The 57671-nt window shown below is 45.1% G+C and carries 34 protein-coding genes and 1 pseudogene; 25 read left to right on the top strand and 10 right to left on the bottom strand.

Annotated features, from left to right (window positions below):
• Positions 1–622: 622 nt before the first annotated feature.
• Positions 623–1132: a hypothetical protein gene (locus QUB37_RS18540; protein WP_333164689.1), complete on the bottom strand. Its 510-nt coding sequence runs from the start codon at positions 1130–1132 to the stop codon at positions 623–625.
• A gap of 77 nt (positions 1133–1209) precedes the next feature.
• Here QUB37_RS18540 and QUB37_RS18535 point away from each other — a divergent pair, with 77 nt between their 5' ends.
• The 5 genes from QUB37_RS18535 to QUB37_RS18515 all read left to right on the top strand — a co-directional run bounded on the left by QUB37_RS18535 (position 1210) and on the right by QUB37_RS18515 (position 5917).
• Positions 1210–2127: a histone deacetylase gene (locus QUB37_RS18535; RefSeq protein WP_333164686.1), complete on the top strand. Its 918-nt coding sequence runs from the start codon at positions 1210–1212 to the stop codon at positions 2125–2127.
• Between the two features lie 142 nt (positions 2128–2269).
• Positions 2270–3280, top strand: a complete 1011-nt coding sequence (locus tag QUB37_RS18530; RefSeq protein ID WP_333164683.1) for a glycosyltransferase family 2 protein — start codon at positions 2270–2272, stop codon at positions 3278–3280.
• Between the two features lie 198 nt (positions 3281–3478).
• The gene (locus tag QUB37_RS18525) at positions 3479–4057 is read left to right on the top strand and encodes a serine acetyltransferase (RefSeq protein ID WP_333164682.1); all 579 of its coding nucleotides are present in this window, start codon (positions 3479–3481) and stop codon (positions 4055–4057) included.
• Positions 4058–4100: 43 nt separating this feature from the next.
• On the top strand, positions 4101–5288 hold the full coding sequence (locus QUB37_RS18520) for a glycosyltransferase (protein ID WP_333164679.1): 1188 nt from the start codon (positions 4101–4103) through the stop codon (positions 5286–5288).
• 113 nt (positions 5289–5401) lie between these two features.
• Positions 5402–5917, top strand: a complete 516-nt coding sequence (locus QUB37_RS18515; RefSeq protein ID WP_333164677.1) for a serine acetyltransferase — start codon at positions 5402–5404, stop codon at positions 5915–5917.
• 208 nt (positions 5918–6125) lie between these two features.
• On the opposite strand, the gene QUB37_RS18510 is transcribed toward QUB37_RS18515, so the two are convergent.
• Positions 6126–7253 carry a glycosyltransferase family 4 protein gene (locus QUB37_RS18510; RefSeq protein ID WP_333164675.1) on the bottom strand — a complete coding sequence of 376 codons (1128 nt, stop codon included), beginning with the start codon at positions 7251–7253 and terminating at the stop codon, positions 6126–6128.
• Positions 7254–7436: 183 nt separating this feature from the next.
• Here QUB37_RS18510 and QUB37_RS18505 point away from each other — a divergent pair, with 183 nt between their 5' ends.
• The 6 genes and pseudogenes from QUB37_RS18505 (at position 7437) to QUB37_RS18480 (ending at position 12667) form a co-directional block, all read left to right on the top strand.
• Entirely contained in the window at positions 7437–8450 is a 1014-nt protein-coding gene (locus QUB37_RS18505; protein WP_333164673.1) for a glycosyltransferase family 2 protein, read from the top strand.
• Positions 8451–8496: 46 nt separating this feature from the next.
• The gene (locus QUB37_RS18500; RefSeq protein ID WP_333164671.1) at positions 8497–9792 is read left to right on the top strand and encodes a glycosyltransferase family 4 protein; all 1296 of its coding nucleotides are present in this window, start codon (positions 8497–8499) and stop codon (positions 9790–9792) included.
• Positions 9793–9833: 41 nt separating this feature from the next.
• Positions 9834–11078: an exopolysaccharide biosynthesis GT4 family glycosyltransferase EpsE gene (gene epsE, locus QUB37_RS18495; RefSeq protein ID WP_333164669.1), complete on the top strand. Its 1245-nt coding sequence runs from the start codon at positions 9834–9836 to the stop codon at positions 11076–11078.
• A gap of 63 nt (positions 11079–11141) precedes the next feature.
• Positions 11142–11354, top strand: a complete 213-nt coding sequence (locus QUB37_RS18490; protein WP_333164667.1) for a hypothetical protein — start codon at positions 11142–11144, stop codon at positions 11352–11354.
• 73 nt (positions 11355–11427) lie between these two features.
• Positions 11428–11634 carry a hypothetical protein gene (locus QUB37_RS18485; protein ID WP_333164665.1) on the top strand — a complete coding sequence of 69 codons (207 nt, stop codon included), beginning with the start codon at positions 11428–11430 and terminating at the stop codon, positions 11632–11634.
• Between the two features lie 34 nt (positions 11635–11668).
• Positions 11669–12667, top strand: a pseudogene (locus QUB37_RS18480) (IS630 family transposase).
• A gap of 163 nt (positions 12668–12830) precedes the next feature.
• On the opposite strand, the gene QUB37_RS18475 reads toward QUB37_RS18480, so the two are convergent.
• The 3 genes from QUB37_RS18475 to QUB37_RS18465 form a co-directional block, all read right to left on the bottom strand.
• Positions 12831–13184: a DUF1257 domain-containing protein gene (locus tag QUB37_RS18475; RefSeq protein ID WP_006635781.1), complete on the bottom strand. Its 354-nt coding sequence runs from the start codon at positions 13182–13184 to the stop codon at positions 12831–12833.
• Between the two features lie 130 nt (positions 13185–13314).
• The gene (ycf46, locus tag QUB37_RS18470) at positions 13315–14835 is read right to left on the bottom strand and encodes a stress-responsive protein Ycf46 (protein WP_333154480.1); all 1521 of its coding nucleotides are present in this window, start codon (positions 14833–14835) and stop codon (positions 13315–13317) included.
• A gap of 107 nt (positions 14836–14942) precedes the next feature.
• Positions 14943–15293, bottom strand: a complete 351-nt coding sequence (locus QUB37_RS18465) for a hypothetical protein (RefSeq protein WP_006635783.1) — start codon at positions 15291–15293, stop codon at positions 14943–14945.
• Positions 15294–15966: 673 nt separating this feature from the next.
• Here QUB37_RS18465 and QUB37_RS18460 point away from each other — a divergent pair.
• The gene (locus tag QUB37_RS18460) at positions 15967–16431 is read left to right on the top strand and encodes a hypothetical protein (protein ID WP_333164662.1); all 465 of its coding nucleotides are present in this window, start codon (positions 15967–15969) and stop codon (positions 16429–16431) included.
• Between the two features lie 97 nt (positions 16432–16528).
• On the opposite strand, the gene sds is transcribed toward QUB37_RS18460, so the two are convergent.
• On the bottom strand, positions 16529–17500 hold the full coding sequence (gene sds, locus QUB37_RS18455; protein WP_333164660.1) for a solanesyl diphosphate synthase: 972 nt from the start codon (positions 17498–17500) through the stop codon (positions 16529–16531).
• Positions 17501–19130: 1630 nt separating this feature from the next.
• Here sds and QUB37_RS18450 point away from each other — a divergent pair.
• The 10 genes from QUB37_RS18450 (at position 19131) to QUB37_RS18405 (ending at position 32736) form a co-directional block, all read left to right on the top strand.
• Positions 19131–19349, top strand: a complete 219-nt coding sequence (locus QUB37_RS18450) for an ATP-binding protein (RefSeq protein ID WP_333164657.1) — start codon at positions 19131–19133, stop codon at positions 19347–19349.
• Between the two features lie 108 nt (positions 19350–19457).
• Positions 19458–22001: a CBS domain-containing protein gene (locus tag QUB37_RS18445; RefSeq protein ID WP_333164655.1), complete on the top strand. Its 2544-nt coding sequence runs from the start codon at positions 19458–19460 to the stop codon at positions 21999–22001.
• A gap of 59 nt (positions 22002–22060) precedes the next feature.
• Positions 22061–22459 carry a response regulator gene (locus QUB37_RS18440; protein WP_333164652.1) on the top strand — a complete coding sequence of 133 codons (399 nt, stop codon included), beginning with the start codon at positions 22061–22063 and terminating at the stop codon, positions 22457–22459.
• Positions 22456–25614, top strand: coding sequence for a PAS domain S-box protein (locus QUB37_RS18435; protein ID WP_333164651.1), 3159 nt, complete (start codon positions 22456–22458; stop codon positions 25612–25614). The genes QUB37_RS18440 and QUB37_RS18435 overlap by 4 nt, the downstream gene beginning before the upstream one ends.
• Before the next feature lie 3 nt (positions 25615–25617).
• On the top strand, positions 25618–25869 hold the full coding sequence (locus tag QUB37_RS18430; protein WP_333164648.1) for a hypothetical protein: 252 nt from the start codon (positions 25618–25620) through the stop codon (positions 25867–25869).
• Positions 25870–26064: 195 nt separating this feature from the next.
• Entirely contained in the window at positions 26065–28005 is a 1941-nt protein-coding gene (locus QUB37_RS18425; RefSeq protein WP_333164646.1) for a response regulator, read from the top strand.
• Positions 28006–29913, top strand: coding sequence for a PAS domain S-box protein (locus tag QUB37_RS18420; protein ID WP_333164643.1), 1908 nt, complete (start codon positions 28006–28008; stop codon positions 29911–29913).
• Between the two features lie 413 nt (positions 29914–30326).
• Entirely contained in the window at positions 30327–30497 is a 171-nt protein-coding gene (locus tag QUB37_RS18415) for a hypothetical protein (protein ID WP_333164641.1), read from the top strand.
• Positions 30494–30946: a response regulator gene (locus tag QUB37_RS18410; protein WP_333164638.1), complete on the top strand. Its 453-nt coding sequence runs from the start codon at positions 30494–30496 to the stop codon at positions 30944–30946. The genes QUB37_RS18415 and QUB37_RS18410 overlap by 4 nt, the downstream gene beginning before the upstream one ends.
• 128 nt (positions 30947–31074) lie before the next feature.
• Positions 31075–32736 (top strand): diguanylate cyclase domain-containing protein, encoded by a 1662-nt coding sequence (locus QUB37_RS18405; RefSeq protein ID WP_333164635.1) that lies wholly within the window; start codon positions 31075–31077, stop codon positions 32734–32736.
• 240 nt (positions 32737–32976) lie between these two features.
• On the opposite strand, the gene QUB37_RS18400 is transcribed toward QUB37_RS18405, so the two are convergent.
• From QUB37_RS18400 to QUB37_RS18385, 4 genes are all read right to left on the bottom strand, one after another.
• Positions 32977–37998: a PAS domain S-box protein gene (locus tag QUB37_RS18400; protein ID WP_333164632.1), complete on the bottom strand. Its 5022-nt coding sequence runs from the start codon at positions 37996–37998 to the stop codon at positions 32977–32979.
• Positions 37999–38683: 685 nt separating this feature from the next.
• Positions 38684–39904 (bottom strand): hybrid sensor histidine kinase/response regulator, encoded by a 1221-nt coding sequence (locus QUB37_RS18395; protein WP_333164629.1) that lies wholly within the window; start codon positions 39902–39904, stop codon positions 38684–38686.
• A 251-nt stretch (positions 39905–40155) separates the two neighbouring features.
• Positions 40156–46647: a PAS domain S-box protein gene (locus QUB37_RS18390; RefSeq protein WP_333164626.1), complete on the bottom strand. Its 6492-nt coding sequence runs from the start codon at positions 46645–46647 to the stop codon at positions 40156–40158.
• A 495-nt stretch (positions 46648–47142) separates the two neighbouring features.
• Complete coding sequence (locus QUB37_RS18385; RefSeq protein WP_333164624.1) at positions 47143–47274, bottom strand: hypothetical protein; 132 nt, start codon at positions 47272–47274, stop codon at positions 47143–47145.
• A 262-nt stretch (positions 47275–47536) separates the two neighbouring features.
• Here QUB37_RS18385 and ppsA point away from each other — a divergent pair, with 262 nt between their 5' ends.
• The 3 genes from ppsA to QUB37_RS18370 form a co-directional block, all read left to right on the top strand.
• Positions 47537–50014, top strand: coding sequence for a phosphoenolpyruvate synthase (gene ppsA / locus QUB37_RS18380; RefSeq protein ID WP_333164621.1), 2478 nt, complete (start codon positions 47537–47539; stop codon positions 50012–50014).
• Positions 50015–50464: 450 nt separating this feature from the next.
• Positions 50465–50785, top strand: a complete 321-nt coding sequence (locus QUB37_RS18375; RefSeq protein WP_333100037.1) for a DUF6464 family protein — start codon at positions 50465–50467, stop codon at positions 50783–50785.
• A 1299-nt stretch (positions 50786–52084) separates the two neighbouring features.
• Positions 52085–57671 (top strand): DUF4347 domain-containing protein (locus QUB37_RS18370; RefSeq protein ID WP_333164618.1); only part of this gene is annotated, 5587 nt, incomplete at its 3' end.

Below are 57671 nucleotides of genomic sequence, written 5' to 3'. Positions count from 1 at the left end.
AAATTTAGCGATTGCTTCCGATCATCATCATCATCATTATTTATTAAATATTTTCAAACTCAGCAAATAGAGGATTAACTTTAGATATTAGCCATCAACTAACGCACCTTCTTTTTTTTAAACTTATTGGTTGCTTGTCTTAAGTTTTCACTCAAATTAACCCTACTTAACCACAGTTTATTGTCAAAACAAATCGCCTTTTTTGCGGTACAAATTAAGTATGCCGAAAAACAATCATCGCTTGGGCACTCCAGACCAAAGCAAGCGGGTTTTTTAACTTTGTTCAAAAGCTAGGACAAAGTATTTTCGTTCAACCCGGTTGATGCGGGCAGGACAGTTTTTTGCTTGACTTTAGCATTAAAAGTCCCAGGAGGATAACGCAAGTTTCTGGACATTATGCTGCCACATTCAAAGGGTTTTAGCAGAGATAAACACCTGGACATACCGCGAGGGGAAGAAACAGTTTTTTTTACTCTTTTCGTTGCAACAAAGTATGGCTGTGAAAAACCTCGGTTTTGACCCACCCGCCCATCAGTCTTAAGATATTTATAGGTAACTAAGAGTATATAGCAATCCACCCTGCACCCAAAGCCTACCATATAAACTATTTTTTCGGTCTTTTCTATGCCAGCAATTCCTTAAGTTTAGCAATATTTTCACTGCTAAAGTAAATTTTAATTTCTAGTTCTTGGTCAGATTCCCACAGCAGCAGCAGATTATCTTCGCCCAAGGCGATTTCGGGATTGTTTAATTCAAGTGTTTGATATTTAACTTCGGGAATTCCTACGCGAATTACCAGTTCCGCTTCCAACTGAGGATAGATGTACAATTGCTGTTGCAAGTTGTCAAGTTCTAGTTTGTCAACAGTGTTGTTACGTTGGACAGGGGAATCGGGTTTGTACCAATAGAGAGTTTCCTCCCGAATTTCGGGATTGACTATCACAAATGTTTCGTCAAAACGCTGGGGGTGCCAGTGAATTTCGCTCAGACCGCCGATTTGCGGAATCAGTCGCTCTACCCAGCTAATTTCTTTGCCGTTCAGGTTTGCCCACCACTGACTAATATTATCGAGATTTTCAGCATTTTCGGGGTCGGTGCTGCCGGACTGCCAGACTGTTTTTAGTTGTTGCATATACAGGTTCTCCAGCGAATTTAAATTTGAGATTGCAGGTGTTCAATTGGAGATTCATTCGTTATACAATAATTTTAATGGACTTACCAATTATTTACCACGAAGATTACGTTGCACCTCTGCCACCGGATCACCGCTTCCCGATGGCAAAGTTTCGGATGCTTTACCAGATGCTGCTGGCGGACGGGGTAGCAGATAAATCGCAATTTCACGCTCCCGAACTTCCCCCTCAAGAATGGATTGAATTAGTCCACGACCACTCCTATGTTCAAGCTTACTGCAACGGGACGCTGGATAACAAAGCGACTCGGCGAATTGGTCTGCCTTGGAGTCGGGCCCTGGCCAACCGCACTTGCACTGCGGTTGCAGGAACTGTACTAACTGCAAAACTCGCTTTAGACTACGGTTTGGCTTGCAATACTGCGGGCGGAACTCATCACGCCTTCCCTGCTTTTGGGTCTGGTTTTTGTATTTTTAATGATTTGGCGATCGCCTCTCGCGTATTGCAAAAAAATGGTTTAGTTCGCAAAGTTTTAATTATCGATTTAGATGTCCACCAAGGAGACGGAACCGCCGTAATTTTCCAAGATGACAGCAGCGTTTTTACTTTCTCGATGCACTGCGAAGTCAATTTTCCCGGCACTAAACAAAAGGGCGATTTAGATGTACCTTTGCCTGTCGGTATGGAGGACGACGAATATTTACAAACATTGGATAAATTCTTACCAGATTTGCTTTCAAATGTCAAGCCAGATTTAGTTTTGTACGATGCTGGAGTAGACCCTCATCACGGTGACAAACTGGGAAAATTAGCTTTAACTGATACGGGCTTATTTCGCCGGGAAATGCAAGTTTTGACGGCGTGTTTGGCTGGCGGCTATCCCGTTGCCTGCGTGATTGGCGGGGGCTATTCCGATGACGCTAAGGGGTTAGTTTACCGGCATTCGCTGCTGCACCGAGCCGCCAGTCAAGCCTACAGGCAGTATCGACTTTGATCCAGAGCGGCGATACTTCCGAAATATGGCCGAAAAAACTGTCTCCCTCACCGAAACAAATAAAAATACTATTAGTCATCGCTCCAGCTTGCCAGATGGGTACAACTTGAGCTAAAAAGTTGTTAAACAAACAACGGTACTTATGTCGAAGGCCAGCGAGTCCAATCACCCCTATCCACTGCTGGTTGTCATTGTTAACTACCGAACCTCTAGTTTGACAATTGACTGCTTGCGCTCTCTAGTTAGCGAAGTTCAATCGCTGCCTGGTATGCGAGTTGTAGTTGGCGACAATGCTTCAGGCGATCGCTCCGTCGAAGAAATTAGTAGTGCGATCGTCTCAGAAGGCTGGAATGAATGGGCATCCTTCGTTCCCCTAGACCGCAACGGCGGATTTGCCTTCGGCAACAACGCCCTGATCCGTCCCGCCCTCCAATCCACCAATCCCCCCCCTTACTTCCTGCTGCTCAACCCAGACACCATAGTTCGCCCCGGTGCCTTAAAAGCCCTTGTCGATTTCATGGACACTCATCCCGAAGCCGGCATCGCCGGCAGCCGCTTGGAAGACCCAGACGGCACGCCCCAGGAGTCAGCTTTTCGGTTTCACAACCTCTTTACCGAACTCGATTTTGGTTGGCGGACAGGCTTTATATCGAAGTTATTAGCCAACTGGGCCGCAGCGCCTCCCATTTCCCAAGAAACCTGTCAAACTGATTGGGTAGCGGGAGCCAGCATGATCGTCCGTCGCGAAGTATTTGAAAAGATTGGCTTGATGGATGAAGCTTATTTCATGTACTGCGAAGAAATGGACTTTTGTCTGCAAGCGAACAAAGCTGGCTGGAGTTGCTGGTACGTACCCGAAAGTCGCGTTGTCCACTTAGTCGGCCAAAGCTCAGGCGTCACTGACACCAAAAAGCCCGCCAAGCGGCTGCCTACCTATTGGTTTGATTCCCGGCGTAGGTACTTTATCAAAAATTACGGCTTGGTTTACACAGCATTAACTGATGTATCCTGGGCTTCGGGTTTTGCAGCCTGGAGAGTGCGCCGCGTACTTCAAGGCAAACCAGATGGCGATCCACCACAATTACTGAGGGATTTTGTATTAAATAGTGTATTTTTAAAGGGGGGTAAGATTGAAAAATCCAAAAACTTTTAAAGGGAGTTGGTAAATCGGTCAAAGCCAACTAAACGAGGTTAACCTAGGCAAGCAAAATATTTTATGATGCTGCAGAGAAATTAGTATTCTTGATCGATAAAACCGGATTGCTCCTTCCTCAAAAACCTGATATACCCATTAATATCGTCGGCATCTAGCAACAAGAGAGTAAACAAGAAATAGTGTGAATTAGAGCTTATGGTAACTGAGCAAAACTTAATCACCAGTGAAAATCAAGTAGAAGATTCCAGGCTGGGACTGTGGCAGCAAATTAAAGAAGACTGGATTGCTCATGGTCGAGATTGGACAAAACCGGGATTTCGCGCCGTAGCAGTGCAGCGTTTTGGCGTCTGGAGAATGCAGGTAGAACCGAAATTACTGCGAGCTCCTTTGAGCATTATTTATCGAACACTCTACCGAAAAGTCCGCAATAGTTACGGGATAGACTTGCCCTACACTGTGAAGCTCGGTCGTCGCGTGGTGATTGAACATCAAAACGCTATTATTATTCACGGATATTGTACGATCGGCGACGACTGCATTATCCGGCAAGGTGTAACGTTGGGAAACCGCTATTTGGACAAACCGCTAGAATCCCCTCAATTGGGCGATCGGGTTAACGTCGGTGCTGGTGCAAAAATCCTCGGAAAAGTAAACTTGGGAGACGATGTAAATATTGGTGCCAATGCAGTCGTCTTGTCAGATGTTCCCGCAGGCAAAACAGCAGTGGGCATCCCAGCCAAGATTCTTCAATCTACTAAAAATTCCGACACTTAATGCTAAAATCAATCAAGTCAGTTGACAACGGAAGGCTAGTAAAATGCGTTTATTAATAGTCCAGTATGCCGGCGATTACCGCGAAGCATTTGAACGCTTTGCTGAAGGTAAAGGAGAAACATACTATGCTCAAAAATATTCGGTTGACGCAGTTGCTGAAATTGGCAAGCTGATGGAGGAAGTTACAGTTATTTGTTGCTTGACAGCAGAACCTTACGATCGAGTTTTAGCAAATGGAGTACGAGCAATCGGTGCCGGATTTCAAGGTAAAATTCAGATGAAAAACTTACTTCGCTTGATAGCAGAACAAAAGCCTACTCATTTAGTTTTGCGAACCCCGATTGGAGAAATTTTTCAATGGGCAATCCGACACAAAGTTAAAACAATAGCCACGTTAGCAGACTCTTTTTCAACCCAAGGTTTGCGAAACAAAATTAAAAATTATTGGCTAGCTAGCCTCTTAAATAACAATCAAATTGAATGGATAGGAAATCACGGTATTAATTCATGCCTATCTCTGCAAAAAATCGGTGTAAAACCTAGTAAAATTATTCCTTGGGACTGGCCTTCTACTGTTACGCCAGATTTTTTTGAGCCGAAAACGCTGCCAGTTGGTAAAAAAACTTGGAATCTAGTTTACATCGGCAGCATTACAGAATCTAAAGGGATTGGCGATGTTATAGAAGCGGTAGCGAAGTTAAAAGCCAAGAATTTATCAGTGAACTTAAAGATAGCAGGTCAAGGTGAAGTCGCAGAGTTTACCAAGCAAGCCCAAAAATTGCAAGTATCAGACAGCGTAGAGTTCCTGGGACTGTTGGAAAACAATCGTGTAGTACATCTGATGAGAGAAGCTGACCTAGTTGTAATTCCCAGTCACCACGAATATCCAGAAGGATTCCCAATGACAATTTATGAAGCTCTCTGTTCTCAAACTCCTATTATTGCTTCAGATCACCCAATGTTTAAGAACAACTTAAAACATCGAGAAAATGCGATGATCTTTTCGGCTAGCGACTCTACAGATTTAGGGGTACAGATTGAAAAATTGCTTTCAGACGCACCTCTTTATAAAAGTATTTCATTAGCTACGGCTGATGCTTGGAAAAGGTTACAAATTCCGGTGAAATGGGCATTGATGATTGAACGTTGGATAGCCGAGAGCGAAGAAAATCGGCAGTGGTTATTAGAACACGCTCTTTCGTCAGGACTCTACCACTCTAGATCGGAATAAAAGCTTACTGGACCGAGATTCAAGCAATCTCAATGCTCAGGTTAAAGAGTCCTCTTAACGCAAACTTCACAAATAAGCACAATTGTCTACATCATTAAAACACTGCACAAACAATGGTTGAGTCAATCACTAAGCCAATCGTTTCTGCTACAGAAGCAGACTGGAGCCGCGAAAAATCTAGCAAGTGGTGGGAACCCAGTCGCCAACTGCTCAAATCTATCCGCAACTATCAAAAGTGGCAGAAGCAGGGTGGGGTTTTAGGCTATTTTTTATGCCGTTTGAACATCATCGAGTATCGATTCTGGAGCGTTGTAACTGCAACAGACATCCCTTTAAATTGCCAAATACAAGGAGGACTGCTGCTGCCTCATCCTAATGGCATTGTCATTCATCCCAGTGCTTCCATTGGCCCTAACTGTCTGATTCTTCAACAGGTGACAATTGTTGCTGATGTCAAAATCGGCGGTCACGTCGATATTGGTGCAGGAGCGAAAATTATTCGCTCCGTAACGATCGGCGATCATGCTTTGATTGGTGCCAATGCTGTGGTGATTTGTGACGTGCCACCAGGTGCAACCGCAGTGGGAATTCCCGCAAAAATTATCGAAAAAAAGACCCCTAAAGTCTGATAAAAATTATAGAAGTCGCAGAAAAAACAGCAAATTAGCTCGATTTTTATTAAATTACAAGAACTACTCAGTAGTTGAATTCAATAAGTAAAAATTGAAAAAAATTGGAGTGGTTGCCAACAGCTAAGATTTGGGATTCAAAAATTAACAAAAACCCGCGGCTTTCAGTCGCCGGAGATCCAAAACCTCAAATTTTCCCCCTCACTTTTCAACCTGGTTTCAATCTTTCGAGTACCAACTCAGCGCGCCTCCGTGCAACTTTTTCCCACGTAAATTCCTGTGCCCGCGATCGGGCAGAGTCACTCATCCGAAGCCGCAACTCGGCACAACCTGCTAACTGTTGCAAGCCCGTCACTAGCGCTTCTTCATCATAGGGCGAAACAATTATGCCCTCTTTGCCATCTCGGACAACGCCACCCGCTCCCATAGGGGACGTTAGAACTGGCAAACCGTTAGCCATCGCTTCATAAGTAACCAGCGGACTACCTTCCTCGATACTGGGAAAGGCAAAAAAGTCAGCTTCGCGATAAGCAAGGGCAATATCGCTGGTGTAATCCCTATGAATTACATCTGAGCGTGCTAAAATTCTGCTGCAAGTTTCAGCAATTCCTGGCTCCATACTTCCGCAAAGCAGTAGTCTGCCTTTAATTACCGCTTTTTCCCAAGCCCGCAACAGCAAATGAGCTCCTTTTCTGACGCAAACACTGCCCACAAAGATAACAGTAATCGTGTCTGACAGTGGCTTGTCGGTCGAAAAATTCGGGAAGCGCTTGGGAGACCACCCGTAACTGGTAAGGATCAGTTTATGTTCGGGAACTCCCGCTCCCATAAAAGATTTTTTGACCTCGGGACTCGGACAAAAAATGAAATCAGCCAAACTAATTTCTTCCTCCTCTTGCTGAATCATATCAGCAGTAATTTTGTGTTGGGGAGCGATTCCCAAGCGGCTGGAAGCATCATCAATAATAAATTTTGCCTGCTTTGTATAGCAGTTGATCCGCTCCAAAAAAATGGGTTTTCTCTGTTGCTTCACTTTCCTAAAGGTTCCGATCGAAGTGTTAGGCCACAAGTAAACTGCATCAAAATTCTTGAGATCTCTGAGAAAAAGCTTTTCTGTACAATCTCTAGGTCCGTCAGCGTTGCGGTAATATAGCCATTTGAGGTATCTGGGTACAGATTCTACAAGATTCGGTCTGCGACATGACGGCTCGCAATTCGGAACAACCATGCGGACTTTACAGTCAGGGTAATTCCACTGTTCGCAGAGTGAAAAAAATGTATGGCTGGCTCCTCGATCCGTACAGTAAAGTGTGAAGAAAGAAGTTAAATTCAGCATTTTTGATTAATAAGCTTTACTAAACATGATTGATGTGGCTTAATACAAAAGAATCTAGAGGCACTTTAACACCGAAAACCGCCAATTAAGGTAAGTTTACAGTATCTTTATATTGTAAACTTACCTTGAGTGTCAATAAAATATTAAAATAGCAACTCGCGACTCGAATTCAAGAGGTAAACCTTGAAACAAATTGGATTAGTAGCGATCGGACGAAATGAAGGGCAGCGCCTCCGCCAATGCCTAGTCTCGGCCACAGACAAAGTTGCCCGCGTCGTCTACGTCGATTCCGGCTCAACAGACGGTAGCCTAGAGTTAGCCCGATCGCTGGGAGCCGATACAGTAGAACTAGACTTATCTATACCGTTTACCGCAGCCCGCGCCAGAAATGAAGGCTTTGCCCGCTTGCTGGAACTAGCGCCAGACATCGAATTTGTCCAATTTGTGGACGGTGACTGCGAAGTAGTTGATGGATGGATCGATCGAGCCTACAGCGAACTCGCAGCCAAACCAGACGTAGCAGCAGTATGCGGGCGCAGGCGCGAACGATACCCCGAAGCAAGCCTCTACAACCAATTGTGCGACATCGAGTGGGATACCCCCATCGGCGAAACCAAAGCCTGCGGTGGCGATTCCATGATGCGCGCCACCGCATTTCAGCAAGTCGAAGGTTTCAATCCCGCACTAATAGCCGGCGAAGAACCCGAACTGTGCTTGCGGCTTGGCCAAGAAAATTGGAAAATTCTTCGCTTAGACGCAGAAATGACCCTGCACGACGCGCAAATGACCAGTTTTGCTCAGTGGTGGAAGCGCGCCCAAAGAGCTGGTTACGCCTACGCCGAGGGTTCCTGGATGCACGGAAGCGAACCAGAGCGCCATTGGGTCAAAGAAACCCGCAGCACCTGGTTTTGGGGCTTAGTCTTGCCAGCCCTAGCCTTGGCAATGATATGGCCGACAAAAGGCTGGAGCTTGTTACTATTGAGTGGCTACCCCTTAGCAACCTATCGCACCTATAACTATTATCTAAAGCATCGGGCTTTCACCACTAAAGACTCAGCCATCTACGCTTGGTCTTGCGTATTAGCCAAATTTCCCCAGCTACAAGGTCAAATCCAGTTTCACCAGCGCCGATTGCTGGGGCAGCAGAGCAAGCTAATCGAATACAAAACCACCAACTCTATTAATTCAGCCAGCTAGAATTACAGCTAACGTCCCAGAAAGTCCACCCCTGAGTAGCAAAAAAATGAGTAATAAAAAATTAAAAGTTTTACTGATTGTAGAACAGTGCAATCCTGACTGGGCATCAGTACCTTTGGTTGGGTACAATTTTTTTCAAGAAATAAACAATTTAGTTGATACGACACTCGTTACCCATATAAGAAATAAACCAGCTCTTGAAAAACACCCAGAGTATGAAAAAATTATCTACATCGAAGAAGGAAAGTTAACCAAACAATATTATAAAATAGTCGAAAAACTCACCGCAAACGGGCGAGTCAATTGGCCTCTTTATAATACCTTGAGCTACCCAATTTATGAAGAATTTAATCAGCAAGTATATGAAAAATTCAAAGGAAAAATACTCAACGGAGATTATGACATAGTTCATGCAATTACCCCGATGATGCCGCGGTATCCGTTTAAGGTAGTCAGTGTTTGCCAGCAGACTCCTTTTATTCTAGGCCCTGTGAATGGGGGCATTCCCTTTCCACCAGGTTTTCAAGAAACGGCAAAACAAGAATTTGCTCAATTCAACTTTTTGAGAGCAGTTGGTCGAGCATTAATTCCAGGTTATGTAGAAACTTACAAAAAAGCCGACAAAATTTTAGCAGGTTCAACATATACTTTCAATATGCTAAAAGATTTGTTTGCAATACCGGATCAAAAAATTGATTTGTTTTACGAAAATGGCATTTCGGAGGATTTCTTAAACCAGACAAGTATCCCAATTAAAGATGTTAGCCATATCAATCTGCTTTTTGTGGGTCGGTTAGTTCCTTACAAATGCGCCGATATTGTCATTGAGTCTATTGGGAAATTAGACCCGGTAATTCAAAGTAAAATCCGCTTAAGCATAGTAGGAGACGGCTCAGAAAGAGACAACTTGGAAAACCGAGTGAAGGAGCTTGATTTAGGCGAAATAGTCAGCTTTGCCGGGTGGGTAAATCAACAAGAAACTCTGGATTATTACAGAAAAGCAGATATTTTTTGTTTCCCTTCGATCCGAGAGTTTGGCGGCGCAGTGGTAATGGAAGCTATGGCTTGCGGACTCCCCTGCATAGTGGCTAATAACGGCGGTATTGGTGAATACGTGAATGAAGAAACTGGTTTTAAGATCGAGCCGATTTCTAGAGAGTATCTCACCCAGGAGTTAACAAGTAAAATTAAGCTGTTAGTCGAAGATGATCGGCTGCGGGAAAGTATGTCAGCTAAGGCGATCGAAAAAGCCAGAGAATTTGCGTGGGAAAACAAAGCCATAAAAATCGTCGAGATTTACGAAAAAACGCTCGGTGAAAAAGGGGTTCGTGCATCTGCGTAGTGATAATATTGTTGAGTTAAGAATTAAAAAGCAGGTACGAAATGAAGGCAAAAATTGGATACTTTATTCCACAATTTCCCGGACAAACACACATTTTTTTATGGCGGGAGCGACAATTTCTTGCAGAACTTGGAATTGAAACAGATTTAGTATCAACTCAACCTCCCGCCAGAGCGATCGCTTCTCACGTATGGGCAGAAGAAGCTCAAAAAAATACTGTTTATCTATTTCCCTTTGCTGCGAAAGATTTTATTAACTCATTCCTAGAGGTTCTCAAAGCGGGCCCCGGTGCATGGTGGCAGTGCATCGCAGTTATTGCCAAAGCGAGTGACACATCCTTATCTGAAAAGGGGCGACTCTTGGCATGGATTTTTGTGGCTGGCAAACTAGCAGGGTTAACAAAAACAAAAGGTTGGTCCCACATCCACGTTCATTCCTGTGCCAATGCCGCCAATATAGCCTTATTTAACTCAATTCTTACAGGCTGTACTTACAGTATGACTCTTCACGGGCCTACTCTAGAAGTGTACGGGTCCAATCAGGAACAAAAGTGGAAAAATGCTGCTTTTGCGATCGTCATATCTCAACTGCTTCTCAATGATGTCAAACATAAATTAGCGAACTTTCTTCCGAAACAATTAGCTGTTGCTCCAATGGGAGTTAATTTTGCAGAAATTAAACGCACCAGCCCTTACACGCCTTGGCAAGAAGGAAGTCCGTGCAAGATTTTTGCTTGCGGCCGCCTCAACCCGGTGAAAGGTCACAAATACTTGATTGAGACGGTAGAATTGCTGCGAAATCGGGGATTTGACGTGAGGCTGCAAATTGCAGGCGAGGATGAACAAGGGGGCAGCGGATATCACCAAGAGCTACAAAAAATGATTGAAGATAAATCGATGTCCGAATGCGTGGAGCTACTTGGGGCTGTTTCGGAACAGGCAATTCGCCAAGGTTTAGAAGCAGCTCACATTTTCGCTTTGGCAAGTTTGAATGAAGGAGTTCCGGTTGCTGTCATGGAAGCAATGGCGATGGAGGTGCCGGCGGTAGTTACTAATGTCGGCGGAACTTCTGAGCTAGTAGATGACGGCGCGGATGCTGTATTAGTCCAATCAGAAAAACCCGAAGAAATGGCAGATGCGATCGCCAATCTCCTCCAAAATCCCGAACTTGCTTTGAGGCTCAGTCAGGAAGCTCGGAAAAAAATCATGGCCAAATTTAGCCACGGCCGCAGTGCAGAAACTTTAGCTCAGTGCTTGGAAAAACTTGGAATAACTAACCCGTCTTAGCTAACAGCCAAAGAACAAATTTAATCTAAGAGTACATAAATCCAGTTGGACCCAAAACAAGTTATGCCAATGGTAATTGTTGCTCAGAATGCCTCAACTAAATTCGGCGGCGAGTCATTGTTGTCGCTCAACTACTTCGGGATACTTCGATCGCGCCAAATAGAAACATTGTTAATAGTTCACGCACGCACACAGGCTGAACTAAAAGCTCTGTTTCCGGCGATCGGGCGATCAAATGCACTTTGTACCCGACACTTGGGTGCATCGGCTGCTTAACAATTGCGGGCGATTTATTCCTGTAAGAGTGAATGACTTTACTTGTGGACCGCTCACTCACCTGTACACCCAAGTGCTACAGCGTCGTATTGTCCGGCGGCTGGTGAGTGAACACGAGATTGATATTGTCGAACCGACACCAGTCTCGGCAACAGTTCCTTCGTTGATGTTCGGATTGGGAGTTTCGGTAGTTATCGGGCCGATGAACACGTCGGTTAAATGTATCGGCTCAATAAGTAGTCAAACAAAATTAATTACACAAACAGCTAATATGATATAATAGAAATATCAAGTTGTCTTCAAAGAGGCTTTATATGTTTTTACTTCGAGATATCAATCCAGTTTCCTTGAAATTGCTAAACCGAATTTATCGAGAAAGCAGACATCATCAAGTGCGCCAAAGAGCACATTTTTTAATTTTAGCCTCACAAAATCTCACAAATGAAAATTTAATGAAAATCTTTAAAGTTAGTTATAAGACCATGTATAACTGGTTAAATCGATGGGAACATGAGGGAATGCTCGGATTATATAATAAACCAGGTAGAGGCAGAAAAGAAACATTTAATTCCGCACAATCAGATCAAATTAGAGACTGGGTAAAATTGCAACCAAAACAATTAAAGCAAGTAGTAAAAAAAATCAAAAAAGAAGGGTCTGTCAATATAAGTACAAAAACAATTAAGAGAATAATTAAAAAAAAAGCATGAGTTGGCATAGGATGCGTCGAGGTGTTGGCGGCAAGCCAGATCCCATAGAATACCAGGAAAAAAAAGAAAAGTTGTCAAAATTAAAACAATTAGAAGATGAGGGAAAAATTGATTTATACTATTTGGATGAATCCGGATTTTGTGGCATCCCTTGTGTCCCTTATGGATGGCAAGATATTGGTGAATATTTGTCAATTGATAGTCGTAGAACAAAGCGTTTAAATGTCTTGGGAATCATGAATCGGCAAAACAACCTTCATGCTTATGTTTCAGAGCAGACTATTAATTCTGATGTAATCATAGCCTGCATAGATACTTTCTTTGCTGTGGTGGAGCGGCCAACAGTTATTGTAGTAGATCAAGCTTCTATCCATACGCTTCAATGCCATTTTCGAGAAAGTTGAAGAATGGAAAGAACGCGGTTTAACTATATTTGAATTGCCTACTTATTCACCTGAATTGAATTTAATTGAGATTTTGTGGCGGTTTATCAAATATCAATGGCTCGAAATAGATGCCTACTCTAGCTGGCAATCTCTTGTTTCATCTGTAGAAAGAATTCTTAAAGAATTTGGAGATAATTATGTAATTAATTTTGCTTAACTACTTAAAGCATAAAGCAGCAGCTTTCAGGTTGAAAGCTGCTGCTTGGGGGTGCTAAAAAAGTATGTGGTGGCCCAAAGACCGCGCTCTACATCCTAGCTAGCTAAAAACGGGTTAACCCGTTAGTTTGGTTAACCCGCGAACTTGGAAACATGCAGATCAATTAGTTTTGCACTACCAGCTTAACGTTGGCATTTTGCAAACCGCGCTGCTTGACTGCTGCCAAGGTCTTGTTAACTGCGTACTTCTGGTTGATGGAGTTGATTAACTCTGTTTGATTGTGTTTTTTGGCGACGCCCCAGAGGTCGGCAATCAGGTCAAAAGAACCATCGCTATTGCGAGACCAACCCAGGTCATATTCGCCTTCGAGAATCGCTACGATGTCGGAGCGAACGCGCTGACCATTATAGCCACGAACATCAGCTTCTGACTTGACTGAAATGCCCAAGTCGCGCAGGGAAGCTTTCAGGATTTCGGCATCGGTGATTTTGGTACGCAGTGTGCTAAAGTGAGACATTGGATTTCCTCCTAATACAACTGAGAGAGAAACAACAACGGTCTGGATTTAACGGTGCCGCTTGGCGGCTCTTGAATCGAACTGCTAGCTGTTGCTAGCCTTTGCTCCTGTTTGGACCAGGAGAAAGCTTTTAGAATTCCATTCGCTGGTATTCAGCGACGGAAGACGCAGCGGGCCGTGCACGCTGTCTAGCCCAATCTCGCAGGGCGGTGACCTGTTCGGTCATTGTTTTAGACAGTGGCATTGTGGATTTAATGGCCGCGATGATGTCTAGCTGCGTAAACTCTCGATCTTGAGCGAAGGCTTCGTACATTGCGGCTACTAGCGCTTGCTCAATCTCTGCACCTGAAAAGCCCTCGGAAACAGTGGAAAGTTGCTCTAAATCGAAGCGAGTAATTTCCCGACGGCGCTTTGACAGGTGAATCTTGAATATATCTTGGCGTTCTTCCTTGGTAGGCAGATCAACAAAGAAGAGTTCGTCGAATCGCCCTTTCCTCAAGAATTCTCCCGGCAACCGCTCGATTCGGTTGGCTGTTGCCATTACGAAGACTGGGGAAGTCTTTTCTTGCATCCAAGTGAGGAAGGAACCGAAAATCCGGCTGGAGGTGCCTCCGTCTGAGTCTGCCGAACCAGTGCCTCCTGCAAAGGCTTTGTCTAGTTCGTCGATGAAGAGGAGCGCTGGAGAGATGGATTCTGCGGTTTTGAGGGCATTGCGGAGGTTGGCTTCCGAGCGACCCACCATCGAGCCGTCGTAAACTCTACCCATATCTAGCCTCAGCAGGGGCAGTCCCCAGAGGCGGGAGGTGGTCTTAGCAATCAGCGATTTTCCGCATCCGGGTACGCCGAGAATTAACATCCCTTTTGGTTGGGGCAGACCGTATTCTCTCGCCCTTTCTGTAAAGGCGTTGGAACGCTGTCTCAGCCACCGCTTCAGCTCTTCTAAGCCGCCGACTGCATCCAGGGTTTCGTCTTCTTCAATAAACTCTAGAATGCCGTTGCGCCGAATTAATTGCTTTTTCTCCGAAAGAACTATGTCTACTTCTTCTTCTGTGAGGCGCCCAGTCGAAACTTGGGCTTTGCGATAAACTTTTTCAGCTTCGTCCTTAGTCAATCCCAAGGCTGCTTTTAAAAGTTTTTCTCGCGCTTCTGTGGTAATGCGTCGCGATTTCGTTTGCTCCAACTGACCAGACAATACTTGGTTTAGTTCCTTCATGTCTGGCAACGCGAAGTCTAATACGACTACTTCCTTTTCTAGCTCGATCGGAATTTGCTGCAAAGGAGACATCAGTATAATTGTCTTTTGCGTTCCTTTGAAGTTGGCGATCGCATCGCGCAACCACCTCGTTACCGGAGGAGAATCTATAAAAGGATGCAGATCTTTGAAAATGTAGATGCTAGCGTTACTGTTGGGTTCTCGCTGCCTGATCACCCATTCAATTGCTGCCTCTGGGGAGACGGTGTTGTGTTGGGTGGTGGTGCGGGGTTGACCATACTCCACAATGCCGTGAGTTACAGTCCAGATAAATACTCGTCGCTGTGGTTTCGCTTGAGCTATTGTCGAAATTGCTTGCTCACACCGCTCTTCCTCGGATGTCACGAGGTAGATCAGAGGATATTGAGCTTGGATTAGAATACTGATCTCTTCTTGCATAGTCCTCGACCCACTAGAGACGGTGCTATCTTTGCTGAATCTCAATGCTGCCCTTCGCTCTCTTACTGAAAATTTCAGTTTTAGCTTTTTGGGGAAGCAAGGCATTCTTAGCAGGGAACCAATTCTTCCTCTCCCGGTTTGGCTGTGCTGGCACTGACGCCTGACACTTGCTTTACTGGAAGATCCTGTTCAGCCAATACGCTCGGCTGACTTGTTACGGATGCCAGTTCTCCATCTCGCATTACTACTGAACCCGTGCATTCTGGACAGTTGTATACCCGATGGGTTTGTCCGTAGGAGGCTTCTACTTCGTCAACCAGTTCGGGATTTCCTAGGTAGAAGACAATTGCCCTTTCTGCAATTGATGACATCGGTTCAGTTTCGACTGCGGCTCGGATTTTGAGCTGGCGATGCAGTTCTGGTGGAAGATACAATGTAACTTTTTGCTTTTCTTGCATATGACAGTGAATTGACTTACCCGGGTATGTATATCAGATTAGCCGCTTAATTCTTTGCTGTCAAGCCTCTATGCTGCTTTAGCGTCATCTTGTAATATTTCGTTACATTTGAGGTGACTCTGGGGCAGTTAACAACGCAAAAGTTGGGATTGTAGCTGATGAGGCCGAAGTGCATCGGCAGGTATGGGTAGCGTCAAGGATGATCGACCAACTATAAATATGAACAATAGATATATAGGAGTAGGGCCAACAAATCCTTTGAGTCGCCATCTGGGGTAAGGTGCGCCATCAGCACCCAGCCCGCTCATGAGGTTACTAACTTTGGGCGTTTTTATTTTGAAACCAAACTCCCCCAAACAGTTTTTATAGCTTTAAGTGTGAAAAATCCGAACGTGAAATAACCGTTTTCGGCTTTTGATCGGGCTCAGATTTAACACACCTTGACAGGGCTAGCGCTCAGCACCCTATGGTTAGACTTTTTGGATGACCTTGTGTAAGGTATTACGCACTTACTTTTTTTGCCCAAATGCTCGCGACAAGGACTCTAGGCTGCAAAATCTTAAATTTAGATGGGTGTCAGCTTATCTTTAATAGGACAGTGCTGGGTAATATATACTTGGATCCGGACCTGCTAACCTGAAATTTTTAATTTTAGATATCAAAGAACTGACTGATGGATTTAGACCAACAGATTCAAGCATTGATCGAAAAAGCTCCGCCCGACGGTTCGACGCCAGAAATCTTAAAGGCGATCGCCCCGGCCCTGGTGTTAATTGCCCAACAGCTACAGCACCTCGAATACTCGATCCTGCAAGCGGTAGACCAAAGTTGGGCGATCGTGGTTTTGAGCAATCTCAAGCAACCGGGACGGGAGAAGAGGGTGATTTATGCTTGGAACAGTATTAAAGATGCGTCGCAGGCTGCGGCTGCTGGGGGCGATCGCCTCAGACCGGTGCTTTTGCCTGTCACTCACATTTTATTTCAGATGATAGCTCTGGAAGGTCTAGACAGCATTGTTTTTTTTGAAAGTCCCGGAAACCAGGAAGTCGGGACGGAAATCCCTCGCGAGCAAGTACAGAGTTTAATTAACGTTTACTTGCAACAGTATCGATCAGCTCCACCGCCGGATATTGCCTAAACAACTCAATTTTCTATTAATTGGTAACAGGGCATTAGGCATTGGGAATTCCCCATTACCAATTCCCCATTACCAATAAAGTGTAACTTTTTAACCTCTAATAAAGCCTACTCAAAACGTATTCAGCCAAATCAATCAAAGCTTGACGGGACTCTGAATGGGGCAGCGCAGCTAAGTATTCGACGGCTTTCTGTGCGTGATTTGTGGCTAGTTCTCGCGATCGCTCTATGCCTCTAGAATCTTCTACCAGTGCCAGGGCCTGCTCTATATCTCCTTCTTGGGCAAATTCGCGTTCTATGAGAACTTCCAAGTAAGGTTTTTCTTCTAAAGCGAATAGTGCGGGTGCTGTCAGATTACCGCTTCTGAGATCCGAGCCTGCAGGTTTCCCCAAAGTTTCCGTTGAAGCGGTGAAATCTAATATATCATCAACTATTTGGAATGCCAAACCAATGTTCCGACCGTAGTTGTACAAATCGTCTGCTATTGCCGCTGAAACCTCGCTCAAACAGCCCGCTGCTTTGGAACTGTTGGCAATTAAAGACGCTGTTTTGTAATAACTTTTTTCGAGGTACGCTTCGATCGACAAGCTGGTGTCAAATCCATTGAGTCCCTGTTGAATTTCCCCCTCAGCTAAATCCATAATCACTTCTGAAAGCAGTTTGACTACTGGCAGGTTGTCGAGATTTGCCAAATGCCAGGAAGATTGAGCAAACAGAAAGTCTCCCGCCAATACTGCCACTCGGTTGTTAAACCGACTGTGAACCGTCGGCACTCCCCGCCGCAGATCCGACTCGTCCACCACGTCGTCGTGGACTAGACTAGCTGTGTGGATCATTTCCGTAATTTCAGCGAGGCGACGGTGTTTTTCCGTGATTTCCCGATCGGGCATAGTCGCCTTGGCCATCAACAGAACGATTGCGGGTCTCACTCGTTTTCCCTTTGTGCCGAATAAGTATTCTGCAGCCGCGTACAAGATGGGATGACGGGCACCCACTAACTGTTTTAAGTTTTCTGTCAACAGTCGCAGGTCTTCTTCAACCGAGGAAAATAGGAGAGTGCTAGAGATCATGGATACGCCGACTCAAGCCGTAAAGTAACAAAATTTTACATATCATATCTTTATTTTAAGGTAATTCTCTGCAATAGAAAAGAAAAATCTAGGCGATCGGCAGTTATTTGTCATCTCCACCCGATGGTCGTCACCCGACTCCCAGAGGCGAGTCGCCGGCTGTCAGAGGGGTTGCCCCTATTGTATCGAATTGTTAAGGACACTGCCAAAAAATCTCTAAATCCCAGAAACCCTGTGTTATTATAGGCATTAAGGATTTAAACAATTCTATACATTAAGTACAGCCAGACTGGCAGGTAGCTTTTAGGTGCCTGTAAAAGTTTCGTAGAGCCGGCCTTGTTAGTCGATCGCAGCCAAAATTTCTGGGACAGATTTTTAGTTCCTCGCGGCTAAAAGCTTTCAGAAGTTAAGAGTAGCGCATCTTATGTGCACGGTAGCTCAAAGCAGCTAAAGTGGATGGTTTTAGGCTGTTTAAGCATCTGTAAAGCAGTAAATCATTATTGATGACCGGGAACGCCTAAATGTTCCCGCAGGCTTGATATGGAAAAACAGCCTTCAGAACCAAGGCATGGTCTTGGGTGCTGACTTAATGTAGTAGGTCTTGAACTTGTCCTCCTCCTCTTCGTCCTTGACTTTTGGTTCTAATTATGATTTATCGCGATATTCCTCTAATTATTCCCATTCTGGCCGCCGGCTATGTAATGACTATTTATGTACTGCTGATGTTGGCCCAACGCAGCGCTAAAATCACTCGATTGGGCGAGTAGTGTACTGCTGGGCAGCCGAAGTCGGCAGCAGCGTCCTCGCTTCACCCTTGAGAATTCGGAATACTCAATAATAACCCTGCCTTGAATGCTTGCGCGCAAAGGCAGGGTTATTATTTACAATTGCGGGCATCGTGATTTTCTGGGCTGCTAGTTACTGCAACACGTAGCTACAGTTATCGATGTTCAATGCCAACAGCCTCAGAGGCAGGATATTATATTTAGTACCAGCTTGTATCGGTCACAGCAAGTTTCATGCCAGGGAAACTCTGCCAATGTTCCGAGAAAGCTATTAAATTATTCTCAAAAACGCTGAGTTTGAAGTTGTCTGCTATGGTGTCAAAAATCGCAATATTCCTATTTTTTATGGCAATAACTTACAGAAATAAAACGCGAAATTTCTGAATGGATTAACCTGCTTGCTCAACAGAAGGAATCCATAAACTTGCACTGAATCACATATTTCATCAAAGGGTGCTTAAATTGCTGATTCAGGCACATAGTCTCTGTCATTTATTCACGGATTATCAAGAAAAAAATTTGCTAGAGAGAGCCACAAAACTAATTTTTAAGTGGAAAATGTTCTAGATATAACTGTATGTTAGAAAAGTAATTGCCAATCTTACTGACCTATTAAAGCTCTATTAACTTTTAATTGAAAAAACAAAAAAACAGAGTAGAATTTGTCAGAAATTATCCAGCTCCACTGCCTAAATTGTTGTCTGAGGCAGACGAACTAAAACAAGTTTAGATAAATCTGATGCACAATGCTTTACAAGCGATAGAGAATTGCCGAGTTTTAAAAGTATAGGTGAGAGAGAAAATCAGAGCCTGCTCGTCAGTGGCAACTGAATTACCCGGAAATTTTGCCACGAATATTTGATCCGTTCTGTAGCACAAAACCCGCCGACGAAGGCAGCGGGTTGGGACTGGAGATTGTTAAAAAAAGTGTGGAAAAACATTCGGGTAAAATAGAAGTAACATCAGTTATCGGTCAAAGGACGTGTATTGTGTCAATTTCGATCGCCGTTGAGCGCGATCGCACTAAAAATCATACCAATGCGCGACAAAAAATGCAACTCTAGACCGATGTCAAATCTCGATTGCGGTTAGCGTGCTGCGACTGTAAAATCGGAAATCTAAAATGGTATTAAGTGCCGGTTCCCCCTGCATCTATCCCCCTTGATTTGCCCATGTCAACAACAGTTTATGATACCCAAAGCTTGCTAGAACAGGCGATCGACCCCAAACCGCTGATGCTGCCTCCAGACACACCCTTGAAAGTCGCAATTGCTGCCATGACTCAGGCGAGTGCCAGTTGCATTTTAATTGCGTTTGAGCAGCAATTGCTCGGAATTTTTACAGAACGCGATGTTGTGAAAATAACTGCTAGCGAAATACCGCTAGCAGGGGTGGCAATTTCTGAGGTGATGACTGAAAACCCGATCGCCATTTCCCTCGATCAAGCGGGGAATATCTTCAAGGTATTGAGCATATTGCGATCGAATAGAATCCGTCATTTACCCCTCCTAGACGAAGGTGGCAAGTTGCTAGGCGCTATCACCTGCGAAAGCATCCGTGAAATTCTCAAACCGGCAGACTTGCTGAAAATGTGGCGTGCCGAAGAAATTATGACTACACAAGTAATAGTTACCTCAAGCAGCGCCTCAGTTTTAGAAGTCGCAAAACAGATGACAACCCAGCGGAAAAGCTGCATAGTCATTTGCACGGAAAGCGACAACAAAAATCAGAAACCTGTAGGCATAATTACAGAACGCGACATTGTTAAATTCCAAGCTTCTGGACTAGATTTCGCAGGTACTCCCGTCACCACCGCGATGAGTTTTCCGCTGATACCGTTGCAGGTAAAAGCCACCTTGTGGCAGGCTCACCAGTTAATGCAGCAGCACCGCATCCGACGCTTGGTGGTGGTGGACGAGGAAGGATATTTAGCCGGAATTGTGACTGAAATTAGCCTGCTGCAGGCATTAGATCCGGTAGAAATGCACGCCAATATCGAGCTTTTGCAGGAAACAGTTGCCGACAAAATTCAGGAGTTAAACAAAATGAACGAAGAATTACAAAAAGAAGCGTTACAGAGAACAGAAATCGAGGAAAAGCTGCGAGTTTTAAATGATAATTTGGAAGGACAAATCAAACAGCGAACTTTAGAATTAATTAATACCAACAGTCAGTTAAAAAAGGAAATACAAGACCGCACCAACGCTGAAGCTGAAGTTCGCCGCCTCAACACCGAACTCGAACAGCGAGTTCTAGACCGCACGGTTCAACTAGCAGCCAGTAACGAAGAATTACAGCAACAAATTAGCGGTAAAAAGTTGCTCGAAGAAAAATTGCACTTTTCTGAAAAGAAAGTGCGCGCCGTTTTTGAAGCCATGACCGACATCGTTCTCGTGCTAGACAGTCAGCGGAACATAGAAGTTTTGCCAACGAATGTGGCAGCGGCTTCTGAGCCTGATTGTGATATAGTCAGCTTGACCATAGAACATTTTTTTGACGACGACAACCCGGATGATTGGTGGGTGTTAGTTCAGCAAGTGTTAGAAACACAACAAACTCTCAATTTTGACTACAGCTTAACAGTTTGTGGTCGCAAAATTTGGTTTTCTGCCTGCATTTCTCTGTTTTCAAAAGATGCAGTCATTTGGGTTGCCCGCAACATCAATGCTCGCAAAATAGCCGAGTCAGCGCTGTCCCAAAAAAATGCAGAGTTATCTCATACCTTAGAAGAACTGAAGCGGACTCAAAAAGAACTCATTCAATCAGAAAAAATGGCAGCCCTTGGACAGTTAATTGCTGGAGTTGCTCATGAAATCAATTCTCCTTTAGGGGCGATTCGCTCTTCTGTGCAGAACATCGCCGATTTCTGGGCCGAACAATTGCAGCAGTTGCCGATATTTTTTCAACAGCTATCCCCGGAACAGCGGCAGGATTTCTTTGCTTTGCTACACACGTCCAGCCAAGGAACAGATACATTATCTAGTAAAGAAAAACGTCAGTTAAAAAAAATTTTGCAGGAGCAATTAGAATCAGAAAACATTGACGACGCCGCCAGTCTTGCCTGTACGTTATTAGATATCGGCATCGGCAATAATGTAGAACGTTTCTTGCCTTTGTTGAAAGACAGCCAAAGTAGAAACATTGTACAAACCGCCTACCAATTTGCTACGGTACAAAAAAGCACTAAAAATATTGCTACTGCTACAGATAGGGCAGCAAAAATCGTTTTTGCTTTGAAAAGCTACTCTCGTTACGATCAGTCGGGTTCCAAAGTGATCGCTAATATTACCGACGGTATTGATACTGTTTTAACGCTTTACCACTACCAAATCAAACACGGTGTGGAAGTAGTCAGAAACTATGGTACTAATTTGCCCTCTGTGCTATGCTATCCTGATGAACTCAATCAAGTTTGGACAAATTTGGTTCACAATGCTTTACAAGCGATGGGCAACAAAGGAGTGTTAAAAATTGATATCAAACACGAAGCGAACGCAATATCAGTCAGTATTACCGACAGTGGTACCGGCATTCCCCCAGAGATTATGCCGAGAATTTTTGAACCGTTTTTCACAACTAAACCTCCAGGGGAAGGCAGTGGTTTGGGATTAGATATAGTTCAAAAAATTCTGGAAAAACACCAAGGTGAACTGCAAGTAGAAAGCGTGCCAGGTCAAACAAAATTTACTATATCCTTGCCCATCGGAATCCCTTGATAGCAATTTAAAAAAGAGGGAAATGCCCAAATTTTAAAATTTAATAGAAGTAAAGTTTTATGCCTAAACCAGTAATTTTGTGCGTTGACGATGAAGTTGTGATCTTAAATAGTTTAAAAATTCAACTGAAAAAAGAATTTGGGGATGCTTACCTCTATGAAGTAGCAGAAAATGCAGATGAAGCTCTGGAAATTATGGAGGAAATTCAAAAAGAAGATGAAAGTGATATTTTGGTCATAGTATCTGACTGGTTAATGCCAGGTATTAAAGGAGATGAGTTTTTGATTATGGTTCACCAAAAATATCCCAAAATTGTGAAAGTCATGCTGACGGGGCAAGCCGACGAAGTAGCAATAGCACGGGTGAAAGAGCAAGCAAACTTGCACCGTTGTTTGTACAAGCCGTGGGAGCGCAAAGAATTAGTAGAAACTATAAAATCTGGTTTGACAAAAATATGAGCAATAAACCTGTGATTATTTGCGTGGATGACGAACCGATAATTCTTGAAAGTTTGAAAATTGAGTTAAAAAAAACCCTGGGAGAAGAACACTTATTAGAAACCGCTGAAGGGGGCGAAGATGCTTTAGAGTTAATCGAGGAATTACTGGCAGAGGGCTGCGAAATCGTAGCAGTGATTTCCGACTATTTGATGCCGAATATCAAAGGAGACGAATTGCTGAAGCAGATTCACAGAATGTCCCCTAAAACTATCAAAATTATGCTGACGGGGCAAGCAGACCTAGAAGCAGTGGCGAATACTATTAAATATGCTAAATTGTACCGATACATATCGAAACCTTGGCAGTCAGAAGATTTGAGGTTGACGGTAAAAGAAGCGATTAACAGCTATTTTAGGGACAAGCAATTAGCGGAACAAAATGCTCAACTCCAAAAGCTGAATCAAGACTTGGAAACTTTGGTCGAGGAGCGGACTGCACAACTGCGCTTGTCTGAGGAAAAGTTTGCTAAAGCTTTTCGTTCTTCTCCCAATCCGATTACTATTACCAGACTTAATGACGGTCGTTATTTAGAAATTAATGAGGCTTTTTGCCAGACAATCGGTTATTCAACTGCAGAAATTCTCGATCGCACGGTGCTTGATTTGAATTTTTGGGAAAATACACAAGCTCGCGCCGAGTTGTTTAAAATGTTAGATGAAGAACAAATTATTCTCAACTACGAATTTGATTTTCGCACTAAAACAGAGGAACTTAGAACGGGGCTGCTGTCAGCAGAAATCATTGACATTCATGGCGAAACCTGCGTGATTTCTGTGATTCAAGATATTAGCGATCGCAAATTAGCCGAAGAAAAACTCCGATCTGTAGCGGCTTCTTTAGCAGCAGCGCAAAGAATCGCCCGTGTCGGTAATTGGGAATGCGATTTCTCGGCCAACACAACTACTTGGTCGGAAGAGTTATCTCGGATTTTTGGACTCGATTCCACCCAGCTTGCGCCAACACTGACTGAGTTTTCGCAATACGTGCATCCCGAAGATAGACAAAAGTGGCAAACAACGATCGACACTGCTATTGCTAGCGGGCAATCTTACAGTTTGGAATATCGAATTCTGCGGCGGGAACCGAAAATTGCTGCGGATAATTGCCCGTCACAAATAAGTGAAGCCGGCTTCATCCGCTACATCGAAGCCAGAGGAGAAGTAGTTGTCAACCAACAAGGGCAAGTGACAAAACTATTCACAACTTTGATGGACATTACTCCACGCAAACTAGCAGAAGTAGCCCTTGCAGAGAGCGAAGAAAAATACCGTCATTTAGTTGAAACTTCCCAAGATATTATCTGGTCTTGCAATGCTCAAGGACACATTACTTTTGTCAACCAAGCAGTTAAAAAAATCTATGGTTACGAGCCTGAAGAAATGCTCGGCTGTACTTTTAGCGATTTTTTGGCTCCAGGAGAAATAGACTGGAAGTGGGAACTTCAGCAGCGTTTGCTGACGGGAAAAACTGTGTTTCAGTACGAGAACATAGTATTAGGAAAAGACGGCAGAAAGATAGATATAAATACTAAGGCGATCGCGCGCATGGACGCTGAAGGAAACATCATCGGCACAACAGGCACTGCTAGCGATATTACCGAACGTAAACAAGCTGAAATAGCCCTGCAAAAAGCCAAAGAAGAAGCCGACAGAGCGAACCGAGCAAAAAGCGAATTTCTCTCGAATATGAGCCACGAATTGCGAACTCCCCTCAACGCAATTCTCGGTTTCAGCCAACTGCTAGCCCGCGACCCAGACCTCGGTGCCGACCAACAGCAATACTTAGGAATTATTACCCAGAGCGGGGAACATTTGCTCGTTCTGATCAACAATATTCTGCAAATGTCAAAAATTGAAGTCGGGCTGGTGACACTTAATAATAGCACCTTCGACTTGCACAAAATGCTAAAAAATACTGAAAATATGCTGAAGCTGCAAGCCGAAAAAAAAGGGTTGCAGTTAATTTTTGATTGCCCACCAGATCTACCTCGATATATAGAAACTGACGAAAGCAAGTTGCGACAAGTATTGATTAATGTAGTAGGAAATGCTATTAAGTTTACGGCAGAAGGTGGTGTTAATTTGAGAATCAAACATGAGTTGTTGAAAACTAAAACTCATGGAGAGATTACGCCAAGTGACAGTTGCTTTTTGCTATTTGAAGTGCAAGACACTGGTTCAGGAATTTCTGCGGAAGAAATGGAGAATTTGTTTAAACCTTTCGCGCAAACAGAAAGCGGGAAAAAAGCTCAAGAAGGAACCGGTTTAGGCTTGCCAATCAGCAAGCAGTTCGTTCAGTTAATGGGAGGGAAGATGACGGTAACAAGCACCCTCGGTCGCGGCAGCATTTTTAGATTTGATGTTAAAGTTTTGTTGCCTAATGCAATGGAAATTCAGGTGGCTCAAACAGCTCGCCGAGTGGTGGGTATTGAAGCCGGACAGCCAGAATACCGGATTTTAGCTGTTGACGATCGCCTGGAAAGCCGCTTGCTGTTGGTCAGAATGCTGACATCGCTTGGCTTTGCGGTGCAGGACGCTGAAAATGGCCTTCAAGCTGTGGAAATGTGGTCGAGTTGGGAACCTCATTTGATTTGGATGGATATGCGGATGCCGGTGATGGACGGTTACGAAGCTACTAAACAGATTAAAGCGCATTTGAAAGGTCAAGCAACGGTGATTATTGCTCTGACTGCAAGTGCTTTTGATGAGGAGCGATCGCTGATTTTGTCTGCTGGTTGCGATGATTTTGTAGCGAAGCCTTTTCGGGAACAAGTGATTCTGGAAAAGATGGCTAAGTATCTGGGAGTCCGCTATGTTTATGATCGAGAAGCTTCGCTAAGTTCTGATGCTACGGTGTCCGCCGAGGTTTCCACGGCAACTGAAACGGCTGATTTGGCTTTTACGCTCAATACTTCATTTTTGGAAGCTATGCCTCCTGAATGGGTTGATGAATTGTATTCTGCGGCGGATGCGGTTGATAACGAAGAGATTTTTCGGCTGTTGTTGTCGATTCCTGCTATTAATGCTAGTGTCCGCAGCGCGATCGCCGATTTAGCCAATAACTTCCGGTGCGATCGGATTATCGATTTGATTGAGGAATTTAGAAAGTGTTGAAGGATGAAAGAAGAAGCGAGCATCTCAATGAAAGCAGCCCAGCTAGAAATTGGAGTTAGGAGCCAGGATTTAGGAGCCAGGAGGAAAGAGTCAGAAGGAAGAAGAAAGAAGGAAGGAGCCAGAAGCCAGAAGAAGTGTTTTTACAAATATGAGATGCTTCCAACAAGAAGGGATAGGGGCAGCTTCAGGATTATTGATGATGTAGGTCGATCGCCTATTTGTAAACTCGCCTGCTATAGACTAATTTACTTGTAGCCAAGCTCCACACCCTCGTAATCCTCAGTCATTCCCAATTCTTTAATCTCAAATCTCAAATCTCATATCTCAAATCTTAACTAGGATAAGTTCTGTAAATATAAAAGGAGTTGATTGAGGAGGGAGTGCTATAATAAGTATTTAACCAGTTTTCCTAATTTCAATAATTCTTAAATTAACAAAAAATAGCGAGCGATGACCAACAATCAAATAGAAGAAAATAAAGGCAACATATTAATTGTTGACGATACTCCAGAAAATTTGCAAGTTTTATCAGCAACGCTGTCCGATCGGGGCTACAAAGTCCGCGGCGTAATTAACGGCAAAATGGCAATCAGGGCCGCGCGCTCTGGTTGTCCCGATTTGATTTTGCTCGACATCAAAATGCCGGACATGGACGGCTACGAAGTCTGCAGACAGCTCAAGGAAGATCCGAAGACCTCCGAAATTCCCGTTATTTTTATCAGCGCTTTAGATGAAGTATTGGACAAACTAACCGCATTTCAAGTTGGAGGGGTAGATTATATCACCAAACCGTTTCATGTAGCAGAAGTTTTAGCGCGAATCGAACACCAACTGACTATCCAGAGACTGAAAAAACAATTGCTCGATCGCAATAAAGAACTGCAACAAGAAATAATAGAACGCAAAAAAGCCGAAGAAGCAGCGGCCGCTGCATCCCTCGCAAAAAGTCAATTCGTTGCCAACATGAGCCACGAATTGCGGACTCCTCTGAACGCCATCCTGGGTTTTACCCAAGTCATGAGCCGCGACTCTTTGCTCAGCCACGAAAATCTCGAAAATCTCCGAATTATTAACCGCAGCGGTCAACATTTGCTGGAACTAATTAACGATGTTTTAGACTTGTCGAAAATAGAAGCAGGGATAATTGGCTTAGATCAACGTAGCTTTGACCTTTATCAACTCCTCGACACTCTCGAAGAAATGTTTCAAATAAAAGCTGAAACAAAAAAAATGCAACTGAGATTTTTCGTGCAGGCAAATGTTCCCCAATATATAAAAACTGACGAAAAAAAGCTGCGCGTTTGCTTAATTAACCTGCTAGCAAATGCCATGAAATTCACTCAGGACGGCGGCCGTATTTGGCTGCGGGTGAGCGTGGAAAGCAACCAGCCACCGCCCGTTGAATCGGAAATTCATCCTAACTCTACCTCGGTCGAACCCTTGTTAATTTTGTTTGAAGTTGAAGACACGGGGATTGGCATAGCCACAGCAGAAATTGATACTTTATTTGATGCTTTCGTGCAAACACAAGCGGGGAGAAAAGCGGCTGATGGTACGGGATTGGGTTTGACAATTACTAAAAAATACGTGCAGATAATGGGTGGGGATATTTGGGTAAAAAGTGTTTTAGGTGAGGGAAGCAGTTTTAAATTTAATATCCGAGTATTTGCGGCTATTTCGTCTGAAATAACAGTGGCGACATTGCAGCGGGTGATCGCACTAGAAGCAGATCAACCAATTTATCGGATTTTAGCAGTTGACGACAATCAAGAAAATCGGCTGCTGCTGGTTAAAATGTTGCAACCAATTGGTTTTGAAGTCCGAGAAGCGGAAAATGGCTACCAAGCTGTTGAACTTTGGGACAGTTGGCAGCCTCATTTAATTTGGCTGGATACGCGAATGCCAGTAATGGATGGTTTTGAAGCTGTCCGACAAATTAGAGCGAAAGAGAAACAAACTCAGTGGCGAACTGTAATTATTGCTCTGACTGCTAGCACTTTTGAGGAAAAAAAAGACGAAATTATCGCCGCAGGTTGCGACGATTTTGTGCGGAAACCTTTTCAAGAACAAATCCTTTTTGATAAGATGGCTTGCTACTTGGGAGTGCGCTATCTTTATCAAGAGTTGCCCCGGCTCCCAGTCGGGGCTTTACGGCGTTATTGTGTGAACGAAAAACCCGATTCATTTTTCGGAGGGCTGCTGGCTCAAATGCCTCAAAGCTGGGTGAAGGAACTCCATGACGCAGCTAATGATGTTAATGAAGAGCTGGCGATTCAACTTGTCGATCGCATCTGGGAAAGTCATCCAACTTTAGCTGAGGCTTTAAAAGATTTGCTTGCCGATTACCGACTAGACAAGATAATGGATTTAACTCAATCGAGTTTAAAATAAATGGATAATAGCGAAATTAAAGTATTGGTGGTTGATGACCAATCAAGCAATCTGCGGTTCTTATCCAAACTGCTAACATCCCAGGGGTATCAAGTTTACCGAGCTATTTGCGGTCAACTGGCGTTGAATGTTGCGATCGCCCATTGCCCGGATTTAATTTTGCTCGACATTAGAATGCCGGAAATGAACGGTTATGAAGTTTGTCGGAGACTGAAAGCGACACCAGAAACCGAACAAATTCCGGTGATATTTTTAAGCGTATTAGATGAAATGAACGATAAATTACAAGCTTTTCGAGTAGGAGGCGCCGACTATATTACTAAACCATTTCAAGTAGAAGAAGTTTTAGCGCGCATCGACAAGCAAGTCCGCTTGCAAAAACTGCAACAGCAATTAAAAGAACAAAATTATCAACTGCAACAGTCACAGTCGCTGCTTGCTAGCATATTAAATAGTTCATTAGACTGTGTGGTGGCTTATTCTGCTGTCCGCAACAATGAGGGATATATTGTAGATTTCCAGTGGCTCTTGATTAACCCGGCCGCTGAAAAATTTTATGGGCTGTTATTAAATGAGATAGTTGGCAAGAATTTGTTAGCCAAAGTTTCCCAAGTTAGCAATAAAAGGTTATTTGATTTGTATGTTTCTGTAGTAGAAACAGGAGAAACTGTAGACCAAGAATTTTATTATGAACAGGAGGGAGATACAATTGTTTGGCTGCACATTGTGGCGGTCAAATTAAACGATGGTCTGGCAGTAACATTTCGTAATATTACCGAGCGCAAACGAGCAGAAATTGCCCTCCGAGACAGCGAAGAACGCTTCCGCGCGATATTCGAGCAGGCTGCGGTCGGCATCGCTAAAACCGCACTTTGTGGTAAATTTATGCGGGTCAATCCCGGCTTTTGTCAAATTGTCCGCTATGCACAATCTGAATTGTTACAGCAAAATTGGGAGGCAATTACTCACCCAGATGATAGAGAAGTGGACAGAGAATACCTGCGCTCGCTGTTATCTGGGAAGATTCAAACTTTTTCTGTGGAAAAGCGTTTGCTATGCAAAGATGAGGCAGTGCGCTGGGCAAATGTTACTGTTTCGGCAATGCGCGATGTCAAGGGGACGCTGCAGTATTTGATTTGTGCGATCGAGGATATTTCCGAACGCAAGCTGGTACAAGAATTGCTGCAAGAGAGTTTAGACACTCAAACCCGCTACGCTCAAGAATTAACTCGTTCTAATGCAGAACTAGAACAGTTTGCTTACGTGGCTTCTCACGATTTGCAAGCGCCTTTGAGCACAATTGCTGGCTACGCTCAACTATTAGAAAAACGCTTTCCCAACCAACTTGATGCCCAAGGGAATAAATTTATCCGCAATATTGTTCATTCTTGCGAGCGGATGCAGGCGCTGATTGATGACTTGCTGGAGTATTCGCGGGTCGGTCGCAGTCAGAAACCTTTTGAAATGATAGATTGCAATCGGGTTTTTGAGGATGCTTGTGCTAATTTGCATTTGGCCATCCGCGAGAATCAAGCTTCAGTTACTAGGGAAAATTTGCCAAGGGTAAAAGGTGACTGTTTTCAACTGCTGCAACTGTTTCAAAATTTAATTGGTAACGCTATTAAGTACCGCAGCAGTGAGGCGCCGGTGGTGCAAGTGGACGCTTCGCGTCAGGGGGATAGCTGGGTGTTTTCAGTGCAGGATAATGGTATTGGGATTGCCTCACAGTACCATCCGCGAATTTTTCAGATTTTTCAGCGCTTGCACACCCAAAAACAGTATTCGGGAACCGGTATCGGTTTAGCGATTTGTCAAAGAATTGTCGATCGGCATGGCGGCAACCTGTGGGTAGAATCAGAACCCAATCGAGGCTCGACTTTTTATTTTTCTATTCCTATACCAAAGTGAAGTCAGCAGTCCGCCTCAAGTAGTCAATCGATTTTAGATTTTAGATTTTAGATTTTAGATTTTAAGAAAGCGACCCCACGGATGAATCCGGGGGCTTGTGAGCAAATTGCTTGATTGTCACCTGTCCTTTACTTAAGCTTTAAATATCTTTATCTGTTCTTTACAAAAATGCTTATAAAGTGTAGCATATTCACTGATGACATCGAGCTAAAAATCTATCAATATAAATCTATTAGCTCTCTCCTTATACAACTTATAAATCAGCGGTGCGCGCAAGACTTGTCAATTTTTTTCAACTGTATCCAGAGCATCTTGCTTTGGGATGCAATAGTTTCCCTAGTAGTTCGCAAAGAAGGATTTGCTATGTGTTTGCAGTTTGCCGGTTCTCGGACAGACTGTCAAGTGAAACAAGCATGATTCGCAAACCTTTGCAAATCGAGAAAAACGGTAAATTACTGCAACACAATTTCAGTGTTCTCAGCCAGATTGACCGGATGATGGCAAGAGATACTTTGCAGGTACTCAGACACGGCTCAAAGTCCCGTAACCTCACAAAAGACGTTCGGAGTGAGGCAAAGCCGTGAATTATAAAAAGAAAAAATTTACTCTTTTAATAGCCAACGATGACGAGGACACGCGCTTTTTGGTGAAGGAAGCACTGGGAGAAGTTCGATTAGCAATTACGAGCGAATTTGTGGAAAATGGAGAACAAGTGCTAGATTACTTGTACCGTCGCGGTCAATATCTTGGTAGCAGCAATTGGCATCAGCCAGACTTGATACTTTTGGATCTGAATATGCCGAGGCTGGACGGACGAGAAACACTAACTTCGATCAGATCTGACCCCCATCTGCAACAAATTCCAGTTGTAATGCTCACAACTTCCCACCGCAGAGGAGATATCTTGCTTTGCTACCGCTTGGGAGCCAATTCTTTCATATCCAAACCAGTCACTTTTGAAGGCTTGCTTGAAGTAATGAAGACTTTATGTGAGTATTGGTTTGAAATCGTTTCACTCCCGCCGGATATGTAAGTATTAATGGAGCGCTAAATGCCTAGTTTGAGTGTATAGTGAATTTAATAAGCCGAAATATTGGCCTATCGCAAGGATCGCTCTCAAAACAAAAAAGTTGCCTTCGACTCGCTCCGAACGCTATAGTTGTGTTAACACGTCACCAATGTCTGAAAATTTTGTTGGTTGAGGATGACCTCGGAGCTCCGACAATGATCGAAGACCTTCTAGGGTCATTCAGCGAGTCTCTATTTCTCCTCCAAACTGTTACGTCTCTGGAGAGAGGAGTCGGGTGTCTGGAGGTAGAAAAGTTTGACGCGGTACTATTAGATTTGTCAGTGTCAGACAGCTTGAGGGGAAGCGAGGCGATCGCAGTTTTGAAAGGGCGATGGCCCACATTGCCAATTGTGGTGCTGACAGATATCAGCGATGAAAATATTGCCCGGTCTGTATTGCGCTGGGGCGCTCAAGATTGTTTGGTAAAGGGAAGATTTCACAGAACTCTGCTGGTGCGGGCAATCCATTACGCGATCGAACGCCAGCAAATCGAAGAACAATTGCGGCAGCAGGCTCTGCGACAGCGGCTGTTGGGCAAAATGATCGAACATATTCGATCGTCAATAGATCCGGCAAGCATTCTCCAAAGTACCGTTGCAGAAGTGCGCCAATTTCTCCAAACAGACCGCGTTTTAATTTATCGCTGTCAGGATTGGGTGTCTCAATTGGACGGGGAAGAGCAAAAAGGTGCGATCGTCGCAGGTGACGGTTTGCCAGAAGGTTATATTGAAAACCAAAATATTAGTGCTGCTTTGGCGGTGTCCTGCTTTATTTTAGTCGAATCCCAGTCGGTACAAGCAATAGCAGATGTCAGCACTGCCCCCTTGGCTGGCAGTTGCAAAGAATTGTTGACAGATTGTGAAATTGCAGCAGTTATAAGCGTACCAATTTGGCAATCAGGCGACTGGGAAACGGCAAAAGAAACACAAGAAGCCACTGTTTGGGAAGTCGAGAAAAATCAAGATGCAGCGGAAAGTTATATCTGGCACCAGGCGAGTGAGAAACCGCAGGCGCAGGGGGAAAATTTGTCGGATTCGATCGCAGAAAATGGCAATAGTTTGTGGGGAATGTTGACAGCATACAATTGCTGCGGTGTCAGGGAATGGCAGCAGTGGGAAATAGATTTTTTACAGCACTTGGCAAATCAAGTGGCGATCGCGATCGAACAATCTCAACTTTACCGCAAGCTAGCAATAGCCAATCAAAAATTGCAGCAACTGGCAACTACTGACGGACTGACTGGCATTGCCAATCGCCGCCAGTTCGATCGCGTTTTGAGCTTAGAGTGGCGCAGATTGGCAAGAGAGCAACTGTCGCTGTCTTTAATTATGTTGGACATCGACTTTTTTAAACTTTACAACGATTTTTATGGGCACCTGGGCGGGGACGATTGTTTGCGCCAAGTTGCGGGGGCGATCGCCATTGCCACCAACCGGGCTGGGGATTTGACTGCGCGCTACGGTGGCGAAGAATTTGCCCTAGTGCTTCCCAACACTAGCGCCGAAGGGGCAAACGCTGTCGCCCGGAGAATTTGCGACGGCATCGCCAGCTTGAAACTGCCCCACGCGCGATCGTCGATCGGCTCCTACGTTACCCTCAGTTGCGGCATTGCGACAGCGATTCCTTCTGCCCAGGAATCTCCTAACACCCTAATTCGCAGCGCTGACAGCGCCCTTTATCAAGCCAAAACCGAAGGCAAAAATCGCATTTGTCACGCCAGCAGTAACTCGGAATCTTCTCCGATTTTTATGTAAAAGTTGAAGGTAATTGGTAATTAGTAAGATCGTGTTTAATTTTTCACTCACAACTCACAACTCACAACTCATATTGTTGACCTTTGCATCGTAATAATAATTTTCTGACTGCACTGCCAGCGGAATGCGATCGAGTGACCCGGAGCAAGGATAATGCTCGCTGGCAGCGTATAATTCCGATGTTACGGTATTTGATATTACCCATTTCCACTTCCCAATTTCCAATCACCAATAGCTAATTTATTGCCCCGAATTTGAATTTGTAGCTGTTAAATTCGATCGCACTGGAATTTCAATCAAAAACTCCGCTCCCTCTCCCGGTGTCGAAATACAACTCAATCTGCCGCCGTGGCGATCGACGATAATCGAGTGAGAAATCGACAATCCCAAACCCGTGCCCTTGCCCACAGGTTTAGTCGTGAAAAACGGGTCAAACAGCCTCGATCGCACTGACTCCGGTATCCCCCGCCCGTTGTCCGCAATGGATACCGCTACGAAGCCGGCAGCAGCCTGATAACTGCGAATAGCGATCGTGCTGGGATGCCGATCGCACTCCTCGATGGAACGCTGCTTGTCCCGTTCTTCCAAGGCATCGATCGCATTAATTAAAATATTCATAAATACCTGATTCAACTCGCCCGGAAAACATTCAATTGGCGGCAATAGTTGGTAATCTTTAACTATCTGAATTTCTCCATAACTGCTGTGAGATTTTAACCGATTTTGTAAAATCATCAAAGTGCTATCAATTCCCTCGTGAATGTTAACTGACTTTCCTGCGGACTCGTCCAATCGCGAAAAGTTACGTAACGATTTCACTATCTCGACAATTCGCTCGGTTCCTACTTGCATCGAATTAAACAAGTTCGGGAAATCCTCAGCAATATAATCCAAGTCTATTTCATCAATTTTCTCCAAGACTTGGGCGGGAGGATGAGGACAGTAATGCCGGTAAACTTTAATCAATTCCAGCAAATCTAAAGTGTAATTGCGAGCCGGACTGAGATTGCCGTGAATAAAGCTAACAGGGTTATTAATTTCGTGAGCAACACCAGCAACTAACTGACCCAAACTCACCATTTTTTCATTTTGAACGAGCTGAGCTTGAGTCGTTCTGAGTTTGTTAATAGCTGCTTCTAACTCTAGCGCTTTTGAACGTTCTCGCGCTTCAGATTCCTGCAAAGCTGACTCGGCTTGTTTGCGATCGGCAATTTCACTTTGTGCTTGCTCAAACAGCATTGATTGCTGGATCGCGATCGCCAACTGCACGCTAATTTGTTTGAGACACTCGACCTCAATTTCCAGCCAGTGACGGCGGCCCGCGCACTCGTGAGCAATCAATAGCCCCCACAATTTCTCGCCTTGCAAAATCGGCACTACTAAATTAGCTCGCACCTGAAATTGACTTAATAAATTAATGTAGCACTGGGAAAGACCTGCTTTGTAAATATCATCCACAGCTAGAGGGCGACCGTCTTCGTAAGCAGAAGCATAGCTGTCTTCAAAGCAGGAATCTTTAATAGTTATTCCCTGAAGCGACTGCCAATTTTCGCCCACCGACTCGACAGTTATAAAACCGCTCCAATCGGGATTAAAGCGATAAATAACTGTCCGGTCTGTTTGCAAAAACTGCCGTACCTCAGCAACAGTTTTTGTCAAAATTTCTTCTAAATTGAGAGAAGAGCGAATGCGTTCCAGCATTTTTACCACCAGGCGTTCTCGCTTTAATTGCTGGCGCAAGATAGCCTCGGCAAGTTTGCGAGCGCTAATATCTTCAATCACAGCAATTACATAGCTAGGTTCCCCAAACCCATCCCGCACTAAAGATACCGTCATATTAGTCCAAACAAATGAACCGTCTTTGCGAATAAAGCGTTTTTCAATCGAATAATTAAAAATTTCCCCAGCTAACAGTCTGTCGCGCGACTCGACATCTGCTGCTACATCTTCGGGGTGAGAAATCTCCCCAATATTTCGCGATTTTAGCTCTAATTTTGAGTAGCCGACAATATTGCAAAACCCTTGATTTGCATTCAAAAATTGACCGTCGCGCCACACTTTAACAATGCCAATTGCCGCTTGTTCAAATACAGCTCTAAATCGCTGTTCGCTTTCTTGCAAAGCAGTTTCGGCTTTTTTGCGCTCGGTAATGTCCATTGCCGTGCCAAACAGCCCCACCACCTGACCCAACTCATTTTTAACAGATTGTCCTTTAGCGTTAACGTGCCTGATTTCTCCTGATGGAAAACAGATGCGGTGGTCGATGTCGTAAGCTGTCCCTTCAGTCACGACCTTTTCTACAACTTGTGTAAACCTTTCTTTGTCATCGGGATGAATTTGGTCTAAAAGTTCTTCCATTGTCGGCGGCCGATTCAATTCTCGACCGTAAACTCGAAACAGTTCTTCCGACCAAGTAAGAACTCCTGCTTCCCTATCGAATTCCCAATTTCCGATGCGGGCTATTTTTTGCGCTGCTTGCAACTGTTCGGCAAGTTGTTGCAAAGATGCTATCAACTGAGTTTTTTCGGCTTCTGCTGCAACGCGGGCACTGATATCTTTGTGAGTGCCTGTTATCCGCAACGGCGCACCCCATTCGTCGTACTCGACTACCTTGCCCATCGCCAGAATCCACTGCCAATTGCCCGCTTTGTTGAGCATCCGAAATTCAAATTCATAGATATCAGTCTCACCTTCTAAATAGGAATTTAAACATTCCATTACCTTCACTCTGTCTTCGGGATGCACCAAACTTTCCCAACCTTTGAGGTTATTTTCAATTTCGGTTTCTGCATAGCCTAGCATTGATTTCCAATAAAAGTCGAAATAAGTTTCGCCAGTAGCTATATTCCAATCCCACAGCCCCAAAGAGCTGCCTGAAACCGCCAACTGTAATCGCTCTTGACTGAGTTTTAATGCCGATTCGGTGCGTTTTATTTCTGTGAGGTCGGCAATTATGGCTATCATTCCTATCGGTTGACTAGCGCTATCTTTAATGCAGTTAGCTCGCAAGAAAGTTTCTATAATAGCGCCATTTTTACTCTTAATTTCAATTTCACTTTCCCAGGAAAAACCTTTCCGTAGCACTTTAAATAACTTTCTCAAATCTTGAGATTTGGGGTACATTACTGCTGGGCCGCCGGCATTATTTAGTTCCTCAACTGTATAGCCGTAGCGCTGAATAAATGCTTGATTATGATAAACGGAATAACCGTCCAAATCTGCGATCGCGATCGCATCACTAGCGCTGTCTACAGCTTGAGTTACCAGGCACAGAGTCAGTTCGGCGCCTTTGCGATCGGTAATATCAAAAATCGCTCTGTCGAGCCACAAAACCAGCCCTTCTAGATTGTAAGTTGGCCTACCTCTTTCCGACATCCACCGCACCGCCCCGTCATCGCGAACAATGCGGTATTCTAGATTGTACGGCTGTTTCGACTCTACTGCTGCGCTGATTTGTCGATCGACCATTTCCTTGTCTGCCTCGTGGACAATGCTGGCAAAAGTCAAGCCGTTGTTGCGAATAAAATCCCCAGCAGGATACCCACTAATTACCTCAATTTCATCGCTAATAAATACCATCGTCCACTCAGCATCGTACAAGCTGCGGCAGATAGCGCCTGGGATATTCTCAACGAGCGATCGAAATCTGGCTTCGCTCTCCCGCAAAGCGGCTTCTGCCTGTTTTAAATCAGTAATGTCCAGCACCATGCCTTCCCAAACTATATCCCCTTCCTGTCCTATTTCCGTCGGACGATCAACTCGTTCCGGTCTCGAAACCCCTTGCATCCACTTAAGTTTACCCGACGGTACAATCGCTCGCCATTCCTGCTGCCATGGCTGCATATCTGCGGCAGAAACAGCAATAGATTCTTCAAATTTTTGACGATCATCGGGATGAATAAAATTAAAAAGTAGTTGAGGATTCTGCTGAATATTTTCTGGGTCTACTTCAAATAAATAGCGGCTGCCCGAAGAAATATAAGGGAAACTTTTTTGGCCGTCGGTTGAGAGACGAAATTGATAAATTATTCCCGGTAAATTGGCAGCAAGTTGCCGAAGTCTAGCTTCGCTTTCTTGCTGCGCTAATTGTTTTCGCCTATCCTCAGTGATATCTCGAATTATCCCGACGAGAATTTTACTACCGTCGGTATTTTCAAAGACAGTTTTTTTAGTAGACAGAATGTGCTTTGCACCGTTGGCGTCCGTAAATATTTCCTCACTCTCGTTTTCTTTCCCCGTCCTAAACACTTGTTGGTCAGTATGCCAAAAAATCTCAGCTTCTTGTTTTGAGAAAAAGTCATAATCCGATTTGCCCAGCAGTTCCTCGCGCTGCTTCCCGATCAGCTTGCAAAAAGCATCATTTAACAGTATCCAGCGGTGCTGTTCATCCTTGACAAAAAGTGGGTCTGCAACTGCATCGATTGTATAGTTCAAGAATTTTTTACTAGCTTCCAGTTCGGAAAGTGCTAAAATTTTATCTGTAACATCATTGATAGTTCCTGTTGTCCCCTGCGCCTCGCCGTTCCAGCCTAAAATAAAAAATTCTTGCACTTCCACCCACCGAATTTCGCCATTTTTGGTAATATATCGACTTTGGTAACAACAGGATGTTTCTTGATTTGGTCTCTGACCTCTAAACGAATTTAAATATTGGTATTGATCCTCAGAATGAATGTAACTCAAACAGGAAGTTCCTAAGCTTTCATCAACGGTAAATCCGGTAATTTCCGTCCAAGCCGGATTGAGAAAAGTCCAATTGCCAGCAGTATTTGTTTCAAAAACTACTTCTTTGATATTGCCAACAACCTGCTGGTATTTTTCTTGACTTTTTTGCCATTCTGCTTGTCGTTTCTGGCGGGCGATCGCGCACCTGAGCGTCCGCCCCAGCAGCCGGCTGTCTACCTGTCTTTTCACCAGATAATCTTGGGCGCCGGCGGCAATTAACTCGACAGCCAGTTCTTCATCATCGGCCGCTGTCAGAATGACGATCGGAGTATTTATAGCGCCATCTTGAAGTCGGAAAAAAGTATTAAATTTTGGGCTGTCAGGAAGTGAAAGATCTAATAAAATTACATCAAAAATTTTGTCCCTTAAAATTTCTATCGCTTCCCGGAGGCGAACTACATTGGTCACATGAATTGATTGTCCTAGTTGGCGCTCAGACAGCAGTTCTTGAATAAGTTCTGCATCTTCGGCACAATCTTCTACTAAAAGAATTTTTAAACAAGCAGGCGTTAAAGTTGACTCAAAAACAGATGTCATACCATTTTATATTTTAGATTTGAAATTGGAGATTTGGAATGACTGATGACTATCGCGGTTTGGTTCTGGCGTACAGTGGCATTTTTTGTACTGGTATCCTTTTGCTATTTTTTAGTAATTATAAAATCTCAGTAGCGGAGGCAGCTACCTAGCTGATGATTGGGGAACTTGAACCGCAGCCTTTAGAGTAAGCTGTGTGCTTGCAGACCGCGCAGATTTATTTGTAGAATTGAGTTGTTCGCTGCAAGTTTTCCGCCTCGCCCCAAACCTAGTGGCCCAAAACTATCATCCTCTTACCAATATTGCAACTTAACTATATTTTAATTTACAACCTTTTGCCGAGGAATAGCAAGAGGCAAGTTAAAAGAGCGCGGAGTAATCAGGATTTGCATTGCTGATAGCCTTTGAAACTTTAGATTTTAAATAGCAGTTTAAAGCTTGCCTAAAGTTGCATTATTTTTTCCAAACGGTATTACTACTAAGCTACGAGAATTACGGTTGATTTACAAGATATGCTCTGAGATTGTGTGCGGTTAATTGCCCGCAATTAGCGCCTGTTTGTATTGAGCAATGCAAGTCCTCTCTTGAGCGAGGAAGAACCAAAACTTGCATTCCTTGCTACAAACTTAATTACCAACTTAATTATGGTTGTCTAACCGGACACAATTTAAATCTGTTGAGTCGCTCAATTTTTCTGCGGTTTGGGCAGCACAACTGTAAACACGCTGCCTTTACCGACATTGCTGCTAATAGCAATCTCACCGTTAAAAGGTTTTAAAAGTTCAATACAAGTATAAAGTCCTAGACCCGTTCCTGTCGGTTCGCCTTCGGTTTTTTCCTCGCCTTTAGGTGGCTTTGATGTGTAAAACGGGTCAAAAATTTTTGACAAATCTTCAGAGGATATTCCGCATCCCGTATCTGCAATATCCATATATATGTTCGAGTCGTCTTGCCGAGTCACGATAGTTATTTCTCTGCTTTTCTTTTCCCACATAGCATCCATTGCATTATTAATTAAATTATAAAATACTTGAGAAAGATAGGAATAAATTAAGGGAATGCTAGCAATTTCTTCGTCATAAAAGTATTTCTTCCTAATTTTATTTTTAAAATACAGGTTGCCTTCCAATAGCTGAATTTCTCGCTGCACTAAATCGTTGATATTCACCGGGTGCAAATCTTGCTTTTGCTCGTTTCGGCTTTTCATCATCAGAGTATCCATGATCTGATTGATTTTTGTGACAGCTTGAAAAATATACTTAGTATAATTAAACAGAGAGTCTTCTTGAATTTGTGTGGCTTTTGTTTCAATCAAATCGACGCTAGTCTGGATCACTTGCAGCGGACTTTTGAGATTGTGAACCATTCCCTGGGTCAAACGTCCGATGATGGCCGTTTTTTCCTGGTTTATTAATTGCTTGGTTTTTTGTTCAACAAGTCTTTCCAGGTTTTGGTTGAGGTGGGCAAGTTCGAGGTTTTTTTCTTCGAGTTTTTTTTGCAAGCTGCGGATTGTCAAGTGGGTTTGAATCCGGCTCAAAACTTCTTCGTGCTGGAAAGGCTTAGTGATGTAGTCAACGGCTCCTGTCTGAAAGCCTTTTACTTTATCAGGCGTATCGGAAAGGGCGCTCATGAATATGATGGGAATATCTTGCGTTGACGGGTCTGCTTTCAAACGTCGGCAAGTTTCAAAACCGTCAATTCCTGGCATCATGATATCCAGAAGAATCAAGTCTGGATGGATGTAGTCAATTTGCTCGATCGCACTTTCGCCATCTAGAGCCACTAATACTTTAAACCCGTAATTCCTTAACAACTCGAAAAGCACGTCAAGATTTGTTTGGTTGTCATCGACAATTAGTATGATGCTTCTTTCGGAATTCTTATCGTTCATATTCAAGGGAAACATTCAAATTTTTGATTTTTGAGTTGTGGGTTATGACGTTAAATCGGATTCAATGAATTTTTGGCGGCTCTAGAAACCTGGTTGCTTCCTAGATGCTTCTATTTGCAATAACCCTTTGAGGAGCCGGCTGCGAGTCCGGGGCGCCCAAGCAAATTAAGTTGTCGCTTCGCGGGAGGCCAGAACACCTAATTGAGAATGGTACTCTGGACGCGAGATTTAACTGATTTTGAGTTGTCTGTTAGCTACCGTCAATTTTAGGACAAATGTTGCTTCAAAAAATCTCGAATTTGCTTGAGCTGAAATCCTTTAGCAAGTTGGCGCAGGTGATGAACGAAAGGCACTAATGTCGGGTCAGAATGTTCGAGTTTAGCAATTTCTTCCAGAATAGCTTCAATATCGCCCATTGCAGCCAATTTTAACAACGCCAAGACTGACTCTGAGGCAGGAGAAACCATCGTTGAGTCAGCAGTAGCAATCTCAGAAGATGCTTTTGCAGTTTGATCTGTCCGCTTTTTGGTTTGTGATCTTTCTTCGTAAACCCATTCTAGTCTCAAATGCAGGCGCAATAATTCTAAAAGCTCATTAGTTTGAATCGGCTTGGTGAGAAAATTATCGCAACCTGCAAGTATGCTCTCTTGCTTGGTAGTCTCGTAAACGTTAGCGGACAAAGCAAGGATAACCGTATCTTTTAATTCCGGCAAATGTCGCAGCCGCCTGGTAGCTTCCCAACCGTTCATTACGGGCATCAGCAAATCCATTAAAATTATATCCGGTAGAAATTCCTGTGCTTTGTGCAAGCAGTCTTCGCCGTCTGTGGCTTGTGCAATTTCAAAGCCTAAATGAAAAAGCAGCCTGTGCAACATGGCGCGATTTACTTCGTGATCGTCCACGATTAGCACTTTCCGCTGGGGGCCAGTAAAACCTACAAGCGGCCTTTTTTCTGTCCGGGAGGGGAGTTCCGAACACGGGGCGACTGCGGGCAAGTCTAGATCCAACCAAAATATGCTGCCTTTGCCGGAGTTACTTTGGACGCGAATTTGGCTGCCCATCATTTTGACTAATTTTTGGCTGATGGAAAGTCCCAGTCCAGTACCTTCCACGAAATTGTTATGATCGCCCACTTGATGAAAAGGCAAAAATATTTCTTCTAATTTATTCTGCCCGATGCCAATGCCGGTATCTTCGATTTGAAAGCGAATTTTAGAGGTAGGGGTACGGCCGGTATTGTCTGCTATTATCCCCTCGGACGCTTCTGTTGTTCCTAGCGGCGGGTTAGACAGTTGCTGCGCGTCTAAATTCGCGGTCAAATTGATTATTTGAGGGGCAATTTTTGCTGTCAAACTAGAATTTTCGTAGTTGGTTTGAGGATAATTATCGGGGAAATTTTCTGCATAACCGACTTTGAATGTAACGCTGCCGCTGTTCGTAAACTTAACGGCATTACTGAGCAAATTAATCAAAACTTGACGCAACCTTTTTTCGTCTGCCAAAATGCCGTCTGGCAGCGCTGAAACCTGCTCGTAATTAAAGGCAATTCCTTTTTGAGCCGAGCGCATCTGGAACAAATCAATAATACTTTTCACAAAACTGGAAAAATGCACGTTGGTCCGTGACAGCTCCATTTTACTAGCTTCGATTTTTGAAAGGTCTAAAACATCATTAATCAGCATCAGCAGGTGGTTGCCGCACTGGTGAATGTTGTCAAGACTTTCCTGTTGATCGGCGGTAAAATTTTTATCGACTTTGAGCAGTTGAATGTATCCCAAAATCCCGTTCAAAGGCGTCCGCAATTCGTGGCTCATGTTTGCGAGAAAGTCGCTTTTAGCGCGGTTGGCGGATTCGGCGGCTTCTTTAGCTAATTGCAGGGCGGCTTCTGCAAGTTTGCGATCGGCAATTTCGGTTTGTGCTTGTTCAAATAGCATCGATTGCTGAATGGCGATCGCCAACTGCACCCCCAATTGTTTTAGGCACTCTCCCTCCAATTGCTGCCAGGGACGCGGGCCCGTGCAGTGGTGAGCAATTAACAGCCCCCACAAGTTTTCGCCTTGCAAAATCGGCACTACCAGATTCGCTCTCACATCGAGCCGAGTCAACAAAGCCAAGTGGCAGTCGGCGAGGCCGGCATTGTGAACATCTTCTATGGCTCTAATTCTGCCGTCTTGGTAAAGAGGAGCGTAGGCTGCCCCAAAACAGGGGTCATAAATTTCTATTCCTACAATTGGTCGGAAATTTTCGGCAACCGACTCGACAGCGATAAATCCGCTCCAATCCGGATTGAATTGGTAAATAACAGTGCGGTCTACTTGCAAAAAATGCCGGACTTCTTCGACACTTTTGGTAAGAATTTCTTCGAGATTTAGAGAAGATCTAATGCGTTCGAGCATGGCTACTGCCAACTGTTCACGCTTTAATTTCTGTCGCAAAATCAGCTCTGATTCTTTGCGTTTTGTGATGTCGGTAATGACTCCAATTAAGCCGATGTAATTCCCATTAATATCTTGAATACTGTCGGCTCGCACCAGAGCAGTTACTGCTTCGCCGCTCTTAGTTTCCAGCGCAACTTCGCCACACCAAGATCGACCTTGGCGAAGGCTTTTATAGATTTGTTTGTAATTTTTATGCCGGACATAAAGTGCGGTCATATTGCCAATATCATTGAGTTCTTCCACCGTGTAGCCGTAGCGCTGAGTGAAGGCTTGATTGTGGTAAATAGACCGCCCTTTCAAGTCGGCGATCACGATCGCGTCGCTGGTACTTTCGACGGCTTGAGTGACCCGCAGTAAAGCTAATTCTGCTGCTTTGCGATCGCTAATATCCGTCATCGAACCTACCATCCGCAGAGGGTTTCCGGCTTCGTCCCACACTGCTTGAGCGCGGGCGAGCACCCACTTATAGCTACCGTCTTTGCACTGCAAGCGGTATTCGGCGGCGTAATTGGGGGTTTGGCGATCGAGATAACCTTGGATCGCTGCTTGGACTCGTGAGCGATCGTCTGGATGGATGCGATCGATCCATGCGGTGTTGGTGTTTTCGATTTCGCCGTCTGTGTAACCGATAATTTCTTGCCAGCGGGCCGATCGAAAAGCTTCATTTGTTTGAAGATTCAGATCCCAAATTCCATCTTGATTGCCTTTGAGAACTAACTGCCAGCGTTCTTCACTTTTACGCAATTCTTCTTCGGCTTGTTTGCGCTGAATATGATCGCCCAACTGAGTCGCTACAGCCTTGACCAACTCTACTATACGCGGTTCCATAATCGAGCGATCGCGCTTGCAGAATACTAAAACTGCCAGCACCTTTGAGCTAGCGTGAATTGGCACTCCGAAACAAGCTTTCAATCCGACTGATGCCGCCATTTGCGATCGGGCAAAAAGATGATTCTTGGCTAGAGAAATATCTTCAATCCATTCTACATTTCTGGTTGACCAAATCCGTCCAGGTACTGCCACTCCGGCGGCGAATCTAATTTTTTTACTTTCGCGGCCGAACGTATCTAAATCGCGATCGCTAGCGTACCAAGTTTCGCTGTGTTCCAAAAAAGTACCGTTAGCAGTCGGTATCCAAGCTTCCGCAAAATTCCAGCCGATGGCATTGCACAGCAACCGCAAAATATCTGGGAGGGCGCTGTGAAAATCTGCTGACTGACTAATGGCTTGAGTTGCTGCCAGCAACAGCTTTATTTCATCTTCTGCTTGCTTGCTTTCTGTAATATCAGTTGCCGTGCCGAGAATTTGTTTTAACTTACCGTCTGTTGTTTTCGCAAATACAGTATCTCGGCTAACCATCCAGCGCCAAGAACCATCCTTGTGCCTAATTCTGTATTCAATTTCAAAGATATCCCCTTCGCTGCCTGTTTCGACTTGCTGTAAATAATCAGGCATTTTGATTGAATTTTCGGGGTGGATTAAAGTTGACATCATCCACGGCCCCATTGCCTGAATCTCCTCTACTGTATAGCCAAGAATGTGGTAGATAGAAGCGTTACCATAGATATTTTTTTTTTCAATTAAGTCACACACATACAAAATATTAGGAATTGCCCCAGCAATTTGCTGAGCGAACCGCTGGCTTTCCCGCAGTGCTGCTTCTGCTTGTTTTCTTTGGGAAATATCGCGAACAACGCAAATAATTTCTCCGTCGGGCAGCATTGTCAGCGAGACATCTATAGGGACTTCCGATCGGTCGCGACGGCATCCTACTGCTTCGGTGCTGTAAGAACCTTTCTTAACTAAAGTCGGCAGGACTTCTTGCTCGAACCTTTGCAGTTCTGCACCTTGGTAGAACATTTTCCAACTTTTATCTAAGATTTCTTCTAGAGAGTCGTAACCGTAGATTTTTAGTCGTGCTGCGTTGCAATAAATCACCTCATGGTCGGCACTGAATATGGCGATACCTTCGGAAGCTTGGGCCATTGCTGCTGCTTGCCTGTGGAGGACTGACTCGGATCGTTTGCGTTGAGTGATGTCGCGGACGATCGCGATAATTTCGTCCTCCGTACAGAAGACAATTCTCGCTTCAAAATCGTACAGTTCACCATTAACTGGCATTTGATATTCTACGACTTGAATCTCGCCAGTGTCAATCGCTTGTTGATTGCCCGACAAGATTTTTTCAGCAAAAGCAGTCGGTAATATGTCTTGTGCTTTTTTGCCGATTAATGCTTTTTGTGATAGGATATTCTCGAAATCTTTTGCCGATTTGAAGTCTACAAAAGTGCCGTCTGCCCGACAGCGAAATATCATGTCTGGTATCGCATTTAAAAGAGCGCGGTTGGTGGCTTCGCTCTTACGCAATTCAGCTTCAGCTTGCTTGCTAAATGTAACATCGCGGGCCACTGCATAAATCAAGCCTTCTTCTGCAAACGGCGATGCTGTCCACGATAGCCATTTATAAGTACCATCTTGGCAAAGATAGCGGTTTTCTAAGCTAATAATGGGGTGGCTTTTTTTAAGTTTTTCTAATTCCGCTACAGTAATTTCTAGGTCTTCGGGATGGAGGAATTCTATCAAAGGTTTGGCTAAGATTTCATCACTGCTATAACCTAATACATTTGACCAAGCGGGGTTTAAGCGTTTGAAATATCCATCAAAACCTGCAATGCAAAGTAAATCCAGCGAGAGATTAAAAAATCGATCGCGGTCTTGCTGGGTTTGTTTCAATTCCGTAACATCCATCACCAAACCGTCCCAAACTATATCGCCGTTGGCTTGCTTTTCTGGCTTCGACGCGCCTTGAAGCCATTTCACTCGATCTCCCATAACTTGCCGCCACTGGTGTTGCCAAGCTTGCTGAGTCGCCGCTGAAGTTGCCATCGATCGCTGCAAGCCAGAGATGTCATCTGGGTGAACTGTTGCAAAAGCCAAAGTGGCATTTTCTTCTATTTGTTCTGGTTTTAAATTGTATATCTGCCAACTGCCAGAAGAAACGTAACTAAAAGATGTTTTACCATCTACATCAAGCCGATATTGATAAATCATTCCCGGCACGTTGTCGGTCATTATTTGAAATCGAGCTTCGCTTTCCTGCAACGCAATTTGCTGGCGCTTGTAGTCAGTCACATCTCGCATTGTTCCGACCAACATTTTACGACCATCGGCGTTGTTAAATACTGTTTTTTTAGTAGATATAATGCGTTCTTTGCCGCCGCTATCGGTAAAATTCTCTTCTGTTTCCTGAGAAAGACTTCTTTGCAATACTTGCTCGTCTTGTTGCCAAAAAAAAGCCGCTTGTGCTGTGGGTAAAAAATCGTATCCTGACTTGCCAATGAGTTCCGATCGCCTTTTTCCTATCAAATTGCAAAAAGCATCATTTAATACGATCCATCTGTGCTGATCATCTTTGACAAAAATCGGGTCAAGAGTAGAATTAATCGTGTGATTCAAAAACTCTTTTGATGCTTTTAATTGAGCTTCGTAACGGTAGCGATCACTTACGTCCAAAACTACTTTAATTAGCCGATCAATGGAGCCATCCCTGGCGCGAATACAGCGTAAATAAACTCTAGTATAAACGGTTTTTCCGTCTTTTGTTAGCCATTTTTTGTCTAAAACATAGCCTTCGCTCTCCCCGGAAAAAACTTTTTTTAACTGCACTAATGTAGCCTGCCAATCTTCAGGAAAACCCCACTCTTTCCAATTTTTTTGCAAAAATTCTTGGCGATCGCATCCTAACAGATTGCACAAAGCATCGTTTACTTCTAAGCACTCGCATTTTTCTGGTTCTGATAGGGAATTTCTAGGAGCAAGAATAGCAATTCCGACTAAAGAATTCTCTACTACCGAACGATATTTTTCTTCGCTTTTTCGCAAAGCTTCTTGGTTGTGCTGTCGCTCTACTGCGTAGCGGAGCGATCTAATTAATACTTCGCTGTCAATTTTTCGCTTGACTAAATAATCTTGAGCTCCCGCTTGGATTGACTGCACGGCAAGCTCTTCATCGTTGCGGGCAGTCAGTACGACAATCGGAGTATTTAGGCTATATTCTTGTATTTTGACAATTGTACTTAAGTCTTGGCTGTCGGGCAGCGAAAGATCTAGTAAAATCACATCAAAATGTTCGCCGACCAAAAGTTCCTGCGCTTTGCTGAGACGGTCTGTACAACTTACTGATAGCCTTTGGGGTTCGGCTCTACTAACATTTGTTTCTAATAATAATTCTTCGATCAGCTCGGCTTCTGCTTGATTGTCTTCGACCAGAAGAACTTTAAAGCCGTTTCGCTTTGCGGGTGGACTCAAAACTGATATCATATACCTTGTTTTTTGTCAGAAGGCAGTTTAGCCAACTATTATAGCATATAAAGAATTGTATAGCCACAAATCCTGCTGTTCCCAGTTAAAAACTCTTTGGTTCAACAATTACAATGCGCTTTATCTCAGATGTTGAACGGTTCTCAAGAACGGGCTTTCCGCCCCATTGCACAAAAAGTAAATTTTCTTAGGAGAGTTTCTTCTAACCAGCCCTTAAAAGGCTTATTGAAAATGGTACAATATCTGATATCTATGCGATTGTGTTTTTCCTCTAAGTAGGCAAACGCAATCAGGGGGAAATTTTTTAAGGTTTTTAGAAGCTGGGTTTCAGGATGAAACTAAGCTGCTTAGTATTTTTTTGGGCGATCGCCTCTGTGACACGATTTTAGATTTTAGATTCAGTCCAGAGATGAATTGAGGATGTGGAACTAGAATCTCCAATTTTGGGCCGATCACGACTCCTATCGGAAAGTAAGTATCGGTTTTTTGGCGGGTTCAGCCGATCGCGCGATCGAACGCCACTCTTTGTTTTCCTTCAATTCCCCTAGCAACACCATCCAAGGCATATCCCCACACCAATGAGCACTCAACCAAAAAAAAGCGGTGCGAACTATCTTCACTATTCATATTTTTACCACTTCTTTTATAATACCTTACATAAACTCATTACTGCGATTTCTTTACTTTTTGCAATCAAATAAAAAATCTCCACAGGCCTTGCTATTTAGCCAAAAAGTGATAATCTTGAAATAGAGGCAATCGAAAACTCGGTTGATACAGCCTAGGAAAAAATCCGAGAATTTTGGTAACAAAATTACAATTCCGAATAAACTGTCTTTTGTTTACTGTCCTTTGACCGAACTGAGATGAAGTTGAGAGGAAAAAAGCAATGATCGAAAATTTAGCAACTGAACAAAAATTCGGTGTAATTCCCAAAGATAAAGCCTTAGTATTGTTGTTTGATGAAGTCGGCATCGCCGACATCCCATTAGTAGGCGGTAAAAATGCTTCTTTGGGCGAAATGATTCAACAGTTAACCGCCCAAGGAGTCAGAGTTCCCAACGGATTTGCCACTACAGCACACGCTTACCGATACTTCATCCAGTCAGCGGGTTTAGAAGCTAAATTACGCGAAATTTTTGCCGATTTAGACGTAGAAGATCTGCAGAACCTGCGACAAAAAGGCAAGCAAGCGCGGGCACTGATTCTCGACACACCATTTCCGCGAGAACTCCAAGCGGCGATCGCGGATGCTTACGAAAAATTGTGCGATCGCTACGGCGACAGTACAGACGTAGCAGTGCGTTCCTCCGCCACCGCCGAAGACTTACCAGACGCCAGTTTCGCAGGACAGCAAGAAACCTACCTCAACGTCCAAGCTTGCGCTGGCGTCCTCGAATGCTGTCACAAATGCTTTGCTTCCATATTCACCGATCGCGCGATTTCCTACCGCCAACAACGGGGATTCGACCACTTTGAAGTCGCCCTATCAGTCGGCGTCCAAAAAATGGTGCGATCGGACTTAGCATCCTCCGGCGTCATGTTCAGCATCGACACCGAAACCGGATTCAAAAACGCCGTATTAGTCACCGCCGCCTACGGATTAGGCGAAAACGTCGTCCAAGGAACCGTCAACCCCGACGAATACTTCGTCTTTAAACCAACCTTAAAACAAGGTTTTCTCCCGATTTTAGACAAACGACTCGGCAGCAAAACGCTCAAAATGGTGTACGATATCGGCGGTTCTAAATACACCAAAAATGTCTCCGTTATAGCCGCAGAAAAAAATAAATTTGCTATACAAGATGACGAAATTCTGCAACTAGCAAAATGGGCAGTAGTCATCGAAGAACACTACTCTAAAGTGCGCGGGACTTATACCCCGATGGACATAGAGTGGGCAAAAGACGGCAATACGGGCGAATTGTTTATTGTCCAAGCGCGACCCGAAACAGTACAATCTCAAAAGTCTGCTAAAGTTTTGCGAAACTACAAATTGCAAGGCAGCAGTGCAGTTTTAGCAAAAGGACGCGCCGTTGGCGAATCAATCGGGCAAGGCAAAGCCCGCGTGATTTTAGATGTGCACAGAATCGCTGAATTTCAATCAGGAGAAGTTTTAGTTACCAACAAAACAGACCCGGATTGGGAACCGATTATGAAAAAAGCAAGTGCGATCGTCACCAATTCCGGCGGCCGCACTTGTCACGCCGCCATCATCGCCAGAGAAATGGGAATTCCCGCCATTGTCGGCACCGGCGAGGCAACCCAAATCTTGAAAAACGGGCAAGAAATCACTGTTTCTTGTTCCGAAGGAGACGAAGGCAAAGTTTATTCCGGTTTGCTTCCTTTTGAAATTCAAGAAACTGCGATCGAGAATTTGCCCCGCACCCGTACTCAAATTTTAATGAATGTCGGGAACCCAGAAGAAGCCTTTGGTTTATCAGCAATTCCTTGCGACGGCGTAGGCTTAGCGCGGCTAGAATTCATCATAGCCAATCACATTAAAGCACACCCGCTGGCACTGATTCACTTTGACGAATTGGTGGATGAATCAGTCAAGGAAGAAATTGCAGAACTCACAGCACTTTACCCACACAAACCCGATTTCTTTACCGACAAACTCGCCCACGGAATTGCCACAATTGCCGCTGCATTTTATCCAAATCCAGTTATCGTGCGGATGAGCGATTTCAAGAGCAACGAATATGCTAATCTTTTGGGAGGGCGGCAGTTTGAACCCAAGGAAGAAAACCCGATGATCGGGTGGCGTGGCGCGTCTCGGTATTACGACCCAAATTACCGCGAAGCTTACGCTTTGGAATGCAAAGCATTAAAGCGAGTTCGCGACGAAATGGGCTTGACAAATGTGATTCCGATGATTCCATTTTGTCGCACCCCGGATGAAGGGCGAAAAGTGTTAGCCGAGATGGCAAAACACGGTTTAGTTAAGGGCGAGAACGGCTTGCAAGTGTATGTGATGTGCGAATTGCCAAGCAATGTTATATTTGCTGACGAATTCGCCCAAGTTTTTGACGGATTCTCGATCGGCTCTAACGATTTAACTCAGCTAACATTAGGATTAGACCGGGATTCTGCTTTAGTCGCACACATTTTTGACGAACGGAATGAAGCTGTCAAGCGAATGGTAGCAATTGCCATTAAAGCCGCCAAGAAGTACGATCGCAAGATTGGGATTTGCGGTCAAGCGCCCAGCGATTATCCTGAGTTTGCTCGTTTCTTGGTTGAGTTGGGAATTGATTCGATTAGTTTGAATCCCGATTCGGTTTTGAAGACTTTGTTAGATGTTGCTAAGGTGGAAGGTGCGGGCTCGTTGATGGATTTAGCGGGGGATATTGCTAAGGTTTAACCGTTTTAGTTTTTGAGAGAAACCAAGTTTTTTAAACAATAGCTGGCTCATGTTCTGACTTGCTTGTTTTTGAACCGATTCGGTTTCTCATGTTTAGTCCTGTAAAATAACCGATTTCGCGTTTGTAGTGATGAATCCAAGTCCTCTGATTTTTATCAGGACTGGCATTCGTCACTACAAACCTATTTGATTGCTGGTAATTGACTTGACATAATATCACATCCTATCTGCACTTCTGGCTTTGTTGGGCTCCTGACGCTGCGCTTTACCAAGAAAGTGTCGCCAACAGCGATCGCCCTCCTCACGCGCCAGCTAACGGTTAACACAGGGGCGGTCTAGTTTGAGACTTGAGCGGGAACTTTTCTTATTTAAAACCGTCTTTTTGAGGAGGATTTTTTGTTGCCGATCGCCTAAATTAAAACAAATATTCTCCACATAAGCTCTGAAAAAGTGCTAACTGCTCTCCTGATTATTTTCATAGGTTTAGCTCCGTCGCTGCTGTCTTTGTGGGTGATGCGCTCTGCCCAGAGCCAAGCCCGCGACAGAATTGCAGCGGCCAGACTTGCGGTAGCGAATAGACCCATGCGAACTCAACTACCAACTGCCGATCGCACTTACATACAAAGCCTCGGTTATTCGATCGGCGATATCACTTGCGAGTATAACGCCCGCTCTAATTACATTCGCTGTGCTGTCAATCCTTCTGGGCCCTGTCAAGATTGTCGGTACTACCAAGCCAGAACTCTTGACGCTCGCGGTGAAAAGATATAGCTTATATTGGTGCTTGTATCTACGCCTATTTGCGGATGTAGTAATCAATGAGTTAGTATGTACTTACGTGTAATGATTATTGGTGAAGCTTGTTTGGGACGACCCACGCCCCAACTCAGCAATTAAAACCTAATCGAGCATTATTGCTTGGTTACAGTTGCCATAACTGGCGGATTGCGTTCGGTGTTTTTCTAGTTGAGGACTTACGATCGGAAACCAGGTTTAGATGATAAATTTTGGTTGGGCGGCGAGAAATCTATGCCTAAATAGAGTTTCTAGTCTCCTGGGCGTAACTCCTGAAGTTAAGAAAATTAGCCAACAAAAATCGTAAGTAGCTGAGGCGCAAATCTCCAAATCAGTTTCTCCAAAACATCATGAAAAATTCTGCACGAAACATTGTCCCGAGCATTTATCTTAAACAGAAACCCGCTCGAAGACTCTAAGTTGACAGTTTGAGAAGTTGCTTGTGGGAGCACTAATCTGTTTTTGCGATCGTAGCGAAACAGTCTCAAACCTAGATTGCTATCTCCAGACTCCAAGTCATGAATTTTTAAGACGCCTCGTCGATACAGGGTATGCCGATTTCAATTGAATCTCATATGTTGCACCATTTTCAAGAATAGGCTTTCTGGCCTGTTCCACAACAAGTGAATTTTCTTATGGGCTGGGCAAGATAACCCCCCCATAGAAGGCTTATTGAGAATGGTAAAAGATCTCAGTTGAATGACACTTCGGGCACGGCCGACATAATTATGTGACGGCTATCACTCCCTAATTAATGTCTAGTTGCTATTGTGAACAGGGTTTGCGCGCCAAAACAAAAGAAACCGAGTTTTTACCGGGAGCTAAGGCTGCAACCAAGTCTTTTCGTCCATCCAACCTGTTTATGCGTCCAGAAATAGTGAAAATTCTCTGCAAATAAAGTGCATTAGACGATCTACAGAAAACCTCATCAAGTAAATTTTTGAGAACTCCTGTTATTATCTACTGCGCGATGTAAGAGATAGGCGTGTAACAGAGACACTCGCTAATAGAAAAGAAAAAAGCCGAAGGCAAAATATCACCCGATAGAGAGATTATGGGGATTTAAACACCAAATCCTCAGCTTTTCTGCCGACGATATTTGCAATGCTATCAAACAGGAATATAGCACTGCTTTGTGCTGAGTAAAATTCACTTTTTGCTCTTGCTCCCCGTCAAGCTGCAGAGTCTCTTACTGTGCAATTAAACCTTGTCCACAGGTGATAATTATCATCTGGAAATGGGTACATCATCTACAATCCGTGAGCCAACTTGACCATGCAAAGCATCTGCAACAAACCAATTTCCATCACCCCACAAAAATGTGATTCCACCGCAATGATTGCGGGTACAAACTCCCAAACAACAGCAACTTATTATCAGAAAAAAGCCATAAAACAAGTAAACACAGAGGAGTATTTCCTGTCCCAGAAACTGCGTTGTGGCACAAGAATTGGGCATCCCCACAGAGAATTTTTGCGAGCAACTGTAGGGGCAAACCCCCCGTGGTTGCCCCCTCGGACTATAAAAAATGTACTGTTCCTCGATGCCAGAGTAGAGAAGTTCGACAGCTTGGCAAGAGGAGCAACAGCCGATACAGAGGTATTTGTATTGGACTCGACGCAGGATGGAGTCGAGCAAATTACTAGAATTTTGGCTAATTGCAGCGATTTAGACAGCCTTCAGATAGTTTCTCACGGTCGGGAAGCGAGGGTGCAGCTAGGGTCGATCGAACTCTGCAGCGACAATTTAGAAACCTACAGCCATTTGTTACAGCAGTGGGGAAAAGCCCTCAGCGAGAGAGGAGATATCTTGTTATTCGGGTGCAGCGTCGCAGCGGGGAAAAGCGGCGAGGTATTCGTGCGGAGGCTGAGCTTGATAGTCGGTGCAGATATTGCAGCTTCCGACAACTTGACGGGGAGTGCGGCACTCGGCGGCGACTGGGAATTAAAATTTGCGATCGGGGGAATAAAGAGGAGTATCGCCATTGAAAAAGAAGTCCTCGAAGCCTACCCTTACGCCCTCGGCACATTAGTTAACGAAACCTTCAAAAACTCAACAGTTAGGGGGCCTTGGATTTACGGGGGAAACAACGGGGCACTGTTCAATCCCACCAGCGGGGTGACCGCAGCCAATCAACGTATCCCCGGCATTACCGGAGGCACAGTATCCGGCGTACTTCCGGCTTTGGGCGGTTCGACTCCCGGCGATGGCGCTCTGCAATTAACTCCAGCAGCAGGTGATAGGGAAGCCTTTGTCATCTACAACAACCCCATTCCTTCAACCGACGGTCTCAGAGTCCAGTTTGATTTTTATTCTTACGGTTCAAGCCAGCAATTTAATGCTCCGCAACCATTTATTAGCCCTCAGCCAGGGGACGGGCTGGGTTTCTTCTTGATTGACGGCACTGCCAGCCCAACCAGGACTGGGGGTTATGGCGGTTCTCTGGCTTACGCTCCACGAACGGGTATACCCGGTATTGAGGGAGGTTATTTAGGCATTGGGCTTGACGAGTTTGGCAATTTTTCAACATCCACAGAAGGGCGCTCTGGCCCTGATCCATCTCCGATTCCCGGCTCCTCTATTGGTTCTTTCAGACCTGATTCAGTAACTGTTAGAGGAAATCAAGCAAACGGTTATCGGTTTTTAACAAATGCGATCGTTCCCTTCGGCATCGATAACATTCCTACGAGCATTGACTTTAGTGGCCCTGTTGCCGACAAAAATTTTAATTTCAGCAATACGTTCACGAGCGATCGCAATTTAGCCAAAAGATCCGTTCAAATTACCCTGAATCCATCTAACGATCCGGTGAATCCCTCTCGTCTCACCGTTGCTTTCGATGAAAATTTCGACGACATCTACGAAACTACATTAATCGACATCTCCAACTTGGCCACCGGAAACGACCCAGTACCGCCCCTTCTCAAATTTGGTTTTGGTAGTTCCACAGGAGGTGCAAACAACATTCACGAACTTCAAAACCTGGTAGTTGAAACTATCAATCCTCCCAGTATCGCCGCAGAGGTTTCCACTATTAAGACCGGCCCGCAGTTCGTCAAGCCCGGAAGCAGCATTACCTACACGATTACTACTGTAAACAGAGGGCCAGCGCCCGCTACAAATGTCCTGATTCAAGACGAAATACCTTTTGAACTGCTGCGTCCGGGGGGATTGCCGCCGGTTCTCACTGCCTCCAACAACGGCACTTACGTGAACCAAACAAAAGCTGTCACCTGGCCGTTAATTCCGGTTCTCAATGCGGGTGAGACTTTGACTTACACCCTGACTATTGATTTGCCGCCCGGTTTAACCAGCGGTAGCAGTTTTGCCAACGTTGCATTCAGCAATAGCTCGACTTTCGACCCCGACCTCAGCAACAACAGCGGTGTACTCGCGCCAGGGCAAATCGAGGGGCCGGGTGTAGTTTTTACCACAGTTGTCGATACAGTCGCGGATTTAGTTACTACCAAAAGTGGCCCTGTGACTACTTCGGCCGGGTCAAGCGTCGCCTATACATTGACTACGACTAATATTGGGCCAGACCCCGCTGCCAATGTGACCATCACGGACAGCATTATTCCAGGTTTAACAGGAGTCAGCCTATCAGACGGGGGGAGTTACGACCCAGTTTCGGGCATTGTCACTTTCCCAGCACTGACGGTGCTGGCAAATGCGGATACTGCGACCCACACCGTCAGTTTCACTGCCCCAGCCACCCGTACCGCCATCAGCAACACGGCCCGGAGTAGCGCGGCGACTTTCGATCCGATCGCCACTAACAACAACGGTTCGACAACCAACAAAGACGGCACTCCCACTAACTCTACGGTTACGACAAGTATTGCGCCCAACGCCGACCTCGCAACCACAAAAACGGGCTCTACGAGTGCTACTGCTGGTAGTTCGGTCAGTTATTCGATCGCCACAGTCAACTTAGGGCCGAGTCCTGCGGAAGCTGTAACTATCACGGACAGCATAGTTCCGGGATTAACCGGAGTCACGGCATCTAACGGTGGCGTTTACGATCCAGTAACCGGCATTGTCACCTTCGCGCCCGTGGCAATAGCCAACGCGGAGACAGTCACCCGGACGATCGGCTTCACAGTACCGCCCACCCTAACTTCCATCAGCAACACGGCAAGAAGTACCTCCATCACTCCCGACTCCACTCCGGCCAACAACAACGGTACAAACCCCAACGCCACCGTCACTACCTCGATCGAGGCTGTGGCCGATGTTGTCACCCAAAAAACGGCTCCGCCCAGCATCCAGGTGGGCGACACCCTCCTTTATACAATCACTACTACCAACAACGGGCCGAGTCCCGCGGCCAACGTAGTCATCACCGACAGCTTGATTCCCGGCTTAACTAATGTCAGCGTGTCCGATGGCGGAACCTACAATCCAGACACAGGGGCGATCGAGTTCCCAGCGATCGCGACTTTAGCCAGCGGCAGCAGCGTCACCCGCACCCTGATTTTTGTACCGCCGCCTACCCTGACGAGCATCACCAACATTGTATTGAGTCGATCGGACACTTTTGACCCGGACTTGACGAATAACAACGGCTCGACAGTCGCATTGCCCGGTCAGGCGGGGGGGCAAGTTGTTACCTCGATCGATGTAGCCCGCGCCGACCTGGTTACGTCCAAGAGCGGTCTCACATCTGCTCCTGGTGGTAGTTCCGTGACTTATACTATAACTACCGCCAACAATGGGCCGAATGCTGCTGAAAACGTAGTGATTACAGACAGCATCATTCCCGGTTTAACTGGAGTCAGCGCCTCCGATAACGGCACTTACGACCCCGTGACAGGGGTTGTCACCTTCCCAACAATTCGCCGCTTGACTAGCGGCAGCAACATCAACCGCGAGGTAACAGTAGTCGTTCCAGCGACGGGTACGATTAGCAATACTTCCCAGAGTCGATCGACCACTTTTGACCCAGAACCCAGCAATAACAACGGTTCCGAGTCCAGAGCCACTGTCACCACCGCCATCAGCCCGCAGCCAACACCCAACAAACTTCCATCAGCCGACAGCAGCAATGTGGCGATCGCGCCCAACAGCGTTGTCCTTCTTAGCGGGCTCGGAGGCAGAGACTCAGACGGCACAGTGGTTACATTCACCATCAGCACCCTGCCACCGGCAAATCAAGGCGTCCTGTTCTTGGGCGACCCCGCAACTGGGGGAGTCGCCGTCACGGCAGGTCAAGCCCTGACAGCCGAGCAAATGACGCAGTTATTCTTCCAGTCGGCCGGCAATTTCACAGGAGCTAATTTTACCTACACCAGCAGGGACAATCTCGGTGGCAGCAGTCCTGCAGCCACCGTTTCTCTGCTGTCGCTGGCGTTCAACTACCCGCCGGTACCCACAAACATCAGCAAGACACTGGCGCCAAACAGCACCGTCAACCTCACAGGGTTCACGGCAAAAGACCCCGACGACTCGATCGAATTCTTCACTATCAACACCCTGCCGGCAGCAAACCAAGGCGTCCTGTTCTTGGGCGACCCCAGCCAGGGAATCCGGGTCACAGCAGGCCAAAAACTTAGCACAAGTCAAATCAGCCAGCTATTCTTCCAAGCAACCAGCGAATTCGCAGCCGCCAACTTTACCTACAGCGCCACAGACAGGCGCGGCGCCATTAGTCCAGCCCCCGCTACAGCCTCCCTGCTAGCACTATTACCTCCCACCGACGAGCCACCCGTCGCCAACAACTCCAGCGTCGCTGTGTTGCTGGAAAGAACCGTGAACATCCCCGGACTCGGAGGAACCGACCCAGACGGGACGGTGGTTTCCTTTACCGTAAACACCTTGCCACCAGCCAATGAAGGCACGCTGTTCTTGGGTGATCCGAGCCAGGGAGTGCGGGTCACGGCTGGTCAAACCCTTACAGCCGAGCAAATTACCCAGTTGTTCTTCCAGGCGTCCGGCAATTTCACAGGAGCAAACTTCACCTACAGCGCTACAGATAACCTCGGTGTCATCAGTGCGGCAGTCGCCACTGTCTCTCTCATTCCCCTTAAGGAATCGATACCAACACCAGCCCCAACTCCAACACCAGCCCCGACGCCGATACCCGTGCCGACGGCGACACCAACTCCAACTCCAACACCAGCCCCGACGCTGATACCCGCGCCGACGGCGACACCAACTCCAACTCCAACACCAGCCCCGACGCCGATACCCGCGCCGGTACCAACACCAGCCCCGATACCGATACCGATACCAGCCCCGACGCCGATACCCGCGCCGATACCAACACCAGCCCCGACGCCGATACCCGCGCCGATACCAACACCAGCCCCGACGCCAACACCAGCCCCGACGCCGATACCCGCGCCGACGCCGGAACCAACTCCAACTCCAACACCAACTGCAACACCCGCGCCAGCCCCGGAACCAAAACCAGTCCCGCAACCCGAACCAATTGCAACTCCAACTGCAACACCAACACCAACACCAGCGCCAGAACCAACCCCCATATTCAACCGAGTACCCGAACCCGATACCAGTTGCGGTTGCGACCCACTGCCCCAGCAGCCTCTGATCAGATTTATCCCACCCCAGCCTTCACCAATACTCAACTTCGACTCCAACGCCGCCCAACTCATCGACATCCAAAACACGATGAGAGGCACTCCCGGAAACGATTCCTTAACAGGGAACGAAGCTAACCAACTGTTAATCTCCCTCAACGGCGACGACACAGTATTAGGTGAAGGAGGCAGCGATCTCATTTTCGGCGAACAACAGCGAGATTACATAGCTGCCGGTAGAAGCAACGACATCGTGTACGCCGGCAAACAAACCGATGCCGTATTTGGCGGCAAAGCGGGCGATCGCATTTTTGGTGATC

This window comes from Microcoleus sp. AT3-A2 (assembly GCF_036705685.1).
Classification (GTDB): domain Bacteria; phylum Cyanobacteriota; class Cyanobacteriia; order Cyanobacteriales; family Microcoleaceae; genus Microcoleus.
Note: the sequence above shows the minus strand (reverse complement) of the source record. Positions and strands in the feature narration are given on the sequence as shown.

Bases quoted from the DNA above. Each gene is read 5' to 3' on its own strand.
- QUB37_RS18540 (WP_333164689.1), bottom strand. From the start codon at position 1,132: ATGCAACAACTAAAAACAGTCTGGCAGTCCGGCAGCACCGACCCCGAA.
- QUB37_RS18535 (WP_333164686.1), top strand. From the start codon at position 1,210: ATGGACTTACCAATTATTTACCACGAAGATTACGTTGCACCTCTGCCA.
- QUB37_RS18530 (WP_333164683.1), top strand. From the start codon at position 2,270: ATGTCGAAGGCCAGCGAGTCCAATCACCCCTATCCACTGCTGGTTGTC.
- QUB37_RS18525 (WP_333164682.1), top strand. From the start codon at position 3,479: ATGGTAACTGAGCAAAACTTAATCACCAGTGAAAATCAAGTAGAAGAT.
- QUB37_RS18520 (WP_333164679.1), top strand. From the start codon at position 4,101: ATGCGTTTATTAATAGTCCAGTATGCCGGCGATTACCGCGAAGCATTT.
- QUB37_RS18515 (WP_333164677.1), top strand. From the start codon at position 5,402: ATGGTTGAGTCAATCACTAAGCCAATCGTTTCTGCTACAGAAGCAGAC.
- QUB37_RS18510 (WP_333164675.1), bottom strand. From the start codon at position 7,253: ATGCTGAATTTAACTTCTTTCTTCACACTTTACTGTACGGATCGAGGA.
- QUB37_RS18500 (WP_333164671.1), top strand. From the start codon at position 8,497: ATGAGTAATAAAAAATTAAAAGTTTTACTGATTGTAGAACAGTGCAAT.
- epsE (WP_333164669.1), top strand. From the start codon at position 9,834: ATGAAGGCAAAAATTGGATACTTTATTCCACAATTTCCCGGACAAACA.
- QUB37_RS18490 (WP_333164667.1), top strand. From the start codon at position 11,142: ATGCCAATGGTAATTGTTGCTCAGAATGCCTCAACTAAATTCGGCGGC.
- QUB37_RS18475 (WP_006635781.1), bottom strand. From the start codon at position 13,184: ATGTCTCACTTTAGCACACTGCGTACCAAAATCACCGATGCCGAAATC.
- ycf46 (WP_333154480.1), bottom strand. From the start codon at position 14,835: ATGCAAGAAGAGATCAGTATTCTAATCCAAGCTCAATATCCTCTGATC.
- QUB37_RS18465 (WP_006635783.1), bottom strand. From the start codon at position 15,293: ATGCAAGAAAAGCAAAAAGTTACATTGTATCTTCCACCAGAACTGCAT.
- QUB37_RS18460 (WP_333164662.1), top strand. From the start codon at position 15,967: ATGGATTTAGACCAACAGATTCAAGCATTGATCGAAAAAGCTCCGCCC.
- sds (WP_333164660.1), bottom strand. From the start codon at position 17,500: ATGATCTCTAGCACTCTCCTATTTTCCTCGGTTGAAGAAGACCTGCGA.
- QUB37_RS18445 (WP_333164655.1), top strand. From the start codon at position 19,458: ATGTCAACAACAGTTTATGATACCCAAAGCTTGCTAGAACAGGCGATC.
- QUB37_RS18440 (WP_333164652.1), top strand. From the start codon at position 22,061: ATGCCTAAACCAGTAATTTTGTGCGTTGACGATGAAGTTGTGATCTTA.
- QUB37_RS18435 (WP_333164651.1), top strand. From the start codon at position 22,456: ATGAGCAATAAACCTGTGATTATTTGCGTGGATGACGAACCGATAATT.
- QUB37_RS18430 (WP_333164648.1), top strand. From the start codon at position 25,618: ATGAAAGAAGAAGCGAGCATCTCAATGAAAGCAGCCCAGCTAGAAATT.
- QUB37_RS18425 (WP_333164646.1), top strand. From the start codon at position 26,065: ATGACCAACAATCAAATAGAAGAAAATAAAGGCAACATATTAATTGTT.
- QUB37_RS18420 (WP_333164643.1), top strand. From the start codon at position 28,006: ATGGATAATAGCGAAATTAAAGTATTGGTGGTTGATGACCAATCAAGC.
- QUB37_RS18415 (WP_333164641.1), top strand. From the start codon at position 30,327: ATGATTCGCAAACCTTTGCAAATCGAGAAAAACGGTAAATTACTGCAA.
- QUB37_RS18400 (WP_333164632.1), bottom strand. From the start codon at position 37,998: ATGACATCTGTTTTTGAGTCAACTTTAACGCCTGCTTGTTTAAAAATT.
- QUB37_RS18395 (WP_333164629.1), bottom strand. From the start codon at position 39,904: ATGTTTCCCTTGAATATGAACGATAAGAATTCCGAAAGAAGCATCATA.
- QUB37_RS18390 (WP_333164626.1), bottom strand. From the start codon at position 46,647: ATGATATCAGTTTTGAGTCCACCCGCAAAGCGAAACGGCTTTAAAGTT.
- QUB37_RS18385 (WP_333164624.1), bottom strand. From the start codon at position 47,274: ATGAATAGTGAAGATAGTTCGCACCGCTTTTTTTTGGTTGAGTGCTCA.
- ppsA (WP_333164621.1), top strand. From the start codon at position 47,537: ATGATCGAAAATTTAGCAACTGAACAAAAATTCGGTGTAATTCCCAAA.